The 57,671-nt window shown below is 63.5% G+C and carries 50 protein-coding genes (1 of these 50 cut by a window edge); 28 read left to right on the top strand and 22 right to left on the bottom strand.

Annotation, left to right across the window (positions count from 1 at the left end):
* The 3 genes from BLT09_RS10935 to BLT09_RS10925 all read left to right on the top strand — a co-directional run.
* On the top strand, positions 1-3 hold the final stretch of the coding sequence (locus tag BLT09_RS10935; protein WP_091592866.1) for a hypothetical protein. 846 nt of this gene lie to the left of the window's left edge; the window shows 3 of its 849 coding nt (coding positions 847-849); its start codon lies beyond the left edge, outside the window; the stop codon is at positions 1-3.
* Positions 4-72: 69 nt separating this feature from the next.
* On the top strand, positions 73-876 hold the full coding sequence (locus BLT09_RS10930) for an isocitrate lyase/PEP mutase family protein (protein WP_091593015.1): 804 nt from the start codon (positions 73-75) through the stop codon (positions 874-876).
* Positions 877-890: 14 nt separating this feature from the next.
* Positions 891-1,886 carry a proline racemase family protein gene (locus tag BLT09_RS10925; protein WP_091592863.1) on the top strand — a complete coding sequence of 332 codons (996 nt, stop codon included), beginning with the start codon at positions 891-893 and terminating at the stop codon, positions 1,884-1,886.
* Between the two features lie 100 nt (positions 1,887-1,986).
* Here BLT09_RS10925 and BLT09_RS10920 read toward each other — a convergent pair whose 3' ends face one another.
* Positions 1,987-2,682, bottom strand: a complete 696-nt coding sequence (locus BLT09_RS10920) for a sulfate transporter family protein (RefSeq protein WP_091592862.1) — start codon at positions 2,680-2,682, stop codon at positions 1,987-1,989.
* A gap of 98 nt (positions 2,683-2,780) precedes the next feature.
* Positions 2,781-3,683, bottom strand: a complete 903-nt coding sequence (locus BLT09_RS10915) for a DMT family transporter (RefSeq protein WP_091593013.1) — start codon at positions 3,681-3,683, stop codon at positions 2,781-2,783.
* A gap of 185 nt (positions 3,684-3,868) precedes the next feature.
* Here BLT09_RS10915 and BLT09_RS10910 point away from each other — a divergent pair, with 185 nt between their 5' ends.
* Positions 3,869-4,861, top strand: a complete 993-nt coding sequence (locus BLT09_RS10910; protein WP_091592859.1) for an adenosine kinase — start codon at positions 3,869-3,871, stop codon at positions 4,859-4,861.
* A 17-nt stretch (positions 4,862-4,878) separates the two neighbouring features.
* Here BLT09_RS10910 and BLT09_RS10905 read toward each other — a convergent pair whose 3' ends face one another.
* On the bottom strand, positions 4,879-7,158 hold the full coding sequence (locus BLT09_RS10905; RefSeq protein WP_091592856.1) for an NADP-dependent malic enzyme: 2,280 nt from the start codon (positions 7,156-7,158) through the stop codon (positions 4,879-4,881).
* Positions 7,159-7,362: 204 nt separating this feature from the next.
* Between BLT09_RS10905 and mutS the strand changes: the two genes are divergently transcribed.
* Positions 7,363-10,050, top strand: coding sequence for a DNA mismatch repair protein MutS (gene mutS, locus BLT09_RS10900; protein ID WP_236473772.1), 2,688 nt, complete (start codon positions 7,363-7,365; stop codon positions 10,048-10,050).
* Between the two features lie 24 nt (positions 10,051-10,074).
* On the opposite strand, the gene BLT09_RS10895 is transcribed toward mutS, so the two are convergent.
* From BLT09_RS10895 to BLT09_RS10885, 3 genes are read right to left on the bottom strand one after another with little or no spacing between them, the layout of a single operon-like run.
* Entirely contained in the window at positions 10,075-10,920 is an 846-nt protein-coding gene (locus BLT09_RS10895) for an aldo/keto reductase (protein ID WP_091592851.1), read from the bottom strand.
* Positions 10,921-10,952: 32 nt separating this feature from the next.
* Positions 10,953-11,354, bottom strand: a complete 402-nt coding sequence (copM, locus tag BLT09_RS10890; RefSeq protein WP_091592849.1) for a CopM family metallochaperone — start codon at positions 11,352-11,354, stop codon at positions 10,953-10,955.
* Positions 11,355-11,397: 43 nt separating this feature from the next.
* Positions 11,398-13,902 carry a heavy metal translocating P-type ATPase gene (locus BLT09_RS10885; protein WP_091592847.1) on the bottom strand — a complete coding sequence of 835 codons (2,505 nt, stop codon included), beginning with the start codon at positions 13,900-13,902 and terminating at the stop codon, positions 11,398-11,400.
* Between the two features lie 243 nt (positions 13,903-14,145).
* On the opposite strand from BLT09_RS10885, the gene BLT09_RS10880 reads away from it, so the two are divergent.
* Both BLT09_RS10880 and murJ read left to right on the top strand, forming a co-directional pair.
* Complete coding sequence (locus BLT09_RS10880; RefSeq protein WP_091592845.1) at positions 14,146-16,947, top strand: [protein-PII] uridylyltransferase; 2,802 nt, start codon at positions 14,146-14,148, stop codon at positions 16,945-16,947.
* Between the two features lie 46 nt (positions 16,948-16,993).
* The gene (gene murJ, locus BLT09_RS10875) at positions 16,994-18,592 is read left to right on the top strand and encodes a murein biosynthesis integral membrane protein MurJ (RefSeq protein WP_091592843.1); all 1,599 of its coding nucleotides are present in this window, start codon (positions 16,994-16,996) and stop codon (positions 18,590-18,592) included.
* 30 nt (positions 18,593-18,622) lie between these two features.
* On the opposite strand, the gene BLT09_RS34255 is transcribed toward murJ, so the two are convergent.
* The gene (locus BLT09_RS34255; protein ID WP_167366389.1) at positions 18,623-18,784 is read right to left on the bottom strand and encodes a hypothetical protein; all 162 of its coding nucleotides are present in this window, start codon (positions 18,782-18,784) and stop codon (positions 18,623-18,625) included.
* Positions 18,785-19,021: 237 nt separating this feature from the next.
* Between BLT09_RS34255 and trpS the strand changes: the two genes are divergently transcribed.
* The 3 genes from trpS to BLT09_RS10855 all read left to right on the top strand — a co-directional run bounded on the left by trpS (position 19,022) and on the right by BLT09_RS10855 (position 21,388).
* Complete coding sequence (trpS, locus tag BLT09_RS10865) at positions 19,022-20,104, top strand: tryptophan--tRNA ligase (protein ID WP_091592841.1); 1,083 nt, start codon at positions 19,022-19,024, stop codon at positions 20,102-20,104.
* Between the two features lie 88 nt (positions 20,105-20,192).
* A complete protein-coding gene (locus BLT09_RS10860) occupies positions 20,193-20,684 on the top strand; it encodes a universal stress protein (protein ID WP_023796709.1) in 492 nt (163 codons plus the stop codon).
* A 134-nt stretch (positions 20,685-20,818) separates the two neighbouring features.
* Positions 20,819-21,388, top strand: a complete 570-nt coding sequence (locus tag BLT09_RS10855) for a NifU family protein (protein WP_023796710.1) — start codon at positions 20,819-20,821, stop codon at positions 21,386-21,388.
* Positions 21,389-21,498: 110 nt separating this feature from the next.
* Here the strand turns inward: BLT09_RS10855 and BLT09_RS10850 are convergent, their stop codons facing one another.
* Positions 21,499-22,116 (bottom strand): L,D-transpeptidase, encoded by a 618-nt coding sequence (locus BLT09_RS10850; RefSeq protein WP_023796711.1) that lies wholly within the window; start codon positions 22,114-22,116, stop codon positions 21,499-21,501.
* Between the two features lie 226 nt (positions 22,117-22,342).
* Between BLT09_RS10850 and cueR the strand changes: the two genes are divergently transcribed.
* Positions 22,343-22,765 (top strand): Cu(I)-responsive transcriptional regulator, encoded by a 423-nt coding sequence (gene cueR / locus BLT09_RS10845; RefSeq protein ID WP_091592839.1) that lies wholly within the window; start codon positions 22,343-22,345, stop codon positions 22,763-22,765.
* Positions 22,766-22,813: 48 nt separating this feature from the next.
* Here cueR and BLT09_RS10840 read toward each other — a convergent pair whose 3' ends face one another.
* On the bottom strand, positions 22,814-23,047 hold the full coding sequence (locus tag BLT09_RS10840) for a hypothetical protein (protein ID WP_077377488.1): 234 nt from the start codon (positions 23,045-23,047) through the stop codon (positions 22,814-22,816).
* A gap of 176 nt (positions 23,048-23,223) precedes the next feature.
* Between BLT09_RS10840 and BLT09_RS10835 the strand changes: the two genes are divergently transcribed.
* Positions 23,224-23,724, top strand: coding sequence for an MmcB family DNA repair protein (locus BLT09_RS10835; protein ID WP_091593011.1), 501 nt, complete (start codon positions 23,224-23,226; stop codon positions 23,722-23,724).
* A 225-nt stretch (positions 23,725-23,949) separates the two neighbouring features.
* Here the strand turns inward: BLT09_RS10835 and nhaA are convergent, their stop codons facing one another.
* The 4 genes from nhaA to hrpB form a co-directional block, all read right to left on the bottom strand.
* On the bottom strand, positions 23,950-25,146 hold the full coding sequence (gene nhaA / locus BLT09_RS10830; protein WP_091592837.1) for a Na+/H+ antiporter NhaA: 1,197 nt from the start codon (positions 25,144-25,146) through the stop codon (positions 23,950-23,952).
* Between the two features lie 130 nt (positions 25,147-25,276).
* Entirely contained in the window at positions 25,277-25,840 is a 564-nt protein-coding gene (locus tag BLT09_RS10825) for an ActR/PrrA/RegA family redox response regulator transcription factor (RefSeq protein WP_023796717.1), read from the bottom strand.
* Between the two features lie 63 nt (positions 25,841-25,903).
* Positions 25,904-27,229 carry an ActS/PrrB/RegB family redox-sensitive histidine kinase gene (locus BLT09_RS10820; RefSeq protein WP_023796718.1) on the bottom strand — a complete coding sequence of 442 codons (1,326 nt, stop codon included), beginning with the start codon at positions 27,227-27,229 and terminating at the stop codon, positions 25,904-25,906.
* Between the two features lie 32 nt (positions 27,230-27,261).
* On the bottom strand, positions 27,262-29,877 hold the full coding sequence (gene hrpB / locus BLT09_RS10815; protein WP_091592836.1) for an ATP-dependent helicase HrpB: 2,616 nt from the start codon (positions 29,875-29,877) through the stop codon (positions 27,262-27,264).
* A 404-nt stretch (positions 29,878-30,281) separates the two neighbouring features.
* Here hrpB and BLT09_RS10810 point away from each other — a divergent pair, with 404 nt between their 5' ends.
* From BLT09_RS10810 to BLT09_RS10745, 14 genes are all read left to right on the top strand, one after another.
* On the top strand, positions 30,282-31,613 hold the full coding sequence (locus tag BLT09_RS10810; RefSeq protein WP_023796720.1) for an ABC transporter substrate-binding protein: 1,332 nt from the start codon (positions 30,282-30,284) through the stop codon (positions 31,611-31,613).
* Between the two features lie 126 nt (positions 31,614-31,739).
* Positions 31,740-32,687 carry a carbohydrate ABC transporter permease gene (locus BLT09_RS10805; RefSeq protein WP_091593009.1) on the top strand — a complete coding sequence of 316 codons (948 nt, stop codon included), beginning with the start codon at positions 31,740-31,742 and terminating at the stop codon, positions 32,685-32,687.
* Entirely contained in the window at positions 32,684-33,634 is a 951-nt protein-coding gene (locus BLT09_RS10800) for a carbohydrate ABC transporter permease (protein ID WP_091592834.1), read from the top strand. Before BLT09_RS10805 ends, BLT09_RS10800 begins: the two co-directional genes overlap by 4 nt.
* Positions 33,631-33,837 (top strand): hypothetical protein, encoded by a 207-nt coding sequence (locus BLT09_RS10795; protein WP_091592832.1) that lies wholly within the window; start codon positions 33,631-33,633, stop codon positions 33,835-33,837. Before BLT09_RS10800 ends, BLT09_RS10795 begins: the two co-directional genes overlap by 4 nt.
* Before the next feature lie 3 nt (positions 33,838-33,840).
* On the top strand, positions 33,841-34,953 hold the full coding sequence (locus tag BLT09_RS10790; RefSeq protein WP_091592830.1) for an ABC transporter ATP-binding protein: 1,113 nt from the start codon (positions 33,841-33,843) through the stop codon (positions 34,951-34,953).
* The gene (locus BLT09_RS10785) at positions 34,946-35,965 is read left to right on the top strand and encodes an ABC transporter ATP-binding protein (RefSeq protein ID WP_091592828.1); all 1,020 of its coding nucleotides are present in this window, start codon (positions 34,946-34,948) and stop codon (positions 35,963-35,965) included. Before BLT09_RS10790 ends, BLT09_RS10785 begins: the two co-directional genes overlap by 8 nt.
* An 83-nt stretch (positions 35,966-36,048) precedes the next feature.
* Complete coding sequence (dhaL, locus tag BLT09_RS10780; RefSeq protein WP_091593008.1) at positions 36,049-36,651, top strand: dihydroxyacetone kinase subunit DhaL; 603 nt, start codon at positions 36,049-36,051, stop codon at positions 36,649-36,651.
* Positions 36,648-37,037: a dihydroxyacetone kinase phosphoryl donor subunit DhaM gene (dhaM, locus tag BLT09_RS10775; protein WP_027151568.1), complete on the top strand. Its 390-nt coding sequence runs from the start codon at positions 36,648-36,650 to the stop codon at positions 37,035-37,037. The genes dhaL and dhaM overlap by 4 nt, the downstream gene beginning before the upstream one ends.
* A gap of 21 nt (positions 37,038-37,058) precedes the next feature.
* Positions 37,059-37,361 (top strand): HPr family phosphocarrier protein, encoded by a 303-nt coding sequence (locus tag BLT09_RS10770; protein WP_023796727.1) that lies wholly within the window; start codon positions 37,059-37,061, stop codon positions 37,359-37,361.
* Positions 37,345-38,931, top strand: coding sequence for a phosphoenolpyruvate--protein phosphotransferase (gene ptsP, locus BLT09_RS10765; protein ID WP_091592826.1), 1,587 nt, complete (start codon positions 37,345-37,347; stop codon positions 38,929-38,931). Before BLT09_RS10770 ends, ptsP begins: the two co-directional genes overlap by 17 nt.
* 8 nt (positions 38,932-38,939) lie before the next feature.
* Positions 38,940-39,371 carry a hypothetical protein gene (locus tag BLT09_RS10760; RefSeq protein ID WP_023796729.1) on the top strand — a complete coding sequence of 144 codons (432 nt, stop codon included), beginning with the start codon at positions 38,940-38,942 and terminating at the stop codon, positions 39,369-39,371.
* A 35-nt stretch (positions 39,372-39,406) separates the two neighbouring features.
* The gene (gene dhaK, locus BLT09_RS10755; RefSeq protein WP_091592823.1) at positions 39,407-40,393 is read left to right on the top strand and encodes a dihydroxyacetone kinase subunit DhaK; all 987 of its coding nucleotides are present in this window, start codon (positions 39,407-39,409) and stop codon (positions 40,391-40,393) included.
* A 197-nt stretch (positions 40,394-40,590) separates the two neighbouring features.
* The gene (locus BLT09_RS10750) at positions 40,591-42,498 is read left to right on the top strand and encodes a propionyl-CoA synthetase (protein WP_091592821.1); all 1,908 of its coding nucleotides are present in this window, start codon (positions 40,591-40,593) and stop codon (positions 42,496-42,498) included.
* A 133-nt stretch (positions 42,499-42,631) separates the two neighbouring features.
* Positions 42,632-43,714 (top strand): acyltransferase family protein, encoded by a 1,083-nt coding sequence (locus BLT09_RS10745; RefSeq protein ID WP_027151563.1) that lies wholly within the window; start codon positions 42,632-42,634, stop codon positions 43,712-43,714.
* A 291-nt stretch (positions 43,715-44,005) separates the two neighbouring features.
* Here BLT09_RS10745 and BLT09_RS10740 read toward each other — a convergent pair whose 3' ends face one another.
* From BLT09_RS10740 to BLT09_RS10715, 6 genes are all read right to left on the bottom strand, one after another.
* A complete protein-coding gene (locus tag BLT09_RS10740) occupies positions 44,006-46,387 on the bottom strand; it encodes a polysaccharide biosynthesis tyrosine autokinase (protein ID WP_091592820.1) in 2,382 nt (793 codons plus the stop codon).
* 256 nt (positions 46,388-46,643) lie between these two features.
* Entirely contained in the window at positions 46,644-47,540 is an 897-nt protein-coding gene (locus BLT09_RS10735) for a UTP--glucose-1-phosphate uridylyltransferase (RefSeq protein WP_023796734.1), read from the bottom strand.
* A 58-nt stretch (positions 47,541-47,598) separates the two neighbouring features.
* A complete protein-coding gene (locus BLT09_RS10730) occupies positions 47,599-48,567 on the bottom strand; it encodes a glycosyltransferase family 2 protein (RefSeq protein WP_091592817.1) in 969 nt (322 codons plus the stop codon).
* Entirely contained in the window at positions 48,557-49,507 is a 951-nt protein-coding gene (locus BLT09_RS10725; RefSeq protein WP_091592815.1) for a glycosyltransferase family 2 protein, read from the bottom strand. Before BLT09_RS10725 ends, BLT09_RS10730 begins: the two co-directional genes overlap by 11 nt.
* Complete coding sequence (locus BLT09_RS10720) at positions 49,507-50,499, bottom strand: glycosyltransferase family 2 protein (RefSeq protein ID WP_091593006.1); 993 nt, start codon at positions 50,497-50,499, stop codon at positions 49,507-49,509. The genes BLT09_RS10725 and BLT09_RS10720 overlap by 1 nt, the downstream gene beginning before the upstream one ends.
* A gap of 28 nt (positions 50,500-50,527) precedes the next feature.
* Positions 50,528-51,697: a glycosyltransferase family protein gene (locus tag BLT09_RS10715; RefSeq protein ID WP_091592812.1), complete on the bottom strand. Its 1,170-nt coding sequence runs from the start codon at positions 51,695-51,697 to the stop codon at positions 50,528-50,530.
* 191 nt (positions 51,698-51,888) lie between these two features.
* Here BLT09_RS10715 and BLT09_RS10710 point away from each other — a divergent pair, with 191 nt between their 5' ends.
* Together BLT09_RS10710 and BLT09_RS10705 are read left to right on the top strand one after the other, a co-directional pair.
* A complete protein-coding gene (locus BLT09_RS10710) occupies positions 51,889-53,385 on the top strand; it encodes a lipopolysaccharide biosynthesis protein (protein WP_091592810.1) in 1,497 nt (498 codons plus the stop codon).
* A 38-nt stretch (positions 53,386-53,423) separates the two neighbouring features.
* Positions 53,424-54,446, top strand: coding sequence for a phosphoribosyltransferase family protein (locus tag BLT09_RS10705; RefSeq protein ID WP_091592808.1), 1,023 nt, complete (start codon positions 53,424-53,426; stop codon positions 54,444-54,446).
* Between the two features lie 140 nt (positions 54,447-54,586).
* Here BLT09_RS10705 and BLT09_RS10700 read toward each other — a convergent pair whose 3' ends face one another.
* The 3 genes from BLT09_RS10700 to BLT09_RS10690 all read right to left on the bottom strand — a co-directional run bounded on the left by BLT09_RS10700 (position 54,587) and on the right by BLT09_RS10690 (position 57,653).
* Positions 54,587-55,666, bottom strand: coding sequence for a glycosyltransferase (locus tag BLT09_RS10700; RefSeq protein WP_091592806.1), 1,080 nt, complete (start codon positions 55,664-55,666; stop codon positions 54,587-54,589).
* An 80-nt stretch (positions 55,667-55,746) separates the two neighbouring features.
* A complete protein-coding gene (locus BLT09_RS10695; protein WP_091592804.1) occupies positions 55,747-56,196 on the bottom strand; it encodes a hypothetical protein in 450 nt (149 codons plus the stop codon).
* On the bottom strand, positions 56,193-57,653 hold the full coding sequence (locus BLT09_RS10690) for a GMC oxidoreductase (protein ID WP_091592803.1): 1,461 nt from the start codon (positions 57,651-57,653) through the stop codon (positions 56,193-56,195). Before BLT09_RS10690 ends, BLT09_RS10695 begins: the two co-directional genes overlap by 4 nt.
* Between the last annotated feature and the right edge of the window lie 18 nt (positions 57,654-57,671).

Raw genomic sequence — 57,671 nt, 5'->3', positions numbered from 1 at the left:
TGACCCAATCGCATTCGTTTGCCCGGCGGGCAGTGGCGGGATAAAATGCGCTTCGCACTCTGGGGAGCATCCATGGACAAGGGCAAAATCTTTCGCGACCTGCACAGTTCGATCTTCGTCATGCCCAACCCCTGGGACGTCGGCACGACGAAACTGCTGGCCTCCTTCGGTTTCAAGGCGTTGGCGACGACCAGCGCCGGCTTTGCCTTTTCGCGCGGCCTGCCCGACGGCGCGGTGACCTTCGAGGCGATGATCCACCACTGCCGCGAGGTGACCGCGGCGACCGGCCTGCCGGTCTCGGCCGATCTCGAGAAGGGCAAGGGTGACAGCGCGACAAGTGCCGCGGAAACTGTCTTCGCAGCCGAGGCGGCAGGCCTTGCCGGCTGCTCGATCGAGGACCACACCGGCGAGCCCGACAAGCCGATCTATGATTTTTCGCATGCCGTCGAGCGCGTCGCTGCTGCAGCGGAGGCGGCACGGGCGCTGAAGCATGACTTCGTCTTCACGGCGCGGGCCGAGAATTTTCTGTGGGGCAGGCCAGACATCGACGACACGATCAAGCGGCTGCAGGCCTTCGAGAAGGCCGGCGCCGACGTGCTCTACGCGCCAGGCCTCGGCGATGTCGAGACGGTGCAAACCGTCTGCTCGGCGCTGACCAAGCCGGTCAACGTCATGGTGAGGCCCGGCTTCACCATCGCCGATCTTGCCCAGGCAGGGGTCAAGCGCATTTCGCTCGGGCCCTGGCTGACCAATTACGCCTTCGGCATGCTAGAAACGGCGGCGCGCGAGATCCAGCAGGACGGCACCTTCGGCTTCACCCGCACCGCCATGCCGTTCGGCAAGCTGCAGGCGTTGTTTGCCGAATCTTCAGCTTAGATGGGGCCCAACGCATGAAGCTCAGCGTCGTCGACATGCACACCGGCGGCGAGCCGCTGCGGATCGTCACCGGTGGTTATCCCAAGATTCCTGCAGGCACGATTCTGGAAAAACGCGCCTATGTGCGCGATCATCTCGATCATCTCAGGAAGATCCTGATGTTCGAGCCGCGCGGCCATTACGACATGTATGGCGCGCTGCTGGTGGAACTCGACCTGCCCGGCGCCGACCTCGCCGTGCTGTTCATGCACAATGAGGGCTATTCGACGATGTGCGGCCACGCCATCGTCGCGCTCGGCCGCTACGCCGTCGACGAGGGGCTGGTGGCGCGGCAGGAGCCGCTGACGACAGTCAACATCGAGGCGCCGTGCGGGCTGGTCGTCGCCTCGGTCGAGGTGCAGGACGGCAAGGCCGGTGCTGTGTCGTTCGAAAGCGTGCCGGCCTTTCTGTTCGCCCGCGACCAGCAGATCGAATTGCCGGGTTACGGGGCGATCGGATTCGACATCGCCTATGGCGGCGCCTTCTATGCGCTCGCCGATTGCCGGCAGTTCGGGCTGGAGTTCGGCAAGAACCGCGTGCGCGATTTCGTCGATGCGGCGACGGCACTGACGGAGAAGCTGAAGAAGGGATTCCCGCTGTCGCATCCCGACCATGCCGAGCTTGCCTTTCTCTACGGCACCATCCTGACCGACGGACAGGACGCATATTCCGATAGCCCGACCAAAAACATCTGCGTCTTCGCCGACGCCGAGGTCGACCGTTCGCCAACCGGATCGGGCGTCGCCGCGCGGCTGACGGCAATGCATGCCAAGGGCGAAATCGCCGGCCAGACGCGGGTGTTCGAGAGTGTTGCAGGCTCGCGCTTTTCCGGCAGCGTGGCGAGGACCGCGAAAGCCGGGCCGCATGACGCCATCATCGCCCGCGTCGGCGGCCGCGCCTTCTACAGCGGCCGGGCCGAATTCATCGTCGAACCCGAGGACGAGTTGGGACGTGGTTTTCTTTTACGCTAGCGCCGGCCTCGAGAAACCGAACCGAGCGTACCGTTGGGTACGCCCCGGAAGCGCAGGACATCGGCATTCGCAAGCCGGCCTCACCTGAGCATCAGCATTCCTAAGCTGCTTCCCGCGCCGAGATCGCCTTGTGCAGGTGCACCATCATGGCGGCGGCGAACAGCGGCGTCAAAAGGTTGAGCAGCGGCACCGCGAGGAAGGCAGCGACAACCAGCCCGGCGAGAAACACCGTGACGGCATGTTTTTTGCGCAATGCCCGGGCCTCGGCCTCCGAGCGAAAGCGCATCGCGGCGAATTCGAAGAATTCACGTCCCAGCAGATAGCCGTTGACGATGAAGAAGGCGGCGATGTTGATGCCCGGCACCAGCAGAAGCAGCAAGGCCAAAAGGTTGCCGACGATGACGACGCCAAAGAATCTTGTCGCCAGCACCATCGAGCGCAGCGCCGGCATGGCGCGGCCGGGCGGGTCATTGGGATAGTCGGTGCGCTCGACCAGTTCGGCGGCGGCGTCGAGGAACAGGCCGGCGATGATCGCCGTCACCGGCGCGATCAGCAGCGCCAGACCGAAGGCAAGGGCGATGGCGGCGATGATGCCGCCCAACCAGCCGGCCCAGGACGGCAGGCCGGGTATCAGGGACTCCAACCACGGCAAGGCCAGCCACTCGACAAGGCTCGTCAACCCGAACCACAAGGCCACCAGCGCCAGCAAGGTGAGCCCCAGCGTCTTGATGAAAACCGAGCGGAATTCGGGCGAGAACAGCCGGCTCAGGGCGGCGCGGGCGGCGTCGAGTATCATCGCGTTTCAAACCCATATGCAACGCGCCCGTTTTGGGCAGGACGCCCCCCGAGATAGGAAAGGGAAATCATCAGCGCAACTGCTGCTGATAACGCAAGTTACCGCGCAAACACCGGCTTGCGGACAGGAAGGGTCATCGCAGCCACGCCGGCGACAACAAGGGCCATTCCCCACCACGCCGTCGGGCCAAGGCTCTCGCCGAGGAATACGGCCCCGATACCGACGCCGATCGGCACGCGCAGATAGGCCTGCGAGGTGGTGCCGACGGAGCCCAGCGTATGGATGAGGCGGAAATAAATGCAGAAGGCCAGCGCAGTTGAAAAAACCGAAAGTACGAGCAGAGCAAGGATCGAGGCCGTTGATGGCGCCAACGCCCAAGGGCGGTCGAACACAAGGCTGAGGGGGACGAGTATCGCGGCGCCGCAAAGCATCGAACCGGCGGCTGGAATCATCGGATCGAGGCCCTTAAAGCCGCGACCGAAAATGGCGGCACCTGCGTAGCAGACCGTCGCCGCGACGACGGCAAGCTGCGCCCACAACTGGTGACCAAGGCCGCCAAGCGCCTGGGTGCCGACGATGAGGCATATTCCAGCTATTCCCGCACCGACGCCGAACAGTTTGCGCATGGTCACTGGTTCGTGGCGCGTGATGAGCGCGGTCAGCAAGAAGGTGAAGATTGGGGACGTCGCATTCAGGATCGTGGCCAGGCCGGCGTCTAGCGAGCGCTCGGCCGAGGCTATCAACGTGAACGGCACAACGCTGTTGAGGCATGCCTGGAACGCGAACCGACGCCAGCTGGCGGTATCGCGCGGCAGGGTCAGGCCACGCCAGCGGATGAGGGCGAGAAGAATTCCACCCGCAATCAACGTTCGGGCTGCGATCAGCGTTACCGGCGGGATCGTCTCGACGCCGATCTTGATGAAGGTATAGGAAGCACCCCACAGCACCGCGAGCGCAATGAGGAGCGCCAGCTCGGTCTTCATGTCGGTTTTTGCAGGCATGGCGGGTTCGCAACCTTCGGGGGAACATTGATCGGCGACGCCATCCTTGTAAGGGAGGCACGAAAGAAATGCTTCGATCATTATCCAACCGTGATTGTTGGCTAGGCAAAGCCGCATCAAATCGCTAGACCCGCCCGCGGCCGGCATGCCAGAAAGCCGGTGGTTTTTTCGCGGAGACATGATTGATGCCGAACTATGACGTGCTTTGTATCGGTAATGCCATTGTCGACATCATCGCCCAGTGCGACGAGGCATTCCTTGAGACGAACGGCATCATCAAGGGCGCGATGAATTTGATCGATACGAGGCGCGCCGAGCTGCTCTACAGCCGCATGGGCCCGGCCATCGAAGCCTCCGGCGGCAGCGCCGGCAACACGGCGGCGGGCGTCGCCAGCTTCGGCGGCCGCGCCGCCTTCTTCGGCAAGGTCTCGAACGACACGCTCGGTGAAATCTACGCCCATGACATGCACGCCCAGGGCGTGGCCTTCGACACCAGGCCGCTCAATGGCGAACCGCCGACGGCGCGCTCGATGATCTTCGTCACGCCGGACGGCGAGCGCTCGATGAACACCTATCTCGGCGCTTGCGTCGAGCTCGGTCCTGAGGATGTCGAAGCGGACAAGGCGTCGGGCGCCGCCGTCACCTATTTCGAGGGATATCTGTGGGACCCGCCGCGCGCCAAGGAAGCGTTCCGGCAGACGGCGAAGCTCGCCCATGCAGCCGGGCGCGAAGTGTCGATGACATTGTCGGATTCGTTCTGCGTCGACCGCTACCGCGACGAGTTTCTGGAGCTGATGCGCTCGGGCACCGTCGACATCGTCTTTGCCAACAGCCACGAGATCAAGTCGCTGTACCAGACCGCCTCCTTCGACGAGGCGCTGGCCCAGATCCGCAAGGATTGCAAGATCGCCGCCGTCACCCGCTCCGAAAAGGGCTCGGTCATCGTGCGCGGCGAGGAGACCGTCACCATCAATGCGACGGAAATCCGCGAACTGGTCGACACCACCGGCGCCGGCGACCTCTATGCCGCCGGCTTCCTCTACGGCTACACACAAGGCCGCAGCCTGAAGCATTGCGGCGATCTCGGCTCGCTGGCGGCCGGGCTGGTGATCCAGCAGATCGGGCCAAGGCCGCGGCAGAATTTACGCCACGAGGCTGAGCAGGCAGGCCTGATTTAGGAAGAGGCGCTCGCTCCTCAGGCCCCCGCCGTATAAGCGGCAATCGCCGCCATGTTGACGATGTCGCTGTCCTTGGCGTTGAGCGAGACGATCTGAACCGGCTTGTCCAGGCCGACCAGCAGCGGGCCGATAACGGTCGAGCCGCCGAGCTCCTGCAGCATCTTGGTCGAGATCGAGGCCGAGTGGAAGGCCGGCATGATCAGCACATTGGCTGGGCCGGTCAGCCGGATGAACGGGTATTGCGCCATGGCGCGTGCGCTGAGCGCCACGTCGGCTGCCATCTCGCCGTCATACTCGAAATCGACGCGCCGCTTGTCGAGGATGCGCACCGCCTCCTGGATGCGTTCGGAGCGCTCGCCCTGCGGATGGCCGAAGGTGGAATAGGCAAGCATGGCCAGCCGCGGCTCATAACCCATGCGGCGGGCAAAGCCGGCGGCCTCCTCGGCGATGTCGGCGATCTGTTCGGCATTCGGCATATCGTGCACGGCGGTGTCGGCGACGATCACGGTTCGGCCCCGCGCCAGCACGATCGAGGCGCCGATCACGCGGTGGCCGGGCTTGGCGTCGATGATGCGGCGGATGTCGTCGAGCGCCGTCGAGTAGTTGCGGGTGACGCCGGTGACGATGCCATCGGCATCGCCCAGCGCCACCATGCAGGCGGCGAAATGGTTGCGGTCGGTGTTGATCAAGCGCTGGCAGTCGCGAAACAGGAAGCCCTTGCGCTGCATACGCTCGTACAGATAGTCGGTGTAGACGCCGTTGCGGCGCGACAGCCTGGCATTGATGATCTCGATGCCTTGCTTGTTCAGTTCGATGCCGGCGTTCCTGGCGTTCTCCTTGATGATGTCGTCGCGGCCCAGCAGGATGGCGGTGCCGAGCCGCTGGTTCACATAGGAGACGGCGGCGCGCATCACCTGCTCCTCCTCGCCCTCGGCGAAAACGATGCGCTTGGGCTGGCGGCGGACGCGGTCGTAGATGCGCTGCAGGGTCGAGGCGATCGGATCGCGGCGGGCGGAAAGCTCCTGCGCGTAGCGGTCGAGGTCGAGGATCGGCTTGCGCGCGACGCCGGATTCCATCGCGGCCTTGGCAACCGCGATCGGAATGGCCGAGATCAGGCGCGGGTCGAACGGCACCGGGATGATGTAGTTGGGGCCGAATTTCGGCCGCATGCCCTGGTAGGCGGCGGCGACGTCGTCGGGTACATCCTGGCGCGCCAGTTCGGCGAGCGCACGCGCCGCGGCGATCTTCATGTCGTCATTGATGGTGGTCGCCCGCACGTCCAGCGCGCCGCGGAAGATGTAAGGGAAGCCGAGCACGTTGTTGACCTGGTTCGGATAGTCCGAACGGCCGGTGGCCATGATGGCATCGGCGCGGATTTCGGCGACTTCCTCCGGCGTGATCTCCGGATCGGGGTTGGCCATGGCGAAGATGATCGGCTTCTCGGCCATGGACTGCACCATCTTGGTGGTCAGCGCGCCCTTGGCTGAGAGGCCGAGGAACACGTCGGCACCCTCGATCGCCTCGGCCAGCGAGCGTGCGTCGGTCTTGGCGGCATGCGCCGACTTCCACTGGTTCATGCCTTCGGTGCGGCCCTGGAAGACGACACCTTTGGTGTCGCACAGGATGATGTTTTCGGGCGCAAAGCCCATCGCCTTCATCAGCTCGATGCAGGCGACGCCGGCGGCACCGGCGCCATTGCAGACCATTTTGGTGGTCTTCATGTCGCGGCCGGTGATTTCCAGCGCGTTGATCAGGCCGGCCGCCGAAATGATGGCGGTGCCGTGCTGGTCGTCATGAAAGACCGGTATGTCCATAAGTTCGCGCAGCCGCTGCTCGATGATGAAGCACTCCGGCGCCTTGATGTCTTCCAGATTGATACCGCCGAACGACGGCCCAAGGAAACGCACGCAATTGATGAACTCTTCGGCATCCTCGGTGTCGACCTCGAGATCGATCGAATCGACATCGGCGAAGCGCTTGAACAGCACCGCCTTGCCTTCCATCACCGGCTTGGCGGCCAGCGCGCCGAGATTGCCGAGGCCGAGGATGGCGGTGCCGTTTGAGATGACGGCGACCATGTTGCCGCGCGCCGTGTAGTCGAAGGCGCGGCTGGGATCCTCGGCAATGGCAAGCACCGGAACCGCGACGCCCGGCGAATAGGCGAGGCTGAGGTCGCGCTGGGTGGCCATCGGCTTGGTGGCGACGATCTCCAGCTTGCCCGGGCGGCCCATGGCGTGGAATTCCAGCGCCTCCTGCGCACTGACGGAGGGGCCGTTGCTTTCGGTTTTCTTGGCCATGATGCTTTCGATTTCCTCACCCGTGCAGCACCGCTTGAGACGGGTGCAATGCTTTCTTTTGTGGAACGTTCGGGATTAAGGCTACACTTCGCCGCTGTAAACCGCCAAGCAGATGGCTTGGGAAATTTTGGAAGCAGCTTCTTGAACGACGAAACGCCCATTCGCAGCGACAGCGCTACGCCGGCCTTTGCGCCGGCAACGCCGATGATGGAGCAGTATATCGAGATCAAGGCGGCGAACCCGGATTCGCTGCTGTTCTACCGCATGGGCGATTTCTACGAGCTGTTCTTCGACGACGCCGAGAAGGCGAGCCGGGCGCTCGGCATCGTCCTGACCAAGCGTGGCAAGCACCAGGGCCTCGACATCCCGATGTGCGGCGTGCCGGTGCATGCCGCCGACGATTATCTGCAGAAGCTGATTGGACAAGGGTTCCGCGTCGCCGTCTGCGAGCAGATCGAGGATCCGGCAGAGGCGAAGAAACGCGGCGGCAAATCGGTGGTGCGCCGCGACGTGGTGCGGCTGGTAACGCCCGGCACCATCACCGAGGACAAATTGCTGGCGCCGTCGGAATCGAGTTTCTTGATGGCACTTGGCCGGGTCAAGGGCGGAGCCGAACAAAGAAGCGGGGAGCGCGGCAGCTCGACAGGGAACCAAGGAAGTTTTGCGCTGGCCTGGATCGAGATCTCGACCGGCGCCTTCCGCGTTGCCGAGACCAGCGCCGACCGGCTGCTCGCCGATGTCTTTCGCGTCGAGCCACGCGAACTGATCGTCGCCGAACCGGTGTTTTACGATCCAGAGCTGAAACCGGTGTTCGATGTGCTCGGCCGCATCGCCAGTCCGCAGCCGCCGAGCCTGTTCGACTCGGCGTCGGCCGCGGGCCGCATCGCCCGTTTCTTCGAGGTGGCGACGCCGGACAGTTTCGGCACGTTTTCCCGCGCCGAGCTGTCGGCGATCTCAGGCGCAATCGCCTATGTCGAGAAGACGCAGAAGGCCGAGCGGCCGCCGCTGTCGCGGCCCGAGCGCGAGGAGCAGGGTTCGACGCTGTTCATCGATCCGGCGACACGCGCCAATCTGGAACTGCTGCGCACGCTGTCCGGCAGCCGCGAGGGTTCGCTGTTCAAGGCGATCGACCGCACGGTGACCGGCGGCGGCGCGCGGCTGCTCGCCGATCGGCTGATGGCGCCGCTGACCGATCCGGCGGCAATTGGCGCAAGGCTGGATTCGGTGTCGTTCTTCCGGTCCGAGACACGGCTGTGCCAGGCGGTGCGGGCGAGCCTGAAGAGCGTCGCCGACATGCCACGCGCGCTGTCGCGGCTGGCGCTCAACCGCGGCGGCCCGCGCGATCTCGGCGTGCTGCGTGCCGGGTTCGAGGCAGCCGGCGCTATTGCCGAACTGTTTGCGGCGACCGCCCTGCCGCCAGAATTGGCGGCGGCGCTGGCGGCGATCGAAGCGCTGCCGCGCCCGCTGGCCGAGCATCTGACACGGGCGCTCGCCGACGAGCTGCCGCTGCTCAAGCGCGACGGCGGCTTCGTCCGTTCCAGCTACAACGCCGAGCTCGACGAGATGCGGGCGCTGCGCGATGAATCGCGCAAGGTGATCGCCGGGCTGGAGCGCTCGCTGATCGACGAAACCGGCATCCGCTCGCTGAAAATCCGGCACAACAATGTGCTTGGCTACTACATCGAAGTCACCGCCAACAACCATGCGATCATGACGAGCAGCGACGGGGCGAAGGCGCGCTTCATCCATCGCCAGACCATGGCCAACGCCATGCGCTTCACCACGACCGAACTGGCCGAGCTGGAATCGAAGATCGCCAATGCCGCCGACCGGGCGCTGGCGATCGAGCTTGCCGCCTTCGACAGGCTGACGGCGGAAGCCGTTGGCGAGGCGGACAAGATCCGCGCCGGCGCCGAAGCACTCGCCGTGCTCGACGTGTCGGCGGCACTGGCGCTGCTTTCCGAAAGCGACGCCTGGTGCCGGCCGGTGGTGGACGCGAGCCTCGCCTTCGCCATTTCGGGCGGGCGGCATCCGGTGGTGGAACAGTCGCTGCGGCGTTCGGGCGAAGGACCGTTCGTCGCCAATGATTGCGATCTGTCGCCGGAAGGCAATGCCAAAAACGGCGCGATCTGGCTGCTGACCGGCCCCAATATGGGCGGCAAATCGACCTTCCTCAGGCAGAACGCGCTGATCGCCATCCTCGCCCAGACCGGCTCCTTCGTGCCGGCGGCCTCAGCCCATATCGGCGTTGTCGACCGGCTGTTTTCACGTGTCGGCGCCTCGGACGACCTGGCGCGCGGCCGCTCGACCTTCATGGTCGAGATGGTCGAAACGGCGGCGATCCTCAGCCAGGCCGGCGAACGCGCGCTGGTGATCCTCGACGAGATCGGCCGCGGCACCGCCACCTTCGACGGCCTGTCGATCGCCTGGGCGGCGGTCGAGTATCTGCACGAAAAAAACCGCTGCCGGGCGATCTTCGCCACCCATTTCCACGAAATGACTGCGCTGGCCAGCAAGCTCGCTCGACTGCACAATGTCACCATGCGGGTCAAGGAATGGGAAGGCGACGTGGTCTTCCTGCACGAGGTCGGCAAGGGTGCCGCCGACCGCTCCTACGGCGTGCAGGTGGCGCGTCTGGCCGGCTTGCCGGAGGCGGTGGTCGGGCGGGCCAGGGAAGTGCTGCACCAACTGGAAGCTGGCGAGGTTTCGGGCAAGGCCAACCGGCTGGTCGACGATCTGCCGCTGTTTTCGGTGGCGATGAAACGGGAAGCGCCGAAGCCGGTGAAGGACGATGGGCTGAGCGCGGCGCTAGGGGAGATCAATCCCGACGAGATGACGCCGCGGGAGGCGCTGGAGGCGCTGTACAGATTGAAGGGGATGGCGGGGAAATAGCTGGGCCTCGTCCGCTCCCATCCCTCAAATCATCTGCAGGCCCTGCTTGCGCCGCGGCGGCGGGAAGGCGCGGTCGATTTCGGTGAAATCCTCACGCGTAAGCTCGATGTCGAGCGCCGCGACATTCTGGCGGATATGCTCCTGCTTGCTGGCCTTTGGAATGGCGATGACGCCGTCCTGTGCCATCACCCAGGCCAGCGCCAGCTGAGCCGGCGTCGCATCGTGGCGGGCGGCGATGGCTTCGAGGCTGGCGTTGCGCGCCAATACGCCCTGGTCGACCGGCGAATAGGCCATCAGCGGAATGCCGCGCTGCCGGCTCCAGGGCGCAAGGTCGAATTCGGGGCCGCGCTGGGACAGATTGTAGAGGATCTGGTTGGTCTGGACGCCGTCGCCGGCCGGCAGGCTGACCAGTTCCTCCATCTCATGAGTGTCAAAATTGCTGACGCCCCAGTGGCGGATCTTGCCGGCTTTTTTCAACGCTTCGAAGGCCTCGACCGTTTCCGCCAGCGGCACGCTGCCGGGCCAGTGCAGCAGATAGAGATCGATGCGGTCGGTGCGCAGATGCCTGAGGCTTGCCTCGCAGGCAGCCGGCACGCCGGTGCGCGAGGCGTTGGACGGCAGCACCTTGGAGACCAGGAACACCTCGTCGCGGCGCCCGGCAATAGCATCCGCCACCACTTCCTCGGCGCCGCCGCTGGCATACATTTCGGCGGTGTCGATCAGCGTCATGCCGAGATCCAGCCCAAGCTTCAGGGCATTGACCTCATCGGCATGGCGGCGGGCGTCCTCGCCCATTTTCCAGGTGCCTTGACCCAGCACGGGAACGGCTTCGCCCGAGGGCAATGTCGTGGTTCTTATCATTGACGGCATGGCGTGCTCCAGTCGAGGCCCGATGGCTGATGCTACTTCACCGGATGGGCGGCCAGCCAATCCTGCATCTGCTTGATCTCGGCTTCCTGCGCCGCGATCACCGCTTCGGCCAGCTTGCGCATTTCCGGATCCTTGCCATTGGCAAGCTCGACCTTGGCCATGTCGATAGCCGCCTGGTGATGCGGGATCATCCCGCGGGCGAAATCGACATCGGCATTGCCGGAATATTCGATCGCCGTCATCGCGCTGTGCATCTTGTCCATCGCCGCCTTGTAGCTGTCGGTCGAGGCACCCTGCGCGTCCATCGCCCCCATGTCGTGCGCCCCCATGTCGTGTTTCGTCTCCTGGGCTTGCGACGGAATGCTTTCCAGGAAAACGGCAAGCAGCATTCCGGCCGCCATCAGCAGCAGCACGATCTTCTTGGCCAACGTCATTCATGATCTCCTTTTTGAACGAGTTCCTATCTGGGGACTTGGCTCAGAGTTTCAACGTCCTGAGCCGCAACGCGTTGGTGATCACCGAAACCGAGGACAGGCTCATCGCCGCTGCCGCAATCATCGGCGACAACAGCGTGCCGGTGAGCGGATAGAGCACGCCGGCGGCGACCGGCACGCCAAGCACGTTGTAGAGGAAGGCGAAAAACAGGTTCTGGCGGATGTTGCGGATCGTCGCCTGGGCGAGCGTGCGGGCCCGGACGATGCCGTTGAGATCGCCCTTGACCAGCGTGATCCCGGCGCTTTCGACCGCGACATCGGCGCCGGTGCCCATGGCGATGCCGACATCGGCGGCAGCCAGCGCCGGCGCGTCGTTGACGCCGTCGCCGGCCATGGCGACGCCGGCGCCGCTGGCGCGCAACTCTTCGACCAGCGCGCTCTTCTGTTCCGGCAGCAGGCCGGCACGCACCTCGTCGATGCCGAGTTTGCTTGCGATGGCTTTCGCCGTGCGTTCGTTGTCGCCGGTCGCCATGATGATCTTCAGGCCGCGCTCATGCAGCGCCTTGATCGCCTCTGATGTCGTCGCCTTGATCGGGTCGGCGACGGCGACGATGCCGGCGAGTTTGTTGCCGACGGCGACGAACATCGCGGTCTTGCCCTCGGCCTGCAGCGCCTCGGCGCTGGTCGAGATGGATGCGATATCGATGCCGAGATCAGCCATCATCGCGGCGTTGCCGAGCGCCACCTTCTGTCCCGAGACCGTGCCGGAAACGCCCTTGCCGGTGACCGCCTCGAAATCGCCGGCGTCGGGAATCTTTACCCCGCGTTCCCGGGCGCCTTCGACGATCGCCTCGGCCAGCGGATGCTCCGAGCCTTTTTCGAGGCCGGCGGCAAGTGCCAGCAGATCATCGTCCGCCATGCCCTCGGCAGCGACGACGTCCGTCAATCTCGGCCGGCCTTCGGTCAAAGTGCCGGTCTTGTCGACGATCAGCGTGTCGACCGAGGCAAAGCGCTCGAGCGCCTCGGCGTCCTTGATCAGCACGCCGGCATGCGCGCCGCGTCCTGTGGCGGTCATGATCGACATCGGCGTGGCAAGCCCCAGTGCGCAGGGACAGGCGATGATCAGCACCGAGACCGCCGAGACGATGGCAAAGATCAGGCTGGGTTGCGGCCCGAAGATCGCCCAGGCGATGAACGCAACGATCGCAACCACGACGACGGCCGGGACGAAATAGAAGGAGACGCGGTCGGCCAGGCCCTGGATCGGGGCGCGCGAACGCTGCGCCTTGGCGACGAGCGCGACGATGCGCGCCAGCGTGGTTTCGGCGCCGATCCTCTCGGCGCGCATGATCAGCGAACCGTTCTTGTTGAGCGTGCCGCCGGTGACGGAATCGCCTCCAGTCTTTTCGACCGGCAGCGGCTCGCCGGACAGCATCGATTCGTCGATCGAAGAGCGGCCTTCCAGCACCATGCCGTCGACCGGCACGGCATCGCCGGGGCGGATGCGCAGGCGGTCGCCGGCCTTGACCATGTCGAGCGGCACGTCGTTTTCAGAACCGTCCTCGCCGATCAGCCGCGCCGTCTTCGGCGCGAGGTCGAGCAGCGCGCGGATAGCCGAACCGGTTTTTTCACGGGCGCGCAATTCCAGCACCTGGCCGAGGAAAACCAGGGCCACGATGACGGCGGCTGCCTCGAAATAGACCGGGACCGTGCCCTCATGACCGCGGAACTGGTGCGGAAATAGATCGGGGAACAGCGCGGCGGCGACGCTGTAGAGATAGGCGGCACCAACGCCGAGCGAAATCAGCGTCCACATGTTGGGGCTGCGGTTGAGAACCGATTCCCAGCCGCGATGGAAGAAAGGAAAAGCCGCCCACAGCACAACCGGGCTGGCCAGCGCCAATTCCACCCAGATCTTGGTCGAATCGTCGATGAAGGCGCTAAACGTCAGGCCGAGCATCGGCGCCATGGCGAAGATCAGCAATGGCACCGACAACACGGCGCTCACCCAGAAGCGCCTGGTGAAATCGACCAGTTCCGGGTTCGGGCCCTCGTCGCCGGTCGGCACGCCCATCGGTTCCAGCGCCATGCCGCAGATCGGGCAGGCGCCTGGCTTGTCGCGGATGATTTCCGGATGCATCGGACAGGTGTATTGCGTGCCTTTCGGCATCGCCTGCTGCTCCGGCCTGTCGCCAAGATACTTTGCCGGCTCTGCCTCGAACTTCACCTTGCAGCCGGCCGAGCAGAAATAGAAGCCCTGGCCTTCATGCCGGGAAAAGTGCTTCGCGGCGGCACGCTCGACACGCATGCCGCAGACCGGATCGGTGGCGGTAATGTAGTTTTCCGGCTCGGCCGTGAACTTCGAACGGCAGCGCTCGCTGCAGAAATGATAGCGATGGCCGCCATGATCGGCGGTCGGCTTGCCGGCGGCCGGATCGACGGTCATGCCGCAGACCGGGTCGCGAATGACTGCGTCGGCGACGGACGGAGCAGCTTTCGGCGAGCAGCAACCGCTATTGGCGTGATGGTCGTGGTCGGAATGCGTCAATGCGGAAAGGCCTCTCTGTCTCGAACTTGCAACGGAGGTAGTGCTTCCAGTGACTGGAAGGTCAAGGGCCAATTCTGTTTTTTTTGCCGAGGAGCGCGGCAAACCGCCGGCGGAAAATCCGGCACCCAGCCGCCGCTGCATGCCATCGACGACGCCTGTGGAGAGCCTGTCCGTCCGCCCCATACCCAGCGCCGCGAAAACGCGCTATAGACGCCGCCAAAACGGCGAGGCCGAACGGCACTTATGGCAAGAATCTCTCTAAAGCTCGACGAACTGATCGACGGCGAAGCCTTGCGCCGCGAGATGACTGCGCTGACTGAGGCCACGGCAGGCGACGGCTCCGGCAAGGCTGCGCGTGCCGGTGTTCTCCAGCTTCTCAAGAGCAGGCTGGCCGCCGGCCGCAGCATCGCCGAACGCATGCTGATGGACGACGGCAGCGGCACTGCCTGCGCCGCCCGGCTGTCGCATCTCATGGACGAAATCATCCGCGCGCTCTACGAGTTCGCCGCCACCCACGTCTATCGCGTCAAAAACCCGTCATCGGCCGAACGCATGGCCGTCGTAGCGGTCGGCGGCTATGGTCGCGGCACGCTGGCGCCGGGATCTGATATCGATCTGCTCTTCCTGCTGCCCTACAAGCAGACCCCATGGGGCGAGCAGATCGTCGAATACATGCTCTACGTGCTGTGGGACCTGGGACTGAAGGTCGGTCACGCCACCCGCAACATCGACGAATGCCTGCGGCAGTCGCGCACCGACATCACCATCCGCACCTCGATCCTGGAGGCGCGTTTCCTGTGGGGCGAGCAGAAGCTCTATGACGAGCTCTTGCAGCGCTTCGACCGCGAGGTGGTGCGCACGACCGGACCCGAATATGTGCAGGCCAAGCTTGCCGAACGCGACGAGCGTCATGCCAAGGCCGGCGAAAGCCGCTATCTGGTCGAACCCAACGTCAAGGACGGCAAGGGCGGCCTGCGCGACCTGCAGACGCTGTTCTGGATCGGCAAGTATTTCTACCGGGTCCGCACCGGCGAGGAACTGGTCGACAAGGGCGTCTTCACCGGCACCGAATACCGGGAATTCCAGAAGGCCGAGGACTTCCTGTGGGCGGTGCGCTGCCACATGCATTTCCTCACCGGCAAGGCCGAGGAGCGGCTGCATTTCGACATCCAGCGCGAGATCGCCGAGCGGCTGGGCTACACCACACATCCGGGCCTGTCGGCGGTCGAGCGCTTCATGAAGCATTACTTCCTCGTCGCCAAGGACGTCGGCGATCTGACCCGCATCTTCTGCGCGGCGCTCGAGGAAGAGCAGGCCAAGCATGTGCCGGGCTTCAACCGCATCTTTCTCACCTTCTCGCGCCGCAAGCGCAAGCTTGCCGGCACGTCCGATTTCATTGTCGACAACCATCGCATCAACATCGCCGACGACCTGGTGTTCGAGCGCGATCCGGTCAATCTCCTGCGGCTGTTCTGGTTCGCCGACAAGCACGGGCTGGAATTTCACCCCGATGCGCTGAAGCTGCTGACCCGTTCGCTCGGCCTCGTCGGCAAGGCGCTCAGGCGCGACGAGGAAGCCAACCGGCTGTTCCTCGACATATTGACGTCGGACCGCAATGCCGAACTCAATCTCAGGCGGATGAACGAGGCGGGACTGCTGGCAAAGCTGATCCCGGATTTCGGCAAGATCGTCGCCATGATGCAGTTCTCGATGTACCACCACTATACGGTGGACGAGCACCTGATCCGCTGTATCGGCGTGCTAGCCGAGATCGAGCGCGGCGACGGTGAAAAGATCCACCCGCTTGCCCACTCGCTGATGCCGGGGCTGAAGAAAAGTCGCGAGGCGCTCTATGTCGCGGTCCTGCTGCACGATATCGCCAAGGGCCGGCCGGAGGACCATTCCGAAGCGGGCGCCCGGATCGCGCGGCGGATCTGCCCGCATATGGGGCTGTCGGCGGCCGACACCGAAACGGTCGCCTGGCTGGTCGAAAACCATCTCGCCATGTCGATGACGGCGCAGACCCGCGACCTCAACGACCGCAAGACGATCGAGGACTTTTCCGCGATCGTGCAGTCGGTCGAACGGTTGAAGCTGCTGCTCGTCCTGACCGTCTGCGATATCAGAGGCGTCGGGCCTGGCGTCTGGAACGGCTGGAAGGGCCAGTTGCTGCGCACGCTCTACTACGAGACCGAATTGCTGTTGACCGGCGGGTTTTCGGAAGTGTCGCGTGCGATGCGCACCGCGGCTGCCCGCGAAAAACTGGCCGAGGCGCTCGCCGATTGGCCGGAAAAGGCGCGCAAGCGCTATGTCGCCAAGCACTATGAGAATTATCTGCTGGCGGTCGATCTCGCCGACCAGCTTCGCCATGCCGAATTCATCCGCGAGGCGGATGCGGCGGGCAAGAAGCTCGCCACGATGATCAAGACCCACCAGTTCGAGGCGGTGACCGAGATCACCGTGCTGGCGCAGGACCATCCCCGCCTGCTGTCGGTCATTGCCGGCGCCTGTGTGGCGGCCGGCGGCAACATCGTCGATGCGCAGATCTTCACCACCTCCGACGGCCGCGCGCTGGACACCATCCTGATCTCGAGGGAATTCGACCGCGACGAGGACGAACGCCGCCGTGCCGAACGCGTCGGCCGGCTGATCGAGGACGTGCTGTCGGGCAAGAGCTGGCTGCCGGAGATGATCGAGAAGCGCACCAAGCCGCGGCGCGGCGCCAAGGTCTTCCGCATCCAGCCGCGCGCCGAAATCCGCAACACGCTGTCGAACCGGTTCTCGGTGATCGAGGTCGAGGGGCTGGATCGGCCGGGCCTGCTGTCCGAGATCACCGGGGCGTTGTCCGACCTGTCGCTCGACATCGCCTCGGCACACATCACCACGTTCGGCGAAAAGGTCATCGACACCTTCTATGTCACCGATCTCACCGGCCAGAAGATCGACAGCCCGACCCGCATGGCCGCCATCAAAAACAGGCTGATCGCCGTCCTCGAAGGCACCGTGCCCGAGCGCGGCGGCAAGGCCAAGGCTGCAGCCGAGTGACAGCCACCACTCATTTGTCCCAATCCTGCAGGCAGTCTCCAGACGCATGAGCCTTGTCAAAAAGTTCGCGACGGTCGCTTCCGGCACGCTGATGAGCCGCGCCCTCGGCTTCGGCCGTGAGATGCTGATGGCGGCCGCGCTCGGCACCGGGCCGATCGCCGACGCCTTCAATGCCGCCTTCCAGTTTCCCAACACCTTCCGCCGGCTGTTTGCCGAAGGCGCCTTCAACGCCGCCTTCGTGCCGCTGTTCGCCAAGGAGATCGAAACCCACGGCATCGATGGCGCCAAGCGCTTTTCCGAAGAGGTGTTCGGCGTGCTGTTCACGGCGCTGCTGGCGCTGACCATCGCCATGGAACTGGCGATGCCGCTGATCGTGCGCTACCTGGTGGCGCCGGGCTTTGCCGACTCGCCGGGAAAGTTCGAGATGACGGTCCGGCTCGCGACCATCATGTTTCCCTATCTGATCTGCATGTCGCTCGGCGCCATGATGGCCGGCATGCTGAATTCGCTGCGCCGCTATTTCGCCGCCGCGGTGGCGCCGGTGTTCCTGAACGTCATCCTGATCGGCGTGCTCGCCTATGCCTGGCACAAGGGATCGGACGCGCGCACCGTTGGCTTCGCACTGGCCTGGGGCGTGCTGGCGGCGGGGCTGGTGCAACTGGCGATCGTCTGGGTGGCGGTGCGCCATGCCGGCATCTCGATCGGCTTTCGCCGGCCAAGGATGACGCCCAATGTCAAGCGGCTGCTGATCCTGGCGCTGCCGGCGGCGATCACCGGCGGCATCACCCAGATCAACCAACTGATCGGCACCGCAATCGCCTCGGCGCAGGACAGCGCGGTGTCGTCGCTCGCCTATGCCGATCGCATCTATCAGCTGCCGCTCGGCGTCGTCGGCATCGCCGTCGCCATCGTGCTTCTGCCCGAACTGTCGCGGGCGCTGAAGTCGGGCAATCTGATGGAGGCGGCCAATCTGCAGAACCGGTCGGTGGAGTTCACCTTGTTCCTGACCCTGCCGGCGGCGGCGGCACTGCTGGTCATGGCGGAGCCGATCGTCGGGCTGGTCTACGAACGCGGCGCATTTGCCGCCAACAACTCGACGCCGGTTGTGGCGGCGATCCTGGCCATCTTCGGCTTGGGCCTGCCGGCCTTTGTGCTTATCAAGGCGTTCACCCCCGGCTATTTCGCTCGCGAGGACACACGCACGCCGATGATCTTCGCCGCTATCTCGGTGGCGGTGAACATCACCACCGCGCTGACGCTGTTTCCGCAGATGGGCGCGCCGGGCATCGCCGTCGCCTCGGCCGTCGCCGGCTGGGTCAATGCGCTGATGCTGCTCGGCGTGCTGATCCGGCGCGGCCATTGGGGCCGCGACGTGCCGCTCATGAGACGCATCCCACGGCTGGTGCTGTCGGCCGCGGTGATGGCGGCGGCGCTGTATTTTGCCGAACACTGGTTTGCCGCCAGCCTCGCTTCCGGCTCGCCGCTGGTGGTCAAGACTGCAACGCTGCTTGGGCTCGTCGCCGGCGGGGCGCTGCTTTATTTCGTCACCGCATTCGCCATCGGCGGCGCCGATTTCGGCATGATCCGGCGCAGTATGGCGCGGAAGGGATCACCGCCTGTCAGGGGACAGTCTCCAGATCCGTAAGCCTAACCGTAGCGACCCCGTCGACAAGCATCAGTCTTCGCCGGACAATTCGTCATAGACCGGGCGCGGCAGCGGCTTACGTGCCTGCTTGCTAAGTTCGATCCCGAATTCGGCCCGAAGCCGCGCCGCTGTCTCCAGCGGCGTCTCGCGGCCATGTCGGTGCGCCAAAGCTTTCTCGTTTGAGATGGTCATCCATTTCTCGTCAGATCGTTTGCAGAATATGCACCTATCATACCATATCGATGTCAAGCCGAGACAGGCGCTATAGGCGCAGCGCCAACAACATCGAACAAGCAATCCGACCTGAAGCAATCGCTCTGCTGCGATCGCCTACAGCCCCTTGATCGTCCGCTCGCTCTCGTCCATAAGCGCGCCGTCGCAAGACTTTCGCCGCGCGCGAAACGGCCCTCCACAAGCCAGGGAAACACCATGACTGACGCCAATCAGCCTGCCTTCAAGCCCCTCGTGTTTTCCGGCGTCCAGCCGACCGGCAATCTGCACCTCGGCAACTATCTCGGCGCCATCAAGAAATTCGTCGCCCTGCAGGACACCTCCGATTGCATCTATTGCGTCGTCGACCTGCATTCGCTGACCGCGCAGCTTGTCCATGAGGATCTCAAGGACCAGACGCGCGCGATCACCGCGGCGTTTCTCGCCTCCGGCATCGACCCGAAGAAGCACATCGTCTTCAACCAGTCGCGGGTCATGCAGCACGCCGAGCTCGCCTGGATCTTCAATTGCGTCGCCCGCATCGGCTGGATGAACCGGATGACGCAGTTCAAGGACAAGGCCGGCAAGGATCGCGAGAACGCCTCGCTTGGGTTGCTTGCCTATCCGAGCCTGATGGCGGCCGACATCCTCGTCTACCGCGCCACCCATGTGCCGGTCGGCGATGACCAGAAGCAGCATCTGGAGCTGACACGCGACATCGCGCAAAAATTCAACAACGACTTTTCGGACCGCATCGCCGGCCTTGGCGTCGGCGTCGAGATGAAGGTCGGCGAGGAGACCGTGAACGGTTATTTCCCGTTGACCGAACCGATCATCGGCGGACCGGCGGCGCGCATCATGTCGCTACGCGACGGCTCGAAGAAGATGTCGAAGTCGGATCCGTCGGACCTGTCGCGCATCAATCTGACCGACGATGCCGACAGCATCTCGAAGAAGATCCGCAAGGCCAAGACCGACCCGGAGGCGTTGCCTGGCGAATTGGACGGCCTGGCCGGCCGGCCGGAAGCCGAAAACCTGGTCGGCATCTATGCGGGTCTCGCCGAGATATCGAAGGAGGCGGTGCTGAAAGATTTCGGCGGCCAGCAGTTTTCGGTATTCAAGCCGGCGCTGGCCGACCTTGCCGTGGAAAAGCTGGCGCCGGTCGCCGGCGAAATGCGCCGCATTTCCGACGACCGCGCCTATGTCGACGCGGTGCTCAGGGATGGCGGCGAGCGGGCCGGCCTGCTGGCCGAGGCGACGATGAAGACCGTGCGCGACATCATCGGCCTGCTACAGGGTTAATCTGCAGCCAATATCGCTACATCCGCCGGTCGCTTGCGGCCGGGCTGTGGCGGTGGCAGATTGCGACCGAAACCATTTGAGGTAGAATATGGTCTCCAAACGCCTCAGCCGCGAAGCCGGCCATCGCCGCAAGTTTTTGGCGATCATCGACGACACGCCCGAATGCGAAAGGGCCGTCGTCTACGCCTCGAAGCGCGCGCAGAGCACCAGCGGCGTGCTGGTGCTGCTCTATGTGATCGAGCCGGACGATTTCCAGCATTGGCTGGGTGTCGAGAAGATCATGCGCGAGGAGGCCACCGCCACCGCGCGCGCCGCACTGGACAGCTATGCCAACAAGGTGCGCCAGAAGCTCGGCATCGAGCCGGAACTGGTGGTGCGCGAAGGCAAGCCGACGGAAGAGATCCACAAATTGATCGAGGAGGACCAGGATATCGCCATCCTCGTGCTGGCCGCCGGCGCCGGCAAGGAGGGGCCGGGCCCGCTGGTCGGCGCGGTCGCCGGCAAGGGCGCCGCCTTCCCGATCCCGGTGACAGTGGTGCCGCAGAACCTGTCAGACGAAGAAATCGACAGCCTGGCCTAAGGTGTGTTGCAGAAGACCGCAAAAACATTCTCCCAGCCAGCCGTTCCGGCGATGGCTTTCGCTTGAATGTCCTGCCGATAGGGCCTATTTAGAATTATTCCAAACTATATGCCCGAACGGGCTCGGAGACGTCCATGTTTATCCAGACCGAATCGACGCCAAATCCGGCGACATTGAAGTTCCTGCCCGGCAAGGAAGTGCTTGTCGAAGGCACCGCCGATTTCCGCGATGCCGACAGCGCTGCCGCGGCTTCGCCGCTGGCCGGCCGGCTGTTCGAGATCCCCGGCGTGACCGGCGTCTTCTTCGGCTATGATTTCGTCACCGTGACCAAGGACGGCCCCGACTGGCAGCATCTGAAGCCGGCGATCCTCGGCGCCATCATGGAGCACTTCATGTCCGGCGCGCCGGTCATGGCCAGGGCCGGCCCCGCCGCCGAGACCAGCCAGACCGGCGAATTCTACGACAAGGCCGACGAGGAACTGGTCATCACCATCAAGGAACTGCTCGACACGCGGGTGCGTCCGGCCGTCGCCCAGGACGGTGGCGACATCACCTTCCGCGGCTTCGAGAACGGCACCGTGTTCCTGCACATGAAGGGCGCCTGCGCCGGCTGCCCGTCGTCGACGGCGACGCTCAAGCATGGCATCCAGAACCTGCTCCGGCATTTTGTGCCCGAGGTGCAGCAGGTCGAACAGGTCTCTTAAGATCAAAGGACGTCAATTCGCCCCTTCGCGCGACACAAAAAACCGGGCCAAATTGCCCGGTTTTTTGTTTTGGGACGTCAGTTGTTGCCTAGACGGTCCGCGTATGAGCTCTAGAGAACGATGACCTTGGCGCCGACGGAGGTGCGGTCGTAAAGGTCGATGATGTCCTGGTTCATCAGCCGAATGCAGCCCGACGACATCGCTTTGCCGATCGAGTTCCACTCCGGGCTGCCATGCAGGCGGTAGCCTGAATCGCCGCCCTTGTTGAACAGATACAGGGCGCGCGCGCCGAGCGGGTTGGTCAATCCGGGGTCCATGCCCCCGGCAAATTTGGCGAGTTCCGGCTGGCGCTTGATCATCGCCGATGGCGGCGTCCAGGTCGGCCATTCGCGCTTCGCCGCGATGCGGGCGGTGCCGCGCCATTCAAAACCCTCGCGGCCGACGCCGATGCCGTAACGCATCGCCTCGCCGCCGCCCATGACATAATAGAGAAACTTGTTCTGGGTATCGACGACGATGGTGCCCGGCTTTTCATCGCTGTCGTAGCTAACGATCTGCCGGCGGTACTTGAACGGCACCTTTTCGATCGGAATGCGCGGCAGTTGATAGCCTGCGTCGGTCATCGGGCCATAGTTGTTGGTGAAGATCTGCGAGCCGATGGTGCTGCAACCGGCAATTGCCGTCGACAGCGCAAGTGCCGCGACGATTGCGAATGACTTCATGCGCATGAAAAGGTCCGATGCCCCGCCCGAAAGGTAGCGGCACGAGACGGCCGCCTTGTCGCTATCATTCATGCTGGCATTTGCTTTGCTTGCCAAGCGGGCGATGCCTATATGCAGGGGCTTACATGCCGGTAAGTCCACAGCTGTGGCTTTTCGGCAACGGCTCTCATAAGATTATCTAGGAAATTCAATGGGGCGGTCCGCCAGGCCGCCCGAAGTTAGGGAACCAATCATGAATGTCGGAGATGCCGCCCAGCGTTCCGGCCTACCGGCCAAGACCATTCGCTACTATGAGGAGATCGGCCTGATCCGTCCGGCGCGGGCCGGCAACGGCTACCGCGATTATTCGGGCGACGACATCCACCGGCTGACGTTTCTGCGCCGCGCGCGCAATCTCGGCTTTTCCATCGACGACTGCCGCCAGCTGATGGCGCTCTACCAGGACCGCAGCCGCGCCAGCCATGACGTGCGCGAGATCGCCGCCGCGCATGTGAGTGCGATCGAGGAGAAGGTGCGCGAATTGCAGTCGATGCGCTCGACCCTGCAGAAGCTGATCCATGCCTGCCACGGCGATGACCGGCCGGACTGCCCGATCCTGGACGATATCGCGGGGGCGGTTTTGCCAGGTGATGAAGTCGTTCCCGCACAGATGTGAAGGTTGCGCGGCGTCGCCAGCCGTTTTCCAGGTTGGGATTTCCAGGGATCAAGAGGTACCGTCGACACGCTCGGCTATGGCGAATGCCTGCAGGTTCCTTGCCTTGCCGTGGTCTTCTTCGGCGTTGGCGATAATCGAGAAGAACGCCGCGCGGGCGATGTCCTTCTTTGACGCGTTCGGGTGTTCCTTCCTGGCCGCTTTGATCAATTGCTTGGGTGCCATGTCAGGCGTCACGACCCGCATCAGGGTGTCGGCTACCGCCTGCATTTCGTCCGCGTTCATCATCCACACTCCTTGGAGCCACCCGCATTCGCACAGTATCTCATATTGCTAATGTATGGAACGTGCAGCGTCCGTTTGAGTACCAAGATTTCAAGCAGAAATCACATTTCAAGCGCGCCTTGGGTGCCTTCCAGAAAACGGTTCAAACCGTGAACAAAGTCTGTCATGGTGCGCCCATGCCAATTATCTCACCGATTCCTCTCAATCCCCTGATCGATGGCCGCCAGTCGGAGCGCGCGATGCTGGTTCGGCGCGGCGTGCAGCGGCTGCTCAGGGAGATGGGCGCGCATGTACTGCCGGAATTGTCGCTGGCGACCGGGCGCCGCGCCGACCTCGTCGCGCTGACCCGCCAGGGCGACATCTGGATCATCGAGATCAAATCCTCGATCGAGGATTTCAGGGTCGACCGCAAATGGCCGGACTACCGGCTGCACTCCGACCGATTTTTTTTCGCCACGCATCCCGGTGTGCCGTCGGAGATCTTTCCGCAGGAATGCGGTTTTATCCTTTCCGACGGCTACGGCGCCGAAATCCTGCGCGACGCGCCCGAGCACCGCATGGCGGCGGCGACGCGCAAGGCGCTGATGCTGAGGATCGCGCGGGCCGGAGCAGCGCGGCTGCTCGCGGCGGAACTTGCCGGCGTGGCGGTGCCGGCGCTGGAGGGCGAGAGCGAGTAGAGGGTTTTCGGATCCCCCTGTAACCTTCGACGTTTGCGCTGCCCCTCATCTGCCTGCCGGCATCTTCTCCCCGTAAACGGGGAGAAGGGGCGCTGGCCGCAACCTCTGCACCCTTTCTTGCAACGCTGGAGATTGGCGAAATCCTTTGCGAAGGCGTCTTTCTCCCCGCTCTATACGGGGAGAAATGCCCGGCAGGGCAATGAGGGGCGGCGCGACGTTTGACGGCTACTCTTCCTCTTGGTCCATCCCATTCGCTGCCGGCGCCATCAGCAGCACGGCGGCGCCGAGGATGGCGGCGATGAAGGAGCCGGCGAGGATGCCGACTTTCACCGCGTCCTGGAGCTCGACATTGCTGGCGAAGGCGAGCAGGCCGATGAACAGGCTCATGGTGAAGCCGATGCCGCAGAGCAGCGAAATGCCGACCATGTGCAGCCAGCCGGCATTGACCGGCAGATCGGCGAGGCCGAGCCGGATGGCAAGCGCAGAAGAACCGAACACGCCGACCAGCTTGCCGGCGACGAGGCCGGCGGCGACGCCCAGCGTCAGCGGCTCGACCAGGGCGGCTGCGCTCAGGCCGGCCAGCGAAACACCGGCATTGGCAAAGCCGAAGATCGGGATGACGACAAACGGCACTATTCTGTGCAGGCCGTGCTCAAGCCGATGCAGCGGTGAATGGTCTGAATCCTGGCTGATGCCGGGGGTGATTTTCAAAGGTATGGTCAGGGCCAGCGCCACGCCGGCGAGCGTGGCATGGACACCCGATTTCAGCACCAGCACCCACAGGACGACACCAAGCAGGAGATAGGGCAGCAGTGTCAGCACCTTCATGCGGTTGAGCACGACGAGCAGAGCGATGACGGCGAAGGCGGCGCCGAGATAGGCGAGCGACAGGCCGCTCGTGTAGAACACCGCGATGATGATGACGGCGCCAAGGTCGTCGATGATGGCGAGCGCGGTGAGGAAGACCTTCAGCGACCCCGGCACGCGGCTGCCGAGCAGCGACAGCACGCCAAGCGCAAAGGCGATGTCGGTGGCGGTCGGGATCGCCCAGCCGGACAGGGCGGCTGGATTGTCGCGGTTGATGGCGACATAGACAAGCGCCGGCACCAGCATGCCGCCGGCAGCGGCGATGCCGGGCAGAGCGCGGCGCGGCCAGGTCGAGAGCTGGCCGTCCAGCATCTCGCGCTTGATCTCCAGGCCGACCAGCAGGAAAAACACCGCCATCAGGCCGTCATTGATCCAGTGCGATACGCTGAGCGGTCCCAGATAGGCGTGAAGGGCGTCGAAATAGGTTTCGGCCAGCGGCGAATTGGCGACGACCAGCGCCAAGGCCGCGGCTGCCATCAGGACGATGCCGCCTGCCGCCTCGCTGGCCAGGAATTCGCGAAAGATGGAGATCGGCCGCGGCTTCTGGTCGTGCATGTCGTCTCCGTCGTGTCGCCTACCCGCCGGCAGGGACAACATCACCCTGTGCGATGATGCGCAACCGCCGATGGCAGGGCAGTTCTTACAGTGCCACGCGACCTTGGCGCGCGCAAAGGGCGGTCAGGCGTTAGCGCGGCGCGCGTTTGGCGAGTATCCGCTGCAGCGTGCGGCGATGCATGTTGAGACGGCGGGCCGTCTCGGAGACGTTGCGGTCGCACATTTCGTAGACGCGCTGGATGTGCTCCCAGCGCACGCGGTCGGCCGACATCGGGTTTTCAGGCGGTGCGGCGCGTTCGCCCGCAGTGCGGGTAAGAGCCGCGAAAACCTCGTCGGCATCTGCCGGTTTCGACAGATAGTCGATGGCCCCCAGCTTCACCGCCGTAACCGCGGTGGCGATGTTGCCGTATCCGGTGAGGATGACGGCGCGGGCGTCGTCGCGCTTCTCGCGGATGGCGGCGACGACGTCGAGGCCGTTGCCGTCGGCGAGCCGCATGTCGACCACCGCGTAGGCTGGCGGATTGGCGCGCGCCTTGGCCACGGCCTCCTCGACGCTCTCGGCCGTCTCGACCACGAAACCCCTGGTCTCCATGGCGCGGGCAAGGCGCGTGAGGAATGGCCTGTCGTCGTCGACGATCAGCAGCGAGGTGTCCTCGCCCTCAACCATTGCGCCAATCGTTTCGTCGCCATTCATCGTCTTGACATTCCTGCTGCCCGAATTTTACGCAGATATAGTTTTGGAGCGCTATTGTCCAATTCAAGCCGTGTCAAACATGGTGGCCGAAGCCGATTCAGGATTGAGGAAGACGCTGCGCGGCCACGATATCCGCACGACGGCGCCCTCGCCCGGCTCGTTTGAATTGCGGAAATCGAGCGTGGCGCCCGAGCGTTCAAGCAGGGTCTTGGCGATGAACAGCCCCAGTCCGAGGCCGCCGCCGGCCTCGGTGCCCTGGCGTGTCGACATATAGGGCTCGCCGATGCGATCGATGATTTCGGGAGGAAAGCCCGGCCCGTCGTCGGTGATCGAGAAGGTGACCGTTGCCTCGTTCCAGCTCCAGCGCACGGTGACGCTCTTGCGGGCAAAATCGACGGCGTTCTCGACCAGATTGCCGAGGCCGTAGATGACGCCGGGATTGCGCCGTCCCACCGGTTCGGGGCCGATGCGCTCGCCGGGGAGAAGCTTGATCGAGATGCCGAAATCGCGGTGCGGGGCGGTCATCTCCTCGACCAGCGAGGTCAGCGGCAGGCGGGAGAGATGCGCCTCGCCCTCGGAGGACAGGCTGGTCAGGCGTTTGAGGATCTCGCGGCAACGCTCGCTCTGCGAGCGCAGCAGCGTCACGTCCTCGCCGTATTTCGGGTCATTGCGGAGCGCCTTCTCCATCTCCTTGGCAACAAGCGTGATGGTGGCGAGCGGCGTGCCGAGCTCATGCGCGGCGGCAGCGGCAAGGCCGTCCAGCGCCGACAAATGCTGTTCGCGCTGCAGCACCAGCTCGGTGGCGGCAAGCGCGTTGGCGAGCAGCCGGGCTTCCTCGGCCACGCGGAAGGCGTAGATCGCGGTGAAGGCGATCGAGGAAAACACCGCCATCCACATGCCAGCGACGTAAATGAACGGCATCTCCAGCGGCGCGCCCTCGTACCAGGGCAGCGGCAGATGGAAGAACACCAGCAGGCTCGCCGTCACCATCACCAGCGCGCCGAGGATGGCGGTCAGGCGCAGCGGCAGCGACGTCGCCGAGATGACCACGGGCACGGTGACCAGCACTGAAAACGGGTTGGTGAGGCCGCCGGTCAGGTAGAGCAGACCGGCAAGCTGCAGGCTGTCGATGGTCAGGATGGCGAAAGCCTGCAGCGGGGTCAGCCGATGCGCCGCCGGATAACGGAAGGTCAGCAACAGGTTCATCCAGGCCGAACAGGCGATCAGCGCGAAGCAGAGACTGACCGGCAGCGGGAATTTCAGCCCGTAGGCAACGACAAGAACCGTCAGACTCTGGCCGACAATGGCAAGCCAGCGCAGCCTGATCAGCGTGTTGAGGCGCAGCCGCTGGCTTTGCTGGAAGTCGGGCGCCCGCAGGATGTTTATCATGGCCAAGGATTATAGCCGGAAAAGGAGAAAGGCTAGGTCCCCCGCGGTTTGGCGCGGCTGGTGGCGGTGGCGAGAAGCGGGTTCTCCGGCCAGACATGCCGGGGATAGCGGCCACGCATCTCGGCTCGCACATCGGCCCAGGAGCCGCGCCAGAAACCGGGCAGGTCACGCGTCGTCTGGATCGGTCGGTGCGCCGGTGACAATAGCTCGAGCGTCAGCGGCACCGCGCCGTTGGCGATCGCGGGATGCCGGTCGAGACCGAACAGCTCCTGGACGCGGATCGCCAGCACCGGCCATTCACCGTCATAGCGGATCGGCACGCGGCTGCCGGATGGAGGGGCGAAATGGGTCGGCGCCAGCGCCTCGATCCGGCGCTGCAGATCGTGCGGCACCGATGCCATGAGGCCGGCCGAAAGCACGCCCGGATCGATCGCGGCAAAGGACGCCGCGCCGGAAAGGAAGGGCAGCAGCCAGTCGTCGAGGCGGTCGATGAGCGCCGTATCGGAAACATCTGGCCAGGGCGCGCCAAGACCGCGATGCAGCCAGCCGAGCCGTTGGCGCAGCGTTTCGGCCTCCTTGCCCCACGGCAAAAGCGACAGCCCGTGTTGGCGCAGGGCGTCAAGGATGGCGCGATCGGCGGCGATGCCGGCCGGCGCCGGCAGCATCCGTTCGGACAGGGTGATGGCGCCGAGGCGAACGGTTTCACGCACACGCACCGCACGCCTGTCGCGGTCGAAACTGGTTTCGCGGTTTGTCTCGATCTTGTCGGCGAGCGAAGCGCGAATGTCGGCTTCGTCTATCGCCGCCGCTGCCGTAATGCGGGCGTTCTGCGCCTTGCCCTGCAGATCGGCGACGACAAGCCAGGTTTCGCCCGCCAGCGGGTCGGCGGCGTCGAGCATGGCGCCTGAACCGTTGGCCAGCACGAAACGGCCGCGCTCTCCGCGCGCCCTGGCGACGCGGTCCGGCCAGGCATGAATGAGGAGAGCGCCGGCGCTGCCCTCCCTCCCGAGGGGAGGGTCGGCGAGTGAGCCTTGCCCAGCAATGCGAGGGAGACGGGGTGAGGTCGGCGATGGCGTGCCCGACCCAACCCCACCCCGATCTGCTTCGCGGATCGACATACCGGGGCGAACCACGGGTCTCGCCCGTCCTTCGGCCCTCCTCGAGGGCGAGGGTGAAGCCTGTTTCGCCAGCCGCTCGGCGAGCTGCCGGGCGGCGGTGGCGCGCGGCGATCTTTCGGATCGGCACCGAAGCAGCCGCCGTTCGAGGTCGGCGCCGTCGCCGCCCAGGCCACGCTCGGTGAGCAGCACGGCGAGCATGGCCGCTTCGAACGCCCGGCCGGTGTTTGCCACCTCGGCGACCATGTGAGCCAGCCGCACCGGCAGTGCCAGCCTGCGCATCGCAGCACCCGATTGCGTCAGTCGCCCTGCCTCGTCAATGGCGTCGAGCGCACGAAGCAGCGCCCTTGCCTCGCTGAGTGCCGGGGCCGGCGGCGGATCGAGGAAGCAGAGGCTCGACGGGTCGGCGACACCGAAGGCTGCACAATCGAGCAGAAGTCCGGAAAGGTCCGCCTCGAGGATTTCCGGCGGCGTGAAGGCGGGAAGTGCCGCGGTCTGCTCGGCCCGCCACAACCGGACGGCGACGCCGGGCTGCGTGCGGCCGGCGCGGCCGGCGCGCTGGTCGGCGGAGGCTTTGCTGACCCGCACCGTCTCCAGCCGCGTCAGGCCGCTGGCCGGCTCGTAGCGCGGCAGGCGCGACAAGCCGGAATCGATGACGACGCGCACGCCGTCGATGGTAATCGAGGTCTCGGCGATCGAGGTCGCCAGCACCACCTTGCGGCGGCCGGACGGCGCCGGCTTGATCGCGGCGTCCTGCGCCTTGTTGTCGAGCATGCCATAGAGCGGCACGATGTCGGTGTCGGCACTGACGCGGCCTTGCAGCCGCTCGGCGGTGCGCTCGATCTCGCGCTGGCCGGGCAGGAAGGCGAGCACGCTGCCGCTCTCCTCGGCAAGGGCCGCGCGGATTGCCTTGGCCATCGCGTCCTCGATGGCGATGCCGGCCGGCCGCTCGTCGTAGCGGATATCGACGCGAAAGGCGCGACCTTCGCTCTCGATCACCGGGGCGCCGGAAAGCAGCCGAGCGACGCGCGCGCCGTCGAGCGTCGCCGACATGACCAGCAATCGCAGATCGGTACGCAGCGCACCTTGCACATCGAGCGCCAGCGCCAGACCAAAATCGCCGTCGAGCGAGCGCTCGTGGAACTCGTCGAAGAATACCGCCGAGACACCGGGCAACTCCGGATCGTCGAGGATCATCCGCGACAGCACGCCTTCGGTGACGACAAGAATTCTGGTCCTCGCAGAAGTGCGGTTCTCCATCCGCATGGCATAGCCGACCGTTTCGCCGGGCTCCTCGCCGAGCAGTTCGGCCATGCGGCGGGCGGCTGCGCGGGCAGCGAGCCGGCGCGGCTCGAGCAGAATGATCTTCCCCGTGCCGAGCCAAGCCGCATCGAGCAGCGCCAGCGGCACCAGCGTCGTCTTGCCGGCGCCGGGCGGCGCCACCAGCACGGCACTGTTGCCATGGCCGAGCGCTTCACCGAGCGCCGGCAGGACGGCGGAGACCGGAAGCTCTGGCAAGGGTTTTCTGGTCATTGTTTCAGGGATGCATCCACCCAATCTCGCGGCAGGTCGGTCGCGCCCCGCATATCAGCGGTGGCGGTCGCCGCGCAACTGGGCAACGGACCAACTCAAAGCGGGTCCACCTACTCGCCATAGTCAAAGGCGGAAGCCACCGAGGATGACGCGGCCGAGGAGCGACAGGAAGTCGGGATATTTCCTGATAGAACGGCGCGGCCAGGGCCACCGCCCAGATACAAGCGAATTATGCTGCAGCGCAGCGACGAATTCGCTTGCGTTGTTTAGTAAAAATTGCATCACTAAACAAATTACTAAACACCCGCCGCCTAACCGCGTCGTCATGTTTAGACCCCTGAGGAGGGGGTTTTGAGGTTATTTGAAACCGTCATCCGGGCGCGTTTCGCAAATGGGAGGAAGGCATGAAATCGACCTTGAAACTGACGTTGGGACTGACATCGGCGATGTTTGCGTCGACCGCCGTTTCGAATGTCGCGCAGGCTGAAGATCTGACGCTTTGCTGGGCAGCCTGGGACCCGGCCAACGCGCTTGTCGAATTGTCCAAGGATTTCACCAAGGAAACCGGCATCGGCATGAAATTCGAATTCGTGCCGTGGACCAACTATGCCGATCGCTTCCTCAACGAACTGAATTCCAAGGGCAAGCTGTGCGACCTGATCATCGGCGACAGCCAGTGGATCGGCGGCTCGGCCGAGAACGGCCACTACGTCAAGCTGAACGACTTCTTCGACAAGGAGAAGATCAGCATGGACGACTTCGTGCCGGCGACCGTCGTCGGCTACTCCGAATGGCCGAAGAACTCGCCGAATTACTGGGCGCTGCCGGCCATGGGCGACGTCGTCGGCTGGACCTATCGCAAGGACTGGTTCTCCAAGCCGGAACTGCAGAAGGAATTCAAGGAAAAGTACGGCTGGGATCTCGCAGCGCCGACGACCTTCGACCAGCTGAAGCAGATCGCCGAGTTTTTCCAGAAGCGCGAGATCGACGGCAAGACGGTCTATGGCGCATCGATCTATACCGAGCGCGGCTCCGAAGGCATCACCATGGGCGCCATGGACGGGCTCTACAGCTTCGGTTTCAAATATGAGAATCCCGACAAGCCATACGAGATGGACGGCTTCGTCAACTCCGAGAAATCGGTGAAGGGTCTTGAGTTCTACAAGGCGCTCTATGACTGCTGCACGCCTCCTGGAGCCTCGAACAGCTACATGGGCGAAGGCGTCGACGCCTTCAAATCCGGCCAGGTGGCGATGCACATGAACTTCGCCTTTACCTGGCCAGGCCTGCAGAAGGACGAAAATGTCGGCGGCGACAAGATAGGTTATTTCGCCAATCCCAAGGGGCCCGACGGCGATCAATTCGCCCAGCTTGGCGGCCAGGGCATCTCGGTGGTCTCTTACTCCGACAAGCAGGAGGCTGCGCTCAAATACATCAAGTGGTTCGCCAACAAGGATGTTCAGGCCAAATGGTGGTCGCTCGGCGGCTTTTCCTGCCTCAACGCAGTCGTCAAGGATCCAGGCTTCCCGGCCAGCCAGCCTTACGCACAGACCTTCCTCGACTCGATGGCCATCGTGAAGGATTTTTGGGCAGAGCCCAGCTATGCGCCGCTGCTGCAGGCGTCGCAGAAGCGCTTCCATGATTACGTCGTCGCCGGCCAGGGTTCGGCCAAGGATGCACTTGATGGCCTGGTCAAGGACTGGACCGAGGTCTTCCAGGACGACGGCAAGATGTAGTTGGGGCAGTATCCAATCGGCTCCTCCCGAGCCACGACCGCGTGTCCCGTGCCACCCTTGGCACGGGACACAGCTCAGATAAATTCCACTGTCGAGACGACCCAAGTGACCGAAGCGGGACTGACCATGCTCAATCGGACTGCGGACAGCGTCGCCCGGGCTACGCCTGAGCCGTTGGCCCGCAAGGTCCGAGGCATCAGCGACAAGGGCCTCGCCTGGCTGTTCATCTCGCCGACGATCCTGTTGCTGCTCGCCGTCAACATCTTCCCGCTGTTCTGGGCGATCTATCTGTCCTTCACCAATTACCGCGCCAACCGTCCCAACGAGGTGGTCAGGAACGTCGGCCTTGCCAACTACAAGCGCATCCTCGGCGACCAGGACATCTGGATCGCCATGCAGACGACGGCGCATTTCGTATTCTGGACCATCCTGCTGCAAACGCTGATCGGTTTTATCCTGGCCTGGCTGATCGATCGGAAGTTTCGCGGCCACGCCTTCTGGACGACCATCATTCTGGTGCCGATGATGCTGTCGCCGGCAGTGGTCGGCAATTTCTGGCGCTTCCTCTACGAGCCGCAGATCGGCCTGTTCGCCTATGCCATCTCGTTCGCCACCGGCATTCCGGCAACGCAGATCGGCATGCTCTCCAACGTGTCGCTGGCGCCGTGGTCGATCGTCATCGTCGACACCTGGATGTGGACGCCTTACGTGATGCTGATCTGTCTCGCCGGCCTGCGCTCGATCCCCGAATACATCTATGAGGCTGCTGAGGTCGACCGCGCCTCCAACTGGCGGCAGTTCTGGTCGATCACGCTGCCGATGGCGCTGCCCTTCATCATGCTGGCGGTACTGTTCCGCGGCATCGAGAACTTCAAGATGTTCGACATGGTCAACCTCCTGACCGGCGGCGGACCGGGATCGACCACCGAGGTCGCCTCGATCACGCTGAAGCGGCAGGCCTTCGAAAGCTGGCGGACCGGCTATTCCTCGGCCTTCGCCATAATCCTGTTCGTTGCGGTGTTCGGGCTAGCCAACATCTATGTCAAGGCGCTCAACAAGGTGAAGCAGAGATGAGCCTGACGTCAGCCCATTCTGTTGTCGCACCCTCCGCGATTTCGAAGCGCGTCGCCGGCACAATTATCGTGCTTTACGCGCTGATCTCGATCGTGCCGCTGTTGTGGATCTTCGCCACCAGCTTCAAGACGCCGCCGGACTCGATCGCCTATCCGCCAAAAATCCTGTTCCAGCCGAGCCTCGAGGGCTACTGCAATCTGTTCTCGACCCGTACCCGGCAGACACCGGAATACATCAACGCGCTGGGACCGGCGACGGACATCTGCGATGAGACAGTGCGCAAGCGCAACATGGTGATCGCCGGCCCGTCCAATTTCATGCCGCGCTTCGTCAATTCGCTGATCATCGCCTTCGGCTCGACTTTTTGCGCGGTGTTCCTCGGCACATTGTCGGCCTATGGCTTCTCGCGCTTCAAGGTGCCGCTGGCCGACGACCTGCTGTTCTTCATCCTGTCGACGCGCATGATGCCGCCGATCGCGGTCGCTATTCCCATCTACCTGATGTATCGCGAGATTGGCCTGTCGGACACCGCGCTCGGCATGATCCTGCTCTATACGGCGGTCAATGTGTCGCTCGCCGTGTGGCTGCTGAAGGGCTTCATCGACGAAATCCCGCGCGAGTACGAAGAAGCGGCGATGATCGACGGATATACGCGGCTGCAGGCCTTCTGGCGCACCGTGCTGCCGCAGGCGACCGCCGGCATTGCCGCGACCGCCATCTTCTGCCTGATCTTCGCCTGGAACGAATATGCCTTCGCCGCACTGCTGACCTCGGGCACGGCGCAGACCGCACCGCCCTTCATCCCGACCATCATCGGCGAAGGCGGCCAGGACTGGCCGGCGGTCGCCGCGGGCACGACGATCTTCCTGGTGCCGATCCTGGTGTTCACCATCCTGCTCCGCAAGCAGTTGCTGCGTGGCATCACCTTCGGCGCGGTGCGCAAATGAGCCTGACCCAACCCGCAAAACGCAAGTCGCGCTGGCCGCGTGCGTTCCGGCGCGGCCTGATGGAGAACGTCGCCACAGCGATCATTGCCATTGGCTTCCTGATGCTGTTCCAGCCGTTCGCGCTGCCGCTCTACACCTATTCCTTCATCACCATGCTGGCCGGCACGGCGATGTTCATCATCGTCTCGAAGTTTCCGGAGTAGACGATGGCGGAGATCAGGGTCGAGCATCTGAGGAAGGCATTCGGCGATTTCGTCGCCGTGCAGGGTTCCAACTTCGTCGTCCGGGATGGCGAGTTCTTCGTCATGCTGGGGCCGTCGGGTTGCGGCAAGACGACGACGTTGCGCATGATTGCCGGGCTCGAACTGCCGACCGGCGGCAAGATCCTGCTCGGTGGCGAGGACGTTACCATGCGGCGTGCCCGCGAGCGCGATATCGCCTTTGTCTTCCAGCTGTTCGCGCTCTATCCGCATATGAATGTGCGCAAGAACATCGGCTTCCCGCTGCTGGCGCAAGGCACGCCAGGCATCGAAATCCGCCGGCGCGTCGAAGAGACGGCGAAGCTGTTGCGCATCGATCATCTGCTCAACAAGTCGGTCTCCGGTCTTGCCGGCGGCGATCGCCAGCGCGTGGCGCTCGGCCGCGCCATCGTGCGACGGCCAAAATGCTTCCTGATGGACGAGCCGCTCGGCACGCTCGACACCGAATTTCGCGATCTCATGGTGCATGAGCTGCGCGAACTGCACAACCGCATCCACGCCACCACGGTCTATGTCACGCATGACCAGATGGAAGCGATGTCGATGGCCGACAAGATCGCGGTTATGAACCACGGCGTCATCGAACAGTTCGGCACGCCGCGCGAAATCTATGACCGGCCGGCGACCATGTTCGTCGCCGATTTCATCGGCTCGCCGCCGATGAATTTTCTCGGCTTTGGCGGCGGGCTTTCAAAGGGCGCCAGGGAGATTGTGGTGCAAGGCGCCAAAGTGGCAGTGCCGGAGGTGCGCGAGGATATCGCGCCGGCCGACATGGCGCTCGGCATCCGGCCTGAGCACATCCGCTTCGACGACGGCTCGAAGCTGCGCGGCGCCATCTATGGCACCGAATATCTCGGCACCACGCAGATCGTCGCGGTGGAGACGTCCGGCGGCATCATCAAGGCGCGGGTGCCGGCCGAAATCCGGCTTAATCCAGGCGACCAGGTCGGCCTGGCGCTGAGCAGCACGCGGCTGTCGCTGTTCGAGAAGGGCTCCGGCCGCGCTGTGCGAACAGCAATCCATGACGGGGCTTCCCAGGGAAGAGCGCATCGTGGCTGACGTGCAGATCAAAGGCGTGACCAAGAGCTTCGGCGAACATGTCGCGGTGGACACTCTCGATCTGCACGTCGCCGACGGCGAATTCGTCGTGCTGCTCGGCCCGACCGGCGCCGGCAAGACGACGACGCTCAGACTTATCGCCGGATTGGAACAGCCGGATACGGGCTCGATCCATATCGGCGGCCGCGATGCGACAATGCTGTCGCCGGCCGAGCGCGACACCGCCTTCGTCTTCCAGCAATATTCGCTCTATCCGCATCTGTCGGTCTACGACAATCTGGCCTTTCCGCTGCGCTCGCCGGCGCGGCGGCTGAGCGAGGACGCGGTGCGCCGCCGCGTCGAGGATGTGGCCAAGATGGTGCGTATCCACCACAAGCTGAACAACCGCTCCACCAAACTTTCCGGCGGCGAGATGCAGCGCGTCGCCATCGGGCGCGCGTTGGTGCGCAAGCCCTCGATCTATCTGATGGACGAGCCGTTGTCGTCGCTCGATGCCAAGCTGCGCGCCGACCTCCGGCTCGAACTGAAGCGCATCCAGGCCGAGGTCGGCGCCACCATGCTTTATGTCACGCACGACCAGATCGAAGCGATGACGATGGCCGATCGCATCGGCATTCTTGCCGACGGCGTGCTGGCGCAGATCGGCACGCCGCGCACCATCTACTCGGAGCCGGCAAACCTTCATGTCGCCGCAAGGCTCGGCCAGCCGGCGATCAATCTGTTGCCGACCGGCCTGCTGCCGGATGGCGACATGCCGGCGGGAACCAAAACGATCGGCGCGCGTACAGAACATCTGTCGATCGGCAAGGCATCGAATGGCCCCGCCGACGGCGTTGTTAACTGGGTCGAGCATCTGGGCGACCAGAACCACCTGCATGTGACGGTGGGAAGCAGAAAGCTGGTGACGCTGACGGACCCCGACATCCAATTGGAAAAAGGCGACAGGGTGATTATCCGCTACCGGGCGCCGCTGTTCTTCGACCAGGCCGGAAACAGGATTGCAAACCGATGAGCCCCGGGACATTGGAAAAGAACGGGACACTGGAAAAGAGCGGGTCACTGGACAAGACTGCGACACTGGACAAGACCGGGACGATGGACAAGTTTGACCTGAAGACGCTGATATCCGTCACCGCCGACACGATTGCCGCTCACGCCGAAGAGCTGACTAGGCTCGACCAGGCGATTGGCGACGGCGACCATGGGCTCAACATGAAGCGCGGCTTCGAGGCAGTGCGCGCCGAGGCCGACATGTTCGCGACAAAGCCGCTGCCGGACGCTCTGAAGGCGATCGGCACCAAGCTGGTAATGACCGTCGGCGGGGCTTCGGGCCCCTTGTTCGGGACGCTGTTCATGGCGCTCGGCAAGGAAATTTCCGCAGAGCCAGATCGCGCCAACCTGATGTCGGCGTTCGGCAAGGCGATCGAGGCGGTGGCAGCCAGGGGCAAGTCGCAGGTCGGGCAGAAGACCATGCTCGACGTGCTGCAACCGGTGCATGACGCCCTGCTGCAGGGCAAGACCGGATCGGAAATCGCCGATGTCGCGGACAGTGCTGCCGATGCCACCGTGCCGATGAAGGCCTTGCGCGGGCGCGCCTCGTTTCTCGGCGACCGCTCCATCGGCCATATGGATGCCGGGGCACGCTCGACCGCGCTTCTGGTGCGGGCTGTCGCCGAGACCATCGAGGGGCAAGCATGAGCAATGTCGGCATCGTCATCGTATCGCATTCACCGCTGGTCGCCGAGGGCACGGCCGACATGGTGCGCCAGATGGTCGGCGACGAAGTGCCGCTTGCATGGTGCGGCGGAAACGGCCATGGCGGGCTGGGAACCAATGTCGAGGCGATCATGGGCGCGATCGACAAGGCCTGGTCGGAGGCAGGTGTCGCCATACTTGTCGATCTTGGCGGCGCCGAAACCAACAGCGAGATGGCGGTCGAGATGATCGGCGAGCCGCGCGCGCACAAGATCATCGTCTGCAACGCGCCGATCGTCGAGGGCGCGGTGATGGCGGCGACGGAGGCGTCCGGCGGCGCCTCGCTCAGGGAAGTGGTGGCGACGGCACACGAATTGTCGCCCTCGTGAATGAACAGGAATTTTGACTCAATGTCCGCATCGGCTGAAGCCACCGTTCTGATCACCCATGAGGTCGGCCTGCATGCGCGCCCTTCGGTGAAATTCACCAAGCTCGCCAAGACGTTTTCGGCCGAAGTCGAAGTGGCGCTCGCCGCCAACGGTCCTTGGTTCGACGCCAAGAGCATCGTCAAGGTGATGGCGGCCAAGGCGCCGAAAGGCACGGTGCTGCATATCAGAGCCAAGGGCGACGGTGCCGGCGAGGCGGTCGGCGCGCTCGTCGAGCTGGTGCGGCGCGACTTCGACGAGGGCGTGGACCATGCCCGAACCGCTTAAGCTGAAGGGAATCCCGGCTTCGGCCGGCTATGCCGAAGGGCCGCTGTTCAACCTCGACCCGGTCGTCGCGCGCTATAGAAGTAAAGCGACCGCAGCTGACGAGAGGCTCGCGCTCGAAACGGCAATCGGCACAGCGACAGGCCGGCTTGCCAAGCTGATCCAGGCAACCGAGGGCGATGCCGCCGACATTCTCGAATTCCAGCTCGCCATGCTGGAGGACGATGCGCTGACCGGCCCGGCCTTTGCCGCGATTGCCGCCGGCCAGCCGGCCGATGCGGCATGGCGGCAGGCGCTTGACGCCGAAATTGTCGGCTACGAAACGTCGGATCAGGATTATTTCCGGGCACGCGCCGCCGACATGCGCGACATCAGAGACCAGGTGCTTCGCGCGCTGACCGCGGACAGCGCGGCTGCCGCGCCGACAGGCGCCATCTTCTACGGCGAGGACATCGCGCCGACGCGCTTTCTCGAAACCGACTGGAGCGCCGGCGGCGGCATTGCGCTGAAGGCGGGCAGTACCGCCAGCCACGTCGCCATGCTGGCGCGCTCGCGCGGCGTGCCTATGATCGTGGGGCTCGGTGCTTCGCCGGCTGATCTTGCCGGCGTCGCCCTGCTCGATGCCGAGCACGGCGGCATCGTGTTGAGGCCAACAAGGGCAGAGGTCGAGGCGTTCCGGCAATCGTCGTCGTCTTTCGCGGCACGTCGCGACAGGGCGGAAACTTTTTTGACTCGGCCGGCGGTGACGAAAGCCGGCACTGCGGTGGGGGTGCAGGTCAACATCGCCGATCCGTCCGATGTCGACGGTATCGATGTCTCGACCTGCGATGGCGTCGGGCTGATGCGGACCGAGTTCCTGTTCGGCAAGACGCTGCCGGACGAGGAAACGCAGTATCGCGCCTACCGCAAGGTGCTCGAATGGGCTGAAGACAAACCGGTGACCATTCGCACCGTCGACGCCGGCGGCGACAAGCCGGTGCTGGGCTTCACCGTCGAAGAGGGCAATCCGTTTCTCGGCCTGCGCGGCATCAGGCTATCGCTGGCGAGACCGGAGGTTTTTCGGGTGCAGATCAGGGCGCTGCTGCGCGCCGCATTGCATGGCAATCTCAAGGTGATGTTCCCGATGATCGCAGTGTGGGACGAGTATCAGCGAGCAGCTGCGCTCTTCGCCGAAGAGCAGGCCGCGCTTGCCGCGCGCGGCGTCGCGCAAAAAATGCCGCCGCTCGGCATCATGGTCGAGGTGCCGTCGGTGGCGATCGCTCCTGAGGCGTTTGCCGAGGTCGCCTTCTTCTCGATCGGCTCGAACGACCTGACCCAGTATGTGATGGCGGCGGCGCGCGACAACGCGTCGGTCGCGCATCTCAATTCGATCAGGCATCCGGCCGTGCTTCGGCTGATCGCCTCGGTTGCGGCGTTCGGCCGCGCGCAAAAGATTCCGGTCAGCCTGTGCGGCGACGCCGGCGGCGATCCGGCGGCGATCCCGGCGCTGATCGAGGCCGGCCTGCGCGACCTTTCCGTGGTTCCCGCCCAGCTCGCAATGGCCAAGGCGGCCATTGCGGACGTTTCGATCTAGGCACCGGCATGGCCGAAACCAAGAAGACGCCTGAAGCCGGCTCCGAAGAGGCGATCCGCGCCTACAAGACGATCCTGTCGCAGGTCCTCGACCAGCGCCCGTCCGGCATGCGCCAGCGCCTCGCCGACGCGTTGGGCAAGCATCGCAGCTTCGTCACCCAGATTTCCAGCCCGGCCTACTCGATCCCGATCCCGTCAAAACATTTGCCGGCTATTTTCGCCGTCTGCCATTTCAGCCCGGCCGAACGCGACCATTTTCTTGCCGCCTACCATCAGGCGCATCCGGGAAAAATGTCGCTGGCATCCGGCATGCGCAAGACGCGGCATGTTTCGCTCATCGTTCCCGATTTCGGCGACGACAAACAGAACGCGGCGCTCGACAGGGCGGTCAACGATTTCATCCAGAAGATCACCAGCATCGCCGGCAAGGGCGGGACATAGTCGCGCCACGTTCAGCTATTTCGGGAGAGACGGCCATGAAGAAGTTTCTGAATTCTGTGGACACGGTGCTGACCGAAAGCCTCGACGGCTTCGTTGCCGCCCATGCCGACATCCTTGCGCTTGGCGACGAGCATAAATTCGTGCGCCGCAGGACACTCAAGCCCGGCAAGGTGGCGCTGATTTCCGGGGGCGGCTCTGGCCACGAGCCGCTGCATGGCGGGCTGGTCGGGCATGGCATGCTGGATGCCGCCTGCCCCGGCCAGGTGTTCACCTCACCGACGCCGGACCAGATGATGGCGGCCGCGGAGGCGGTCAACACCGGTGCCGGCTGCCTGTTCATCGTCAAGAACTACGAGGGCGACGTGATGAATTTCGACATGGCTGCTGAAATGTCGGAGGGTGTGATGCAAGTGGTGACCAATGACGACGTCGCGGTCGAGAACTCCTCCTACACCACTGGCCGACGCGGCGTTGCCGGCACGCTGGTGGTCGAGAAGATCCTCGGCGCCGCGGCCGAGCAAGGCATGGCGCTGAAGCCGTTGAAGGCGCTTGGCGAACGCATCAATGGCGCGACGCGCTCGATGGGCGTTGCGCTGACCAGTTGCACCGTACCGGCCGCCGGCAGGCCGACCTTCGATATCGGCGACGGCGAGATGGAATTCGGCGTCGGGATCCATGGCGAACCCGGGCGCCGCCGCGACGCGTTGAAGAGCGCCGACGCCATCGCCGAGGAGATCTGCGCGGCGATATCTGGCGATCTCGGTGACAGGGCAAAAGGCCCGGCGCTGCTTTTCGTCAACGGCTTCGGCGGCACGCCGCTGATGGAGCTCTACCTGATGTACAACAGCGCCCGGAAAATCTTCGAGAAAAACGGCGTGACGGTCGCCCGTTCACTGGTCGGGTCCTATGTGACATCGCTCGACATGGCCGGCTGCTCGATCACGCTGACCATGCTCGACGATGAGACGACCGCATTGTGGGACGCACCGGTGCATACGGCTGCGCTGCGCCGGGGGATGTAGCACGGCCAACACCGCGCCACGGCTATAGGAACAGTATTAAGCAAGCAGGCGCTTTCTACGACCTGGCCGGTTGCGGCGATAAAGCGGCGGTCACGTCCATTTCGACCAAAGCGAGGTCGCCAAGACGAATTTGCACGTGCTTGCAAAAACAGCATACGCTATTTCCAAGGACAGAAACATTCCTGGGAGAAAGCTGGATGGCGTCACGCTACCACGAGGTCTATGACGGCTGGAAACGCGATCCGGAAAAATTCTGGGCGGATGCGGCCAAGGCCATCGACTGGTTCTCGCCGTTCGAAACGGTCTTCGATGCGAATGCCGGCGTCTATGGGCGCTGGTTTGGCGGCGCCTCCTGCAACACCTGCTTCAACGCCGTCGACCGCCACGTGGCGGGTGGCCGCGCCGATCAGATCGCGCTGATCCATGACGGCGCGATTTCCGGCACGGTCAGGAAATTCACCTATGCCGAATTGAAACGCGAGGTGGTCGCGCTGACGTCGGTGCTGAAGAACCGCGGCGTCCAAAAAGGCGATCGGGTCATCATCTACATGCCGATGGTGGCGGAAGCTGCGTTTGCCATGCTTGCCTGCGCCCGAATCGGCGCCGTGCATTCGGTCGTCTTCGGCGGCTTTGCTTCGCACGAGCTCGCCACGCGCATCGACGACGCCAGGCCGAAGCTGATCATTTCCGCCTCTTGCGGCCTGGAGCCCGGGCGCGTCGTCGCCTACAAGCCGCTGCTCGACAAGGCGATCGAGATGTCGCGGCACAAGCCCGAAGCCTGCCTCATCCTGCAGCGCGATCAGCTGCGCTGCGAGCTAAGGGAGAACCACGACATCGACTATGCCGACGCCGTCGCCCGCGAGCGGGCCGCGGGCGCCAATGTCGACTGCGTTCCGGTGCTCGCCACCGATCCGCTCTACATCATCTACACGTCCGGAACGACCGGCCAGCCCAAGGGCATCGTGCGCGACAATGGCGGCCACATGGTTGCGCTGAAATGGTCGATGGAGAACGAGTTCGGCGTCAAGCCGGGCGAGGTGTTCTGGGCGGCTTCCGACGTCGGCTGGGTGGTCGGCCATTCCTACATCGTCTACGGCCCGCTGCTGCATGGCTGCACGACCGTACTGTTCGAGGGCAAGCCGGTCGGCACGCCCGACGCCGGAACCTACTGGCGGGTGATATCAGAGCATGGCGTGGTCGCGCTGTTCACCGCGCCGACCGCATTCCGCGCCATCAAGGGACAGGACCCCAAGGGCGAATTCGTCCCGAAATACGACCTGTCGAAATTCCGCACGCTGTTCCTCGCCGGCGAGCGCGCCGATCCGGAAACCATCAAATGGGCGGAGCAGAAATTGAACGTGCCGGTAATCGACCATTGGTGGCAGACCGAGACGGGCTCGCCGATGACGATCAACCCAGCCGGATTAGGGCTACTGCCGGTGAAATACGGCTCGCCCGGGGTGCCGATGCCCGGCTACGACATCCGTGTGCTCGACGATGCCGGCCACGAAGTACCGCGCGGTACGTTGGGCAATGTCGTGGTCAAGCTGCCGCTGCCGGCCGGCTGTCTGCCGACGCTATGGAATGCCGATGACCGGTTTCGCCAAGCCTATCTCGACGAATTCCCCGGCTTCTACAAGACGGCGGATGCCGGCATGATGGACGAGGACGGCTATTTGTTCGTGATGGCCCGCACCGACGACATCATCAATGTCGCCGGCCACCGGCTGTCGACCGGCGCCATGGAGGAGGTGCTGGCCGCGCATCCGGACGTTGCCGAGTGCGCTGTCGTCGGCGTCGCAGATGCGATGAAGGGCCAGGTTCCGCTCGGCTTCGTCGTGCTGAATGCCGGTGTCACGCGTGACAGCGCCACTATTGAGACCGAGGTGGTCACGCTGGTGCGCGAGCGGATCGGCCCGGTCGCCGCATTCAAGACGGTGGTCACGATCAAGCGCCTGCCCAAGACACGCTCCGGCAAAATCCTGCGCGGCACCATGCAGAAGATTGCCGACAAGGAAGACTGGACAATGCCGGCGACCATCGACGATCCGGTCATTCTCGACGAAATCACCGCGGCGCTGAAGGGACGCGGAATCGGGCTTTAGCTGTTTCGGAGCGCAGCAGGCGGATCGCGGCTTCGGACGAATTCACGAATTCATCCTGCACTGCAATCGTCTGTTGTGCAATGCAGCAATAGCCCTTAAACCTTTGCGTGGGGGGCCATTCCGAAGGCACGGCATGGCTCAGCAAAAAACAACATTCGGCGGCGTCGACATCCTGCGTTTTGTCGCCGCTGTCCTCGTGATGGTCTACCACTACGGCTTCTGGGTGTGGGCGTTCCCCGAGGGCGTTTCGGCGCGTGCGACGGGCGGCATCCCGCCGCATCCGGAAATAGGCGGACTGGTCCAATTCGGATGGGTCGGCGTCCAGATATTCTTCGTCATCAGCGGCTTCGTGATCGCCTTCAGCGCCGAGCATTCGACACCGCTGCGGTTTTTCGAGGCAAGGGTGAAACGATTGGCGCCGGCCGTCTGGATCTGCGCACCAGTCACCGCGATGGTGCTGCTTCTGGTCGATCTCAGTTGGCCGACGGACGCTGTCACCACGCTCATACGCACCGCCCTGTTCGTTCCGTTCAACCCCTGGGTCGACAGCGTCTACTGGACGCTCGGCATCGAGATCGCCTTTTATGCCATCGTCTGGATCCTGCTGCGACTCGGCCGCTTCGACCTGATGGAAGCGGTGGCAGTTGCGCTCGGCGCGATCAGCACGCTTTTCTGGTGCCTGTACTATCCATTCGACTGGACGGACCTTGCCGAGGCGCGCTGGCTCGACCTGCTCCTGGTGCATCACGGATGTTTTTTCGCGACAGGTGTGCTGTTCTGGCTGATGCGTTTCAAGGCAGTGACGCCCGCCCGCCTTGTCTTCTGCGCCTTGTTCCTGGCCGGCGGCGTGCTGCAGATCATAAGTGCTGTCGACGTCCGCAGCATCAAGGTCGAAGCCGCGATGCCCTACGGGCCGCCGATCGTCCTGTTCCTCGCTGCCATGGCGCTGATGGCGTGGTCGTTACGGCTCGACCTGTCCTGGCGCGGCTGGCGCCGGATCGGCCTGATGACCTACCCTCTCTATCTGATCCATAATGTCGTCGGCGCAGCCATTCTCGGCGCCTTGATGCGTGCGGGAGTGCCATACCTGCTTTCGGTGGTCATCGTCGGGGCGACCATGATCGCCGCGAGCTGGCTGATTGCGATCGAGGCCGAACCGCGCATCCGGCTTCTGCTCGACCACACCATCTTCCGCTACCGTCTCAAGGCGGCGTAACGCGCCAGCGTTGTCACGCCGGTTCCTGGCTGCAAACGTCCTACGGTGGAATGTCCGGCACAAAGCAGGGTGCGGACGCTTTTGCGCGACCCGTCGCGGCTCGGCGACCTGATCAAGCGAGGAAATCGACCGGCACCCTAAGGAACGTCATTCGCCACCGACCCTACCGGCTCGTGTACAGGCTGCCGGTCGTGGTCTGTTCGAGGGGCATTCGTCTTCGCTCACGACGGCCTCAGCCCGGTGTCGGCCTGACGGCGAAAGACGACGATCTGCCGGTTCTACAGGCCGGCCTCAGCTGTTCACCTTCGTCCGCGCATCCGACTTCTCCAGATAGTATGACGAATATCTGTCGAAGAATTTTTCCGAGCCGCCGATCGATCCATACTTCGCCAGCTTCTTCAAATCGACCTTGTTGAGGACCACGCCGACGATCTTATTGGCGATATAGGATTCCGAACTCAATATGGATTGCACCATCGCACGCGGCGTACGCCCCCACTCGGTCACGAGCACGAAGCCGTCGGCAAGCGGAGCAAAGGCCTTGGCATCGACCACGGGGCCGAGGGGCGGCAGGTCGACGATGATGTACTGGAAGGTCTCCTTGGCATTGTCGATGAAACGCCGCATCCCGGCCGACGACAGAAGCTCGCTTGTGTGCGAGAAGTGACCGCGCGGCACGGCGGGGACGATCGCCAGCTTGGTCTGCCGATCGATCTTGCCGACGGACTGCCAGGTCTGCCCGCTCACCACCGCTTCCATCAGGCCTTGCTCGGCCTCCATGCCAAGGCTGCGGCTGAGGCCGGGGTTACGCAGGTCGCCGTCCACCAGGAGCGTTTTCGACCCGTTGGCGGCAAGCAATCCGGCCAGATTCGCCGCCACGGTCGACTTGCCCTCGCCGGGAAGGACCGAGATCACGCCAATGACCCGGCTGCCTTGCCCTTCCATCACCACGTCGAAGGCTATCTTGGCGCTGCGCAGCGTCTCGGAAAACATCGATGCCGGGGCGTCGATGCTCACCCGCATGCGCGCTCGTCTTTCAGCCGCCGATGGTGATGGGGCGGTTTTGATATCCGCCTGACCGTCATCGCGCTTATCGTCCTTGGCGACCTTGCTGCCAATGATCGGCAGGTAGCCGAGGAATTTGAGGCCGACGCGATCGCGAACGTCTTCGCCGGTCCTGAAGAACCGCTCCCTGAACTCATTCAGGCCACCAACCCCTGCTCCCAACATCACGCCAAGCACGAGCGAAAGTCCCAGCACTATCGACGTGCGCGGGGTTGCCGCGGACTTCGGCAGCGTCGCGTCCGAGATGACGCGGATCTTGCCGACCGGGAAGGATTGCTGCTGGGAGGCTTCCTCGTAGCGGCCAAGGAACGTTTGATAGAGCGTCGAGAGCGCCGTTGCCTTCTGCTCCAGTTCGCGCAGCTTGACCTGCGACTGGTTGTCGATGGAACTCTTGCCAGCCGCTAACGCGACATTTGCACGGAGCGCCGTCTCGCGCGCGAGAGCGACTTCGTATTCGTTGCGGTAGCTTTCGGTCAATTGCTTCAGCTCGCCGAATATCTGCGCCGATATGTCGGCCCTTTCCTTGGCAAGTGCGACCGCCTGGGGATGCTCAGCCCCGAAATTGGCTTCGATATCCTGCTGCCGCTTGGCGACAGTGAGATAGCGGGTCTTGAGCGTTGAAATGATCGAGTTGCTCGGCTGGTCGGCGGATATCGCGGCGTCCCTGAATGCGTTGTCCGAACCGCTTTCGACGATCGACTTGTATTGTTGGTAGCGGGCGCTGGCGCGGGCGGTGTCGGCCTGCGCCTCAATGAGTTGGCCATTGAGGTCCGACAGTTGCTTGTCACTGATCAACTGGCCGTCATCGACGGCCAGCCCATGTTCGGCCCTGAACTTCTCGACGGCGAGCGCCGCTGCCTGGGAGCTTTCGCGAAGCTCCGTCAGCCGACCTTGCAACCAGACCGCCGCCCGCTCGGTCGCATCGAAGCTCGCATCGAGCTGATCGGCGAGATAGGCGTCGGCATAGGCTTTGGTAACCGCGGTCGCAAGTGCGGGGTCCGTGGCCTGGTAGGCGATGGAGATCACATAGCTGCGACCGATGCGCTCGGCTTGCACCTCGTCCTGCAGTTTGAGGATTGCGTAATCGCGCCGCGACGAGGCAATCATCGCGTCACGCGTCGCCGGGTCAAGCTGAGTAACGTCGGCCGTACCCACGGTGGGATTGGGACGGAAATACCGGACCACGCCGCGCACAAAACCGGCAGCCTTCGACACGGCCGACGTCGGAGGGTTCATGAAAGCGTCGTTCTGATCGAGCTTCTGCTTGTCGACGACCACCGCCGCCAGTCTCGCCGAGTGGAGTATTTCGATCTGGCTCAGAATGGCGGAGTCGGTCTGCATGCTGACCGACGCCGCCGAGACCTCGTCAACGACCTTGTTCAATCCTTCGTCGATCAGCACACGGCTCGTCGCCATGTAGGTGGGAGGCGTGGTCTGCAAATAGAGCACGCCCAGAAAAAGTCCGATGGCAGCGCATGCCGCAACCACCTTTGCCTGCCTTGCTGCCATGCCGAGCAGGCGCTCGACATCGATGAAATCGTCGGCGCTGACTGGGTCCGAACTCGGCAATGGTTTCCTCTTGTCGAGAGGAAAATTGGCATAATTCATCTTCGGTCCAATTCAAGTTTGCATCTAGAGCGGCGGTCTCTCAAGTCGAACGCGCCGCCGCTCTATTTTTGTTTGAGCCTCGGATCCCAAACCCTGTCTCCACTCGGGTCCGCTGCTCTCGTTTTCAGGCGCTAGAGCGGGAGCATCAGCATATGCCCTACGCAAGCTTCATGCCAGCCACCGCGAGACCTGGGCAGTCAAACATATCGGCATGTCTTGCGTCACCATTCATATGCTTGCTCCCAAAAAATGGGCTTTATGCGGCTTCCACCCGGCGCTCATGCAACCGGACGAACTCCTGAAGCATCTCGAAGATCGGTCCCTTCATGTCGTCGCGCGCCAGCGCGAAGGCGACATTGGCCTGGATGAACCCTTCCTTCGAGCCACAATCGAACATCCGGCCGTTGAAGGGCTGCGCGAAGAAAGCCTGGCTTTGCGCAAGGCGGACCATGGCGTCGGTCAGTTGGATCTCATTGCCGGCGCCGCGCTGCTGATTGCCGAGCAGCCCGAATATTTCAGGCTGCAGGATATAGCGGCCGTTGATGTAGTAATTCGACGGCGCATTCGCCGGAGCCGGCTTTTCGACCATGGCGGTGACCTCGAAGCCCGAGCCGACATCGGCGCCGCAGCCGACGATGCCGTATTTGCTGGTCTCGGTCGGGTCGCAGCGCTCGACGGCGATGACGTTTCCGCCGGTCTGGGCATAGAGGTCCGCAATTTCGGCGAGACATCCGCGACCGCCGAAGGACACCATGTCCGGTAACAGCAATGCGAAGGGCTCATCGCCGATGACTTCCCGGGCGCACCATACCGCATGGCCGAGACCTTGCGGTGACTGCTGCCGGATGAAGCTCGTGGCACCAGCCACGGGAAGCAGGCTTTCCAGCGCCTGAAGCTGCGCCGTCTTGCCGGTCTGCTCCAAAGTTCCGATCAATTCTGGATGCAGGTCGAAATAATCCTCGATGACCGCCTTGTTTCGGCCCGTCACGAAGACAATGTGCTCGATGCCGGCTTCGAACGCCTCGTCCACCGCATATTGCACGACAGGCCTGTCGACGACCGGCAGCATTTCCTTCGGCATCGACTTGGTCGCCGGCAGGAATCGCGTTCCAAGCCCCGCTACCGGTATGACTGCCTTCCTGACTTTCTTCATTGCATATTCCTTCTGAGGAGATCGACTTCAACCTGTCGCAGGCCGCGAAAACTATTTTTCAGCTGCCTGCACCCTTCACCTCCCCCGCACCCACGGCAAATTGCGCCGCCAACCTTCGCAGCCGAACGGCGATCGGCATGCCCATATGCCAAACCGCCGCCGGATCGCTGAGCGCCGTCCACACCGCCTTGAGTGGGGATCGCGCCTTGATGTGCTGGACCAGAGAAAGGAACGACGCCGCCTTGCGCAGGCTGCGCGTGCGCCTTGCGAAAGCGGCTGCGGCCTTCGCGTCCATCGAATGGGCTCTCGCGAAAACGAGGTCGGCCTTACGCATCGACTCGACGTGATGAAGTTCGAGCACGCGGGAAATGGAGCCGGTCCGGATATGGTAGACATAGCCGGTCGTCGGCTCGACCACGCACTTGCCGCCCTTGGCCAGAGCACTGGCCAGCAGGATGTAGTCCTCGCCGATGATCAGGCTTTCGTCATAGCGAAGCCCGTTTTCGTTCAGAAACCGGCGCTGGAAGATCGGTTTGAGATAACCGAGATTGAACCTGGATTCGAAGACCACATTGCCGGCAATATAGTCCGCCAGCGAGATTTCACTCAAACCCTCGAGATAGTCGGCCGGGAACATCGTCTCTTCGGCAACACCGTCCTCGCGAACCACCTGGAGATTGTCGACTGCGATCGCGGCGCCCGCTTTCTCGGCGCGGTCAATCATGGTGCAGATCCGCCCGGGATAGACCGCGTCGTCGGAATCGAGGACCGCCACCCACCTGCCGCGGGCAAGCTCAAGGCCGACATTCCTGGCGCCGCCTGGACCGCGGTTTTGCTCAAGTGCGACGACGCGGACGATGTCTTCGGGGTAGGATCGCGCCAGATCGAGCGTCCGGTCGCGCGACTGGTCGTCGACAACGATCACCTCCACGCTCACATCGCGCTGGGCGATGGCGCTGGCGATCGCCCGCTCGATGGTCAGCTCCGAATTGTAGGCGGCAATGACAAAGGTGACGTCAGGCTGCACGCTTGCCCCCTTCCTCCGGCGAGGGCAGGCCGTATTGGCGGATTTCACGCACGCCGACAAGACCGCTCACGACGCCGACATGCATGATGCCGCGAAGCACGCTGCGGTTCCTGCGCACGGGACTGATGGCGACCGGGATTGCCGATGCGAAACAAAAGACCGCCTTTGCCGAGGCGAGGCCGACTTGCCTGACCAACGCGAGGCCATGCGCGTCGCGCCCCAGCAGGTGTCCATGCGTCTGCCCGACGCGGAACCGGCGGCGACGGAGCCAGTCGAAAGCCGCCCTGGCGCGCGGCACCACTTCATCGACCCAGGCCTGCGGCGAAAAGGCGATGCGACCGCCGGCCTTGACCATATGGTCGAAGAATTCGGTGTCCTCGCCACCGGTCTGACCACGCGCCAGGCTGAATCGCCGGCCGCGGAGGCTGTCGGCTCCCATCCTGAGCAGGACGTTGCAGGTGTAGCCGGTGCGGATCTCGCCGCCCACCCAGACGGGCAAGGTGGAGTGAAAATCACCGCGGCGCATCCAGTTGGGCGCATCCGGCCGATAGCGCGCCCGCACTGGCCCGAGCACGGCGGCAGCGCCACTCAAGTCCGCCGTCGCAACCAGTTCGACAAGCCATCTCGAGGATGCCGTTTCGTCATCGTCGAGGAAGGCGACGAAATCCGCCGTGCTGGCGTCGAGGCAGGCATTGCGGGCGATTGAGATGTTGCGTGCCGGGCAATGACGATAGCTGATCGGCAGCTTCAGCGTCTCCGCCAGCGTCGCCACCAGCAGTTCGGCCGTTGGCCCGTCATCATTGTCGGCGACGATGACGCGGATGTCGAATCCCGAAGGCACGTCCAGGGCGGCAACAGAGCGAAGCGTGTCGGCAAGCTCCGGCCGCCGAAACGTGCAGACGCAGACGTCGACGCTGCGGTTTTTTTCGGCCACACCCATCACGCCACCCTTCTACGTTGCAATCGCGGTCCAAGCAGTTGCAGCCAGAAACCGACGGACCAGCCGAAATGCATGACCATCGCCGAAATCCCGGCAAGGGCGCTGTCCGGATTGCGCTGGCTGATCGCAATCCACACGCCATAGCCGAGACAAACCGACGCCCACACCAGAATCGGCATGACTGCCAGCCAATGCACGAAGAAAAAGGCAGAGAGAAGGACGACAGGGAACACCAGGAGCGGCACCATCTGCCGGACCTTCGGTATCATGCGGTGCTTGAGTACGTTCTTTGCCCGGCCGCGGCCATAGCCGAGATACTGGAAATAGAGGCCGGCGAGCGACGAGCGCGGGTAATAGATCATTTGCGTCTTGCCGCTCATCCAGATCCGGTAGCCGGCCTTGCGCAGCCGGTAGTCGAGTTCCGCATCCTCGTTGTGGCTGAACGTCTCGTCATAGCCGCCCACCGCCTTGAACGCCGAAATCCGCATCAGCGCATGGTGACCGTGGTCGACCCACTCTCCCGCCGAGAGATGCCGGTGCTTGGAGCCGCCCGTGCCGAGCTTGGAATTCTGTGCAGCCGCAACCGCGTTCTGCACTGTGCCGCTGCCGCTGGTCAGCATCGAGACGACGACCGAATCGGCGCCGGTGGCCAGCGCCTCTTCGATCAGCCGATCGCAATAATCCGGAGGGTAGCCGCCATGCGCGTCGATGCGAATGAAATATTCAGCCCCATCGCCGTACCTGGCGATGGCGAGATTGATCGCCGCGCTCTGGAGGCGCTTTTCATTGTCAAGAAGGATGATCCTAGGATCCTTCCTGGCGATCTCCTCGACGATCGCCCTGGTGCCGTCCGTGCTACCGCCATCGGCAACGATGATCCGGGCGCCGAGCCTTTCGGCGGCCGGTCGAAGCTCGTGAACAAGCGCACCGATGTGAGCCGCTTCGTTCAGGCACGGAATCACGATCAGGTTGGACGGCATTTCGGTCTGCATCATCGGCCCATGTCCTTCCCTAGCCATCCTAAGCCAGTGCCTCGGCAGCATATGAACCGGGCGCGACCGTCAACCCGCGAAGCTTCTCGACGAGCGCCCGGCAATCGCTGCGATCGTGGCTCCAGGTTCGCGGATTGCGGGCAAGAACACGCGCCCGCAATTTCCCGAAACGATGCTCCTCCAACTCGCCCAAGGCAGCCTCGAGTGCCTCGGGAGTGGCTTGAGGCAAGAGAACACCGATTCCCTGCTGGTCGAGGAACCGGCCGGTTTCGGTGTGGCCCATCGAGATCGGCACGGCGCCGAAGCGGCAGCCCTCGTAGAGGCGGTTGGGCAGCAGCCATTCAGAATTCAGCCCCTGCTCGAAAAAATCGATGGCCCAGGAAAAATGAACCTCACGGTAGATCGTCGCCATATCTTCGGGATTCCGATAGGGTCCGCCGAACGAGAGCCAGGGCTCAGATTCGACGAAACCGTGGAAATCCGGAAATTCGGAAAGCGCCGGACGGCCCCTGAGGATGATTTCGAAGTGGCCCTCGTGTCGCCGGGAAAATTCGGCCAGCAGTTCCAGGGAGCGGCGGCATCGGAGCGCGCCGAACCAGCCGATCCGCCAAGGCGGAGCGACGGGCTCCGCCGCCGCGCGATCATTCAGCGAAACCGCGGCAGGCTCGAAATATTTGTTTTCGAGCAGTTCGACCGGCGCGGCAATCTGGCCGAACGGCTTGAAATAGTTTGCGATGAAGGCCGGCGAACTGGTGACCAGCAGCTTTACATCCCTGGCCAGATAGCGCTCCGCGCCGCGCATCGCCTTGCCCAGAAAATCGCCGCGAAGCATCAGGCGATGGATGTCGAGACACTCATAGACGATCGGCACGGTTGTCTGGAATGCCGATTTGGCACGCCGGGCAAGCGCCAGCATTTCCAGATTGCGCGCGATGATGAGGTCGGGTCTGGGCATCGAACCGAGTTTCGACCCGATCGAAACCGCCGCCTTGGTGACCGCTGCCAGCCGCTGGGCGAATCGCCCATCGCGCGTTGCGCCAAGATCGATCGGATGCAAGCCCTCGACCTCGGCGATCGGGCTTGCTGACCGGCGAAAGCCTGCCAGTGTGACCTGGGCACCGCCTGCCTTGAGCATTATGATCCGCCGGCGCACTGCCGGATCGGAGACGTCGTGCACCAAGTACAAGACATGCAGCATGAAAAACTCGACCGCTGTTGGCCCGCCCGAAAGAATCCTAGTACAGCTCGTGCTGCATCGCAACATTTTTGGTGCAGCGTAGCAAAAATCAATGTTTTTTGTTGCGCTGCAATATTATTGCCGTAGTTTGATGGTGGCATCGGGCATCGGCCGGGACTCCGGGACCGGCACGAAAATCAGGGACCCTGAATTTGCAAGCCAATGCATTCGACCCGCCAGAGGGCTCTCTCCGCAGATCGGTCGGACGCGGCGCCATCATTACGGCTTTGGCGCAATCGGTGCGGGTTGCGACGCAGATCGTCTCCGTCATCGTGCTGTCGCGCCTGCTCTCGCCGCAGGACTTCGGCGTCGTGGCGATGTGCGCGCCTGTGCTGGCGTTCATCGCGCTGTTCCAGGATTTCGGCCTGACCCAGGCGACGGTTCAGAAAAGCGGAATCAAGCATGAAGAGGTCAATTACCTCTTCTGGGTCAATGTCGCGGTTAGCGCATTGCTCGCCTGCGTGCTTGCCGGCGCGGCGCCTCTGGTCGCCGCCTTCTATGGCGAACCGCGGGTGTCTGGTCTGGTGGCAGCACTCGGGCTGCAGATCATAGCCTATGGGCTGGGCGCCCAGCATCTGGCGCTGCTGACACGCCGAATGCAGTTCGCCCGCTTGGCCATCATCGACGTCGCAAGTGCCATTGCCGGCCTTGCCGTATCGATCGCCTGGACTTTCATCGACCGTTCCTATTGGGCGCTTTTTGCCGGCACCCTGACAGCAGCCGTACTGCCCACGCTTTGCTACTGGGCAAACTCGCGATGGCGCCCCAGCCTGCCGCGCAAGGTCAACGGCATTAGCGAGCTGATCAATTTCGGCGCCGGCATCACCGGGTTCAACTTCGCCAACTTCTTTGCCCGAAATCTCGACAATGTGCTGATCGGAAAATACTGGGGCGAAGCGCAGCTTGGACTCTATGACCGCGCCTACAAGCTGCTTCTGTTTCCGTTGAGCCAGATCACCAATCCGCTGTCGAAGGTCATGGTGCCGGCTCTTTCCAGGCTGAAGGACGAGCCGGATCGCTACCGCAGCGCTTATCTTCGCGTCATGCCGCTGATATTGCTGGTCGCACTTCCGGGTGTCGCCTTCGCCATCGCCATGGCCGACGTGCTGATACCGTTCGTGCTCGGCGAGCAGTGGCGGCAGAGTTCCAGCATCTTCCTGGCGCTCGGTTTTGCCGGTCTGCTGCAGCCGCTCAACAACCCGGCGGGATGGCTTTTCATCAGCCAGGGCCGCTCGGGCGATTTCATGCGCTGGGGCATCATAACAGCCTTGACGTCGGTGCTGGCCTTCCTGATCGGCCTGCCCTATGGCGCGCTGGGCGTGGCGATCGCCTATGCGGTCAGCGAGTATCTCAGAACGCCTTTTCTGTGGCTGTATATCGGAAAGACCGGGCCGCTGCGGGCAAGCCATATGCTTCGCGCGGCAACGCCCTTCGTGCTTGGCGCGCATCTGGCGCTTGCCGCGATCTGGTTCGCCAAGCCGTTGCTGCCGCAACAGCACATCTTCGCGATGGCGAGCGCGGTCGCGCTGTCCTACATGATCACGGTCATGACCGCGCTGGCGTTTGCTTCCGGCCGCGAGGCGTTGCGGGAGGCCCTAAAACTACTGCCGGCGCGGGCGCCTAAGGCCGCACCAAGCGAGGCGAAGTAACTTGCACGGACATCCATACGAGGACCAGGTCTGATCCCATGCACTACCGATCGATCTCCGACATGAATGATGCGATTGTCAGAAACCTTCACCGGTTGCCGCGCGACATCGACCTGGTGGTCGGGGTCCCGCGAAGCGGCATTCTCGCCGCCACCCTGCTCAGCCTGACGGCGAACATTCCGATGACCGACCTGGATAGTTTCCTGGCCGGTAAGATCTATACTTCGGGCGTCACCAAACGGCGCGCCGCGCTCGACCGCCAGGCGACCGATATGCGCAAGGTCCTGGTGATCGACGACAGCGTCAGCGGCGGCGCTGCCATGAGAGAGGCGCGCAGCCGGGTAGAGGCCGCCGGCATCAAGGCGGACTTCACCTTTGCCGCGGTGTTCGGCCTGCTGCCCCAACACGAGGAAACCGACATCGTCCTCGAGGTCGTGCCGCATCCAAGGATGTTCCAATGGAACTTCATGCACCACAAATTCCTCGCGCAAAGCTGCGTCGACATTGACGGCGTGCTTTGCCTGGACCCGACCGAAGCAGAGAATGACGACGGCCCCGCCTATGAGAAATTCCTGGGCGAAGCGCTGCCTCTGTTTGGCCCGACCCGCAAGATCGGCTGGCTCGTCACCAGCCGGCTCGAGAAATACCGCGCGCTTACCGAAGCATGGCTGGCAAAGCACGGCATAGAATACGACAAGCTGATCATGCTTGACCTGCCGAGCAAGGCTGAACGGCAACGGCTTGGCGTGCATGGCAGTTTCAAAGCCGATTTCTACCGCAAATCCGATGCCATCCTGTTCATCGAAAGCGAGCACCAGCAGGCCCTCAAGATCGCCGAGCTTTCCGGCAAGCCGGTGCTGTGCGTTGAAACGCATCTGGTAATTTATCCTGACACGCTGTCACTTCCGGCACTTGGACAGGCGGCGCGCAACCTTCCGGGCAGGTTAAGGCAGATCAGTTCGCCTGACGGGCGCAAGACGGCAATCAAGACCGTCGCGCGCACGCTGCTTGGCGAACGCGGTTACGAGACGCTCAAAAGCCGGGTCAAACGACCGGCTTGAACCTGGTTTCGGGACTTAAAGCGCGTCACGCGACGCGCGCTTTGTTTTGTTTTATGCAGTCGTTATCGCAAAACCGCTACGCACCCTCGGGTCAGGCCGCCCAGGGTCAGGCCCGAGGGAATGCTTTTGCGCGACATGGGTTAGGCGGCTTGCCGCGAAGGCCGTTGTGTCGCCCTCTCCAGCATCGAGAAGAAGGTCGCGAATTGACCCGCCGGATCGAGTTCCGGGCGCTCGGAGAATGCACGCGCCGCCGCTGAAAGCCGCCCATATTCCAGGCTGTCGGTCCACAGACGCCTGACCACTGCCACCCAGTCGGCGAGTGGGGCATCGTAATCCAGCACCACGCCACCGGAGCCGATCGCTTCGGGCAGGCCGCCACGACGCGAGCCGACGACTGGAATGCCGCTGCAATGGGCTTCCGACGCCACCCGACCCCAGGCCTCTTCCCATTTGCTGGGAGCCAGCAGGATTTTCGTGCGGCCGTAGACCGTCTTCATGTCGTTGGTCCGGCTCTCCAGGGTGACGTTGCCGAGCGGCGCGATCGTCTGCTCGATCCGGGCCCGATGATCATCGTCAAGCTTCCAGCTTTCGACGAACAGGAACGGGATTTCAGAGCAGGCGGCGGCGATGCGCACCGCAAGCTCGAAACCTTTTTCCTCATAGGGGTTGATCAGCGTGACAAACTCGCCCGTCGTCGGCGTGCGGTAGAGCGCGGGATTGATGGTCGGCGGTATAACCGTCGAATCGATATCGAATTTTGCCTTGTAGGTGCGCGCCGTGAACTCGGAATTGGCTATGTAGAGCGCCGAATGCAGCTCGCGCAGATCGCCGCCCAATTCGTGGAACTCGACATTCCTGAGATAGACGACTAGCGGCACGCCTTCGGCCTGCAGCGCCTTGCCGATCGGAACCGACTTGTGGCACTGGACCACGGCGACATCCGGCCTCAGCTTTTCGACGGCGAAACCCGCCGCCTCCCAGGGAAACCAGGCGCGCACGACCGGATAGCCTGGAAAGCTGTCGATGACAGCGCGCTGCCTCAAAAGCTTCATCTTGGCGCGCGCCTTGTAGCCGAAGACGCCCTGGCCGAACAGGGCGGCGAGCACCGAAGCCTCATGCCCGTGCTCGCGCAACTGTTCGGCAAGGTGATGGGTGCTGGACTGGACACCGCCGCTGAACTGGGGCGTGTAACCGTTACCGCCTGCAAAAAGCACTTTCATGGTTTCGGCTCCTTGTCGCATTCTCAAGTTTACGGGCAATGACGCACGGCTTATTTACGGATGCTGGCTTGCGAACCGCTTCAAGCATCCTGCTGCGTCTCCAAATTGGCGAACGGATTGGTACACGGCTGCCATCCGGTGAACCGGACCGGGTCGGCTGGCGAACTGCGCCGGGCGTAGTCGGTCAGCATATGGAACTCGGCAATGACCCAGCGGTCGAAATGCCTCAGGTCCTCTTTTTTCTGTTCGGGCAGAAACCGGCGTGCGGCACCCAATTTCAGCGCCTCAAGCACAGTGACAGCATCGCCCAGCTTTGTGTTTGGAAATATCCAGGGGTTCCGCTTCTGGAATTCCAGGACGAACTGCTGCAAATGTTCGATGCGCATGTTCAGCCTGCCGAAATATCTTTCGAGCGTGACGCGCACCAGGTCTTCGTCCGAAAGCGAGGAAACGGTGGCGTAGGCGATGCCGGTCGAAGCAACTCCGCCAGCCATGATGGCCAGTGCCGCGCGTCGCGAAACCTTGGTCATCCGGCCATTTCCTTTCCTGCTATCCGGCTCGCCGCCCGCAGGGAGAGGGCTGCCGCCGTCAGGCTCGGGTTGGCGCAGGAACAGCTTGGATATGTGCTCGAGCCGACGACAACCAGGTTCCTGAGCTGATGGTGGATCATGTCCCGATCGACCACCGAATCCGCCGGGCTCGAGCCCATCCGCAACGTGCCCTGGACATGCGACTCGGTGCGCCGGATGCCGCGATCGAAGATCTCTTCGACCGGCAGCGGCGCCAGAAGCGCCGCCAATTTCTCCTTTGCCCGCGCCATGCCCTTGACCGCATAGTCGGATGCTCCCGCGAAACTGACGAAGGCGTTTTCATCCTCGTCGAGAATCACGAGATTTTCCGGGTCGAGCAGGTCTTCGGTAACAATGATGATGGGAAGCGTCTGACGGACACGTCCCTTTTCAGGGCGCATCCCGTGCTGCCAGCGGTTTTCGAAATAGACCAGCGCCGCCGCATGGTCCGATCTGTGAGCGCCGTCATAAAGGCCGAAATTCAAACCGGTGGTGATGGTGCTTCCGTCGAAATTATCGACACCGTCGAGATAGGCTTCGAAATTCCATCCGTAGGATTCGTGCAGGCCGCGCCCGACGAATTCGCCCGACAGGCCGGACCGCAACATGATCGCCGGGCTCTGGATGGCATTGGCGCCCAGTATGAAAAGATCGCCGCTGACCGAATATTCCTTGCCCTCATGCACGAATGCGACCGAACGGACCGAACCGCCGATATGGTCGAGCCGGCGCACTTCAGCGCCAAGGCAGACCGCAACGTCGGGATGCTCGAAGACGTGCATCAGGCCATTGTTGGCGGTGAATTTGGCATCGACCGGGCATAATCCGCACCGCAAGTTGGCGCAGCAAGAAGACCGTTGCGCGGTCGGCACGCGCGCGCGGGCTGTCGGCATGACAAAATGCTGGTCCGGCTGCGCCGCTTTCATCATTCGGTCCGGCGTCGACATGTGATGCGGTGGCTGGGGAAATGGCCTGGAACGCGGCATCATCGCCGCCATGTCGGGGTCGCCTGAAATCGACATGACGTCCTCTGCATCGCAGTAAAACGGCTCGAGCTCGTCATAGCTGATCGGCCAGTCGTTACCGACGCCGTAGAGGCTTTTCAGCCTGAAGTCGTTCGGGTGAAAGCGCGGCGTCTGGGCGAACCAGCAATTCGTTCCGCCACCCAATCCGATGGTGTAATTCCACGGCTTGTCAGAGTTGGTCTTGTAGGTGGTCTTGTCCTCGATGTCGGTGTTGACGTTCTGCTCGAGCTGCCATTCATGCGTGTTGTGCCCGCCCCATTCCAGAACCAGAATGCGTGCCTTTCGCTGCTTGGCGAACGCATGCAGGAAGAAGGCCGAACCGAAACCGGAACCGACTGCGACAAGATCGAAATGCTCGTTGGCGATCTGTTCCGGCCTGATGCCCAGCACCATCAGAGAAGACCCCTTGTT

The organism is Mesorhizobium muleiense, from assembly GCF_900099905.1.
Classification (GTDB): Bacteria; Pseudomonadota; Alphaproteobacteria; order Rhizobiales; family Rhizobiaceae; genus Mesorhizobium; species Mesorhizobium muleiense.
Note: the sequence above shows the minus strand (reverse complement) of the source record. Positions and strands in the feature narration are given on the sequence as shown.

Bases quoted from the DNA above. Each gene is read 5' to 3' on its own strand.
- BLT09_RS10930 (WP_091593015.1), top strand. From the start codon at position 73: ATGGACAAGGGCAAAATCTTTCGCGACCTGCACAGTTCGATCTTCGTC.
- BLT09_RS10925 (WP_091592863.1), top strand. From the start codon at position 891: ATGAAGCTCAGCGTCGTCGACATGCACACCGGCGGCGAGCCGCTGCGG.
- BLT09_RS10920 (WP_091592862.1), bottom strand. From the start codon at position 2,682: ATGATACTCGACGCCGCCCGCGCCGCCCTGAGCCGGCTGTTCTCGCCC.
- BLT09_RS10915 (WP_091593013.1), bottom strand. From the start codon at position 3,683: ATGCCTGCAAAAACCGACATGAAGACCGAGCTGGCGCTCCTCATTGCG.
- BLT09_RS10910 (WP_091592859.1), top strand. From the start codon at position 3,869: ATGCCGAACTATGACGTGCTTTGTATCGGTAATGCCATTGTCGACATC.
- BLT09_RS10905 (WP_091592856.1), bottom strand. From the start codon at position 7,158: ATGGCCAAGAAAACCGAAAGCAACGGCCCCTCCGTCAGTGCGCAGGAG.
- mutS (WP_236473772.1), top strand. From the start codon at position 7,363: ATGATGGAGCAGTATATCGAGATCAAGGCGGCGAACCCGGATTCGCTG.
- BLT09_RS10895 (WP_091592851.1), bottom strand. From the start codon at position 10,920: ATGCCGTCAATGATAAGAACCACGACATTGCCCTCGGGCGAAGCCGTT.
- copM (WP_091592849.1), bottom strand. From the start codon at position 11,354: ATGACGTTGGCCAAGAAGATCGTGCTGCTGCTGATGGCGGCCGGAATG.
- BLT09_RS10880 (WP_091592845.1), top strand. From the start codon at position 14,146: ATGGCAAGAATCTCTCTAAAGCTCGACGAACTGATCGACGGCGAAGCC.
- murJ (WP_091592843.1), top strand. From the start codon at position 16,994: ATGAGCCTTGTCAAAAAGTTCGCGACGGTCGCTTCCGGCACGCTGATG.
- BLT09_RS34255 (WP_167366389.1), bottom strand. From the start codon at position 18,784: ATGACCATCTCAAACGAGAAAGCTTTGGCGCACCGACATGGCCGCGAG.
- trpS (WP_091592841.1), top strand. From the start codon at position 19,022: ATGACTGACGCCAATCAGCCTGCCTTCAAGCCCCTCGTGTTTTCCGGC.
- BLT09_RS10860 (WP_023796709.1), top strand. From the start codon at position 20,193: ATGGTCTCCAAACGCCTCAGCCGCGAAGCCGGCCATCGCCGCAAGTTT.
- BLT09_RS10855 (WP_023796710.1), top strand. From the start codon at position 20,819: ATGTTTATCCAGACCGAATCGACGCCAAATCCGGCGACATTGAAGTTC.
- BLT09_RS10850 (WP_023796711.1), bottom strand. From the start codon at position 22,116: ATGCGCATGAAGTCATTCGCAATCGTCGCGGCACTTGCGCTGTCGACG.
- cueR (WP_091592839.1), top strand. From the start codon at position 22,343: ATGAATGTCGGAGATGCCGCCCAGCGTTCCGGCCTACCGGCCAAGACC.
- BLT09_RS10840 (WP_077377488.1), bottom strand. From the start codon at position 23,047: ATGAACGCGGACGAAATGCAGGCGGTAGCCGACACCCTGATGCGGGTC.
- BLT09_RS10835 (WP_091593011.1), top strand. From the start codon at position 23,224: ATGCCAATTATCTCACCGATTCCTCTCAATCCCCTGATCGATGGCCGC.
- nhaA (WP_091592837.1), bottom strand. From the start codon at position 25,146: ATGCACGACCAGAAGCCGCGGCCGATCTCCATCTTTCGCGAATTCCTG.
- BLT09_RS10825 (WP_023796717.1), bottom strand. From the start codon at position 25,840: ATGAATGGCGACGAAACGATTGGCGCAATGGTTGAGGGCGAGGACACC.
- BLT09_RS10820 (WP_023796718.1), bottom strand. From the start codon at position 27,229: ATGATAAACATCCTGCGGGCGCCCGACTTCCAGCAAAGCCAGCGGCTG.
- hrpB (WP_091592836.1), bottom strand. From the start codon at position 29,877: ATGACCAGAAAACCCTTGCCAGAGCTTCCGGTCTCCGCCGTCCTGCCG.
- BLT09_RS10810 (WP_023796720.1), top strand. From the start codon at position 30,282: ATGAAATCGACCTTGAAACTGACGTTGGGACTGACATCGGCGATGTTT.
- BLT09_RS10805 (WP_091593009.1), top strand. From the start codon at position 31,740: ATGCTCAATCGGACTGCGGACAGCGTCGCCCGGGCTACGCCTGAGCCG.
- BLT09_RS10800 (WP_091592834.1), top strand. From the start codon at position 32,684: ATGAGCCTGACGTCAGCCCATTCTGTTGTCGCACCCTCCGCGATTTCG.
- BLT09_RS10795 (WP_091592832.1), top strand. From the start codon at position 33,631: ATGAGCCTGACCCAACCCGCAAAACGCAAGTCGCGCTGGCCGCGTGCG.
- BLT09_RS10790 (WP_091592830.1), top strand. From the start codon at position 33,841: ATGGCGGAGATCAGGGTCGAGCATCTGAGGAAGGCATTCGGCGATTTC.
- dhaL (WP_091593008.1), top strand. From the start codon at position 36,049: ATGGACAAGTTTGACCTGAAGACGCTGATATCCGTCACCGCCGACACG.
- dhaM (WP_027151568.1), top strand. From the start codon at position 36,648: ATGAGCAATGTCGGCATCGTCATCGTATCGCATTCACCGCTGGTCGCC.
- BLT09_RS10770 (WP_023796727.1), top strand. From the start codon at position 37,059: ATGTCCGCATCGGCTGAAGCCACCGTTCTGATCACCCATGAGGTCGGC.
- ptsP (WP_091592826.1), top strand. From the start codon at position 37,345: ATGCCCGAACCGCTTAAGCTGAAGGGAATCCCGGCTTCGGCCGGCTAT.
- BLT09_RS10760 (WP_023796729.1), top strand. From the start codon at position 38,940: ATGGCCGAAACCAAGAAGACGCCTGAAGCCGGCTCCGAAGAGGCGATC.
- dhaK (WP_091592823.1), top strand. From the start codon at position 39,407: ATGAAGAAGTTTCTGAATTCTGTGGACACGGTGCTGACCGAAAGCCTC.
- BLT09_RS10750 (WP_091592821.1), top strand. From the start codon at position 40,591: ATGGCGTCACGCTACCACGAGGTCTATGACGGCTGGAAACGCGATCCG.
- BLT09_RS10745 (WP_027151563.1), top strand. From the start codon at position 42,632: ATGGCTCAGCAAAAAACAACATTCGGCGGCGTCGACATCCTGCGTTTT.
- BLT09_RS10740 (WP_091592820.1), bottom strand. From the start codon at position 46,387: ATGAATTATGCCAATTTTCCTCTCGACAAGAGGAAACCATTGCCGAGT.
- BLT09_RS10735 (WP_023796734.1), bottom strand. From the start codon at position 47,540: ATGAAGAAAGTCAGGAAGGCAGTCATACCGGTAGCGGGGCTTGGAACG.
- BLT09_RS10725 (WP_091592815.1), bottom strand. From the start codon at position 49,507: ATGGGTGTGGCCGAAAAAAACCGCAGCGTCGACGTCTGCGTCTGCACG.
- BLT09_RS10720 (WP_091593006.1), bottom strand. From the start codon at position 50,499: ATGCAGACCGAAATGCCGTCCAACCTGATCGTGATTCCGTGCCTGAAC.
- BLT09_RS10715 (WP_091592812.1), bottom strand. From the start codon at position 51,697: ATGCTGCATGTCTTGTACTTGGTGCACGACGTCTCCGATCCGGCAGTG.
- BLT09_RS10705 (WP_091592808.1), top strand. From the start codon at position 53,424: ATGCACTACCGATCGATCTCCGACATGAATGATGCGATTGTCAGAAAC.
- BLT09_RS10700 (WP_091592806.1), bottom strand. From the start codon at position 55,666: ATGAAAGTGCTTTTTGCAGGCGGTAACGGTTACACGCCCCAGTTCAGC.
- BLT09_RS10695 (WP_091592804.1), bottom strand. From the start codon at position 56,196: ATGACCAAGGTTTCGCGACGCGCGGCACTGGCCATCATGGCTGGCGGA.
- BLT09_RS10690 (WP_091592803.1), bottom strand. From the start codon at position 57,653: ATGGTGCTGGGCATCAGGCCGGAACAGATCGCCAACGAGCATTTCGAT.